The 55133-nt window shown below is 65.9% G+C and carries 58 protein-coding genes (2 of these 58 running past the window's edge); 30 read left to right on the top strand and 28 right to left on the bottom strand.

The window, feature by feature from the left end:
• On the top strand, positions 1–32 hold the end of the coding sequence (locus J2X42_RS20335; protein ID WP_310167722.1) for an ATP-dependent helicase. Its footprint begins 3256 nt before the window's first position; only the last 32 of its 3288 coding nucleotides appear in the window; its start codon lies beyond the left edge, outside the window; it ends in the stop codon at positions 30–32.
• A 313-nt stretch (positions 33–345) separates the two neighbouring features.
• A complete protein-coding gene (locus J2X42_RS20330; protein WP_310167721.1) occupies positions 346–2805 on the top strand; it encodes a hypothetical protein in 2460 nt (819 codons plus the stop codon).
• A 995-nt stretch (positions 2806–3800) separates the two neighbouring features.
• On the opposite strand, the gene J2X42_RS20325 is transcribed toward J2X42_RS20330, so the two are convergent.
• Positions 3801–4190: a hypothetical protein gene (locus tag J2X42_RS20325; RefSeq protein ID WP_310167720.1), complete on the bottom strand. Its 390-nt coding sequence runs from the start codon at positions 4188–4190 to the stop codon at positions 3801–3803.
• A gap of 94 nt (positions 4191–4284) precedes the next feature.
• Between J2X42_RS20325 and J2X42_RS20320 the strand changes: the two genes are divergently transcribed.
• From J2X42_RS20320 to J2X42_RS20305, 4 genes are all read left to right on the top strand, one after another.
• Positions 4285–5088, top strand: a complete 804-nt coding sequence (locus J2X42_RS20320) for a hypothetical protein (protein ID WP_310167719.1) — start codon at positions 4285–4287, stop codon at positions 5086–5088.
• A 224-nt stretch (positions 5089–5312) separates the two neighbouring features.
• Positions 5313–6008, top strand: coding sequence for a hypothetical protein (locus J2X42_RS20315; RefSeq protein ID WP_310167718.1), 696 nt, complete (start codon positions 5313–5315; stop codon positions 6006–6008).
• Between the two features lie 45 nt (positions 6009–6053).
• Positions 6054–6872 (top strand): hypothetical protein, encoded by an 819-nt coding sequence (locus J2X42_RS20310; protein ID WP_310167717.1) that lies wholly within the window; start codon positions 6054–6056, stop codon positions 6870–6872.
• Between the two features lie 179 nt (positions 6873–7051).
• A complete protein-coding gene (locus tag J2X42_RS20305) occupies positions 7052–7813 on the top strand; it encodes a hypothetical protein (protein WP_310167716.1) in 762 nt (253 codons plus the stop codon).
• Positions 7814–7958: 145 nt separating this feature from the next.
• Here J2X42_RS20305 and J2X42_RS20300 read toward each other — a convergent pair whose 3' ends face one another.
• Together J2X42_RS20300 and J2X42_RS20295 are read right to left on the bottom strand one after the other, a co-directional pair.
• Complete coding sequence (locus J2X42_RS20300) at positions 7959–8201, bottom strand: HNH endonuclease signature motif containing protein (protein WP_310167715.1); 243 nt, start codon at positions 8199–8201, stop codon at positions 7959–7961.
• Positions 8152–8682 (bottom strand): hypothetical protein, encoded by a 531-nt coding sequence (locus J2X42_RS20295; protein WP_310167714.1) that lies wholly within the window; start codon positions 8680–8682, stop codon positions 8152–8154. The genes J2X42_RS20300 and J2X42_RS20295 overlap by 50 nt, the downstream gene beginning before the upstream one ends.
• Here J2X42_RS20295 and J2X42_RS20290 point away from each other — a divergent pair.
• The 3 genes from J2X42_RS20290 to J2X42_RS20280 all read left to right on the top strand — a co-directional run bounded on the left by J2X42_RS20290 (position 8681) and on the right by J2X42_RS20280 (position 10121).
• Positions 8681–9310 (top strand): class I SAM-dependent methyltransferase, encoded by a 630-nt coding sequence (locus J2X42_RS20290; protein ID WP_310167713.1) that lies wholly within the window; start codon positions 8681–8683, stop codon positions 9308–9310. The two genes, J2X42_RS20295 and J2X42_RS20290, sit on opposite strands and share 2 nt — an antisense overlap.
• Before the next feature lie 284 nt (positions 9311–9594).
• A complete protein-coding gene (locus J2X42_RS20285) occupies positions 9595–9798 on the top strand; it encodes an antitoxin MazE-like protein (protein ID WP_310167712.1) in 204 nt (67 codons plus the stop codon).
• Complete coding sequence (locus J2X42_RS20280) at positions 9795–10121, top strand: type II toxin-antitoxin system PemK/MazF family toxin (protein ID WP_310167711.1); 327 nt, start codon at positions 9795–9797, stop codon at positions 10119–10121. Before J2X42_RS20285 ends, J2X42_RS20280 begins: the two co-directional genes overlap by 4 nt.
• A gap of 15 nt (positions 10122–10136) precedes the next feature.
• Here J2X42_RS20280 and J2X42_RS20275 read toward each other — a convergent pair whose 3' ends face one another.
• Positions 10137–10982 carry an MBL fold metallo-hydrolase gene (locus J2X42_RS20275; RefSeq protein WP_310167710.1) on the bottom strand — a complete coding sequence of 282 codons (846 nt, stop codon included), beginning with the start codon at positions 10980–10982 and terminating at the stop codon, positions 10137–10139.
• Positions 10983–11197: 215 nt separating this feature from the next.
• Complete coding sequence (locus tag J2X42_RS20270) at positions 11198–11887, bottom strand: hypothetical protein (protein WP_310167709.1); 690 nt, start codon at positions 11885–11887, stop codon at positions 11198–11200.
• Between the two features lie 136 nt (positions 11888–12023).
• Between J2X42_RS20270 and J2X42_RS20265 the strand changes: the two genes are divergently transcribed.
• From J2X42_RS20265 to J2X42_RS20255, 3 genes are all read left to right on the top strand, one after another.
• Positions 12024–12890, top strand: coding sequence for an AraC family transcriptional regulator (locus J2X42_RS20265; RefSeq protein WP_310167707.1), 867 nt, complete (start codon positions 12024–12026; stop codon positions 12888–12890).
• A gap of 326 nt (positions 12891–13216) precedes the next feature.
• Entirely contained in the window at positions 13217–13447 is a 231-nt protein-coding gene (locus J2X42_RS20260; RefSeq protein ID WP_310167705.1) for a hypothetical protein, read from the top strand.
• A 44-nt stretch (positions 13448–13491) separates the two neighbouring features.
• Positions 13492–14013: a DUF2087 domain-containing protein gene (locus J2X42_RS20255; RefSeq protein ID WP_310167775.1), complete on the top strand. Its 522-nt coding sequence runs from the start codon at positions 13492–13494 to the stop codon at positions 14011–14013.
• A 46-nt stretch (positions 14014–14059) separates the two neighbouring features.
• Here the strand turns inward: J2X42_RS20255 and J2X42_RS20250 are convergent, their stop codons facing one another.
• The 3 genes from J2X42_RS20250 to J2X42_RS20240 all read right to left on the bottom strand — a co-directional run bounded on the left by J2X42_RS20250 (position 14060) and on the right by J2X42_RS20240 (position 15831).
• Positions 14060–14383 carry a hypothetical protein gene (locus J2X42_RS20250; protein ID WP_310167704.1) on the bottom strand — a complete coding sequence of 108 codons (324 nt, stop codon included), beginning with the start codon at positions 14381–14383 and terminating at the stop codon, positions 14060–14062.
• Between the two features lie 84 nt (positions 14384–14467).
• Positions 14468–14962, bottom strand: a complete 495-nt coding sequence (locus tag J2X42_RS20245; RefSeq protein ID WP_310167774.1) for a GNAT family N-acetyltransferase — start codon at positions 14960–14962, stop codon at positions 14468–14470.
• A gap of 2 nt (positions 14963–14964) precedes the next feature.
• A complete protein-coding gene (locus J2X42_RS20240; RefSeq protein WP_310167703.1) occupies positions 14965–15831 on the bottom strand; it encodes a ribokinase in 867 nt (288 codons plus the stop codon).
• 142 nt (positions 15832–15973) lie between these two features.
• Here J2X42_RS20240 and J2X42_RS20235 point away from each other — a divergent pair, with 142 nt between their 5' ends.
• The 3 genes from J2X42_RS20235 (at position 15974) to J2X42_RS20225 (ending at position 19777) form a co-directional block, all read left to right on the top strand.
• Positions 15974–17392, top strand: a complete 1419-nt coding sequence (locus J2X42_RS20235) for an MFS transporter (RefSeq protein ID WP_310167702.1) — start codon at positions 15974–15976, stop codon at positions 17390–17392.
• A 34-nt stretch (positions 17393–17426) separates the two neighbouring features.
• A complete protein-coding gene (locus tag J2X42_RS20230) occupies positions 17427–18431 on the top strand; it encodes a nucleoside hydrolase (protein WP_310167701.1) in 1005 nt (334 codons plus the stop codon).
• A gap of 62 nt (positions 18432–18493) precedes the next feature.
• Positions 18494–19777: a S8 family peptidase gene (locus tag J2X42_RS20225; protein ID WP_310167700.1), complete on the top strand. Its 1284-nt coding sequence runs from the start codon at positions 18494–18496 to the stop codon at positions 19775–19777.
• Between the two features lie 16 nt (positions 19778–19793).
• Here the strand turns inward: J2X42_RS20225 and J2X42_RS20220 are convergent, their stop codons facing one another.
• The 4 genes from J2X42_RS20220 to J2X42_RS20205 form a co-directional block, all read right to left on the bottom strand.
• Positions 19794–20579, bottom strand: a complete 786-nt coding sequence (locus J2X42_RS20220) for a GntR family transcriptional regulator (protein ID WP_310167772.1) — start codon at positions 20577–20579, stop codon at positions 19794–19796.
• Between the two features lie 177 nt (positions 20580–20756).
• Positions 20757–21482 carry a hemerythrin domain-containing protein gene (locus tag J2X42_RS20215; protein WP_310167699.1) on the bottom strand — a complete coding sequence of 242 codons (726 nt, stop codon included), beginning with the start codon at positions 21480–21482 and terminating at the stop codon, positions 20757–20759.
• A gap of 123 nt (positions 21483–21605) precedes the next feature.
• A complete protein-coding gene (locus tag J2X42_RS20210) occupies positions 21606–23354 on the bottom strand; it encodes a histidine kinase (protein WP_310167698.1) in 1749 nt (582 codons plus the stop codon).
• On the bottom strand, positions 23351–24127 hold the full coding sequence (locus tag J2X42_RS20205) for a response regulator transcription factor (protein WP_310167697.1): 777 nt from the start codon (positions 24125–24127) through the stop codon (positions 23351–23353). The genes J2X42_RS20210 and J2X42_RS20205 overlap by 4 nt, the downstream gene beginning before the upstream one ends.
• Before the next feature lie 27 nt (positions 24128–24154).
• Between J2X42_RS20205 and J2X42_RS20200 the strand changes: the two genes are divergently transcribed.
• From J2X42_RS20200 to mgtA, 3 genes are all read left to right on the top strand, one after another.
• Complete coding sequence (locus J2X42_RS20200) at positions 24155–24529, top strand: hypothetical protein (protein ID WP_310167696.1); 375 nt, start codon at positions 24155–24157, stop codon at positions 24527–24529.
• Between the two features lie 166 nt (positions 24530–24695).
• Positions 24696–25949: a S8 family peptidase gene (locus tag J2X42_RS20195; protein WP_310167695.1), complete on the top strand. Its 1254-nt coding sequence runs from the start codon at positions 24696–24698 to the stop codon at positions 25947–25949.
• A 102-nt stretch (positions 25950–26051) separates the two neighbouring features.
• Entirely contained in the window at positions 26052–28736 is a 2685-nt protein-coding gene (gene mgtA, locus J2X42_RS20190) for a magnesium-translocating P-type ATPase (protein WP_310167694.1), read from the top strand.
• On the opposite strand, the gene J2X42_RS20185 is transcribed toward mgtA, so the two are convergent.
• Complete coding sequence (locus J2X42_RS20185) at positions 28687–29364, bottom strand: TetR/AcrR family transcriptional regulator (protein WP_310167693.1); 678 nt, start codon at positions 29362–29364, stop codon at positions 28687–28689. The two genes, mgtA and J2X42_RS20185, sit on opposite strands and share 50 nt — an antisense overlap.
• A 101-nt stretch (positions 29365–29465) precedes the next feature.
• Here J2X42_RS20185 and J2X42_RS20180 point away from each other — a divergent pair, with 101 nt between their 5' ends.
• The 6 genes from J2X42_RS20180 (at position 29466) to J2X42_RS20155 (ending at position 33331) form a co-directional block, all read left to right on the top strand.
• A complete protein-coding gene (locus tag J2X42_RS20180) occupies positions 29466–29915 on the top strand; it encodes a nuclear transport factor 2 family protein (RefSeq protein WP_310167692.1) in 450 nt (149 codons plus the stop codon).
• A complete protein-coding gene (locus J2X42_RS20175) occupies positions 29912–30778 on the top strand; it encodes an SDR family oxidoreductase (RefSeq protein WP_310167691.1) in 867 nt (288 codons plus the stop codon). The genes J2X42_RS20180 and J2X42_RS20175 overlap by 4 nt, the downstream gene beginning before the upstream one ends.
• 121 nt (positions 30779–30899) lie before the next feature.
• The gene (locus tag J2X42_RS20170) at positions 30900–31367 is read left to right on the top strand and encodes a hypothetical protein (protein ID WP_310167690.1); all 468 of its coding nucleotides are present in this window, start codon (positions 30900–30902) and stop codon (positions 31365–31367) included.
• A complete protein-coding gene (locus J2X42_RS20165; RefSeq protein WP_310167689.1) occupies positions 31364–32593 on the top strand; it encodes an Nramp family divalent metal transporter in 1230 nt (409 codons plus the stop codon). The genes J2X42_RS20170 and J2X42_RS20165 overlap by 4 nt, the downstream gene beginning before the upstream one ends.
• Positions 32590–32997 carry a hypothetical protein gene (locus J2X42_RS20160; protein ID WP_310167688.1) on the top strand — a complete coding sequence of 136 codons (408 nt, stop codon included), beginning with the start codon at positions 32590–32592 and terminating at the stop codon, positions 32995–32997. Before J2X42_RS20165 ends, J2X42_RS20160 begins: the two co-directional genes overlap by 4 nt.
• Positions 32984–33331 carry a PRC-barrel domain containing protein gene (locus tag J2X42_RS20155; RefSeq protein WP_310167687.1) on the top strand — a complete coding sequence of 116 codons (348 nt, stop codon included), beginning with the start codon at positions 32984–32986 and terminating at the stop codon, positions 33329–33331. The genes J2X42_RS20160 and J2X42_RS20155 overlap by 14 nt, the downstream gene beginning before the upstream one ends.
• A gap of 15 nt (positions 33332–33346) precedes the next feature.
• Here J2X42_RS20155 and J2X42_RS20150 read toward each other — a convergent pair whose 3' ends face one another.
• Positions 33347–34933: an alkaline phosphatase D family protein gene (locus J2X42_RS20150; protein WP_310167685.1), complete on the bottom strand. Its 1587-nt coding sequence runs from the start codon at positions 34931–34933 to the stop codon at positions 33347–33349.
• A 225-nt stretch (positions 34934–35158) separates the two neighbouring features.
• Between J2X42_RS20150 and J2X42_RS20145 the strand changes: the two genes are divergently transcribed.
• Together J2X42_RS20145 and J2X42_RS20140 are read left to right on the top strand one after the other, a co-directional pair.
• Positions 35159–35629, top strand: a complete 471-nt coding sequence (locus J2X42_RS20145) for an RNA polymerase sigma factor (protein WP_310167684.1) — start codon at positions 35159–35161, stop codon at positions 35627–35629.
• Complete coding sequence (locus tag J2X42_RS20140) at positions 35626–36819, top strand: hypothetical protein (RefSeq protein ID WP_310167682.1); 1194 nt, start codon at positions 35626–35628, stop codon at positions 36817–36819. Before J2X42_RS20145 ends, J2X42_RS20140 begins: the two co-directional genes overlap by 4 nt.
• 16 nt (positions 36820–36835) lie before the next feature.
• Here the strand turns inward: J2X42_RS20140 and J2X42_RS20135 are convergent, their stop codons facing one another.
• Positions 36836–38257 (bottom strand): MFS transporter, encoded by a 1422-nt coding sequence (locus J2X42_RS20135; protein ID WP_310167681.1) that lies wholly within the window; start codon positions 38255–38257, stop codon positions 36836–36838.
• Between the two features lie 115 nt (positions 38258–38372).
• Here J2X42_RS20135 and J2X42_RS20130 point away from each other — a divergent pair, with 115 nt between their 5' ends.
• Both J2X42_RS20130 and J2X42_RS20125 read left to right on the top strand, forming a co-directional pair.
• Positions 38373–38921 carry a TetR/AcrR family transcriptional regulator gene (locus J2X42_RS20130; protein ID WP_310167680.1) on the top strand — a complete coding sequence of 183 codons (549 nt, stop codon included), beginning with the start codon at positions 38373–38375 and terminating at the stop codon, positions 38919–38921.
• 52 nt (positions 38922–38973) lie between these two features.
• Complete coding sequence (locus J2X42_RS20125) at positions 38974–39102, top strand: hypothetical protein (RefSeq protein WP_310167679.1); 129 nt, start codon at positions 38974–38976, stop codon at positions 39100–39102.
• Here the strand turns inward: J2X42_RS20125 and J2X42_RS20120 are convergent.
• The 11 genes from J2X42_RS20120 to J2X42_RS20070 form a co-directional block, all read right to left on the bottom strand.
• Entirely contained in the window at positions 39099–40244 is a 1146-nt protein-coding gene (locus J2X42_RS20120) for a cation:proton antiporter (RefSeq protein ID WP_310167678.1), read from the bottom strand. The two genes, J2X42_RS20125 and J2X42_RS20120, sit on opposite strands and share 4 nt — an antisense overlap.
• A 40-nt stretch (positions 40245–40284) precedes the next feature.
• Positions 40285–40680, bottom strand: a complete 396-nt coding sequence (locus J2X42_RS20115; protein WP_310167677.1) for a hypothetical protein — start codon at positions 40678–40680, stop codon at positions 40285–40287.
• Positions 40681–41015: 335 nt separating this feature from the next.
• Positions 41016–42236, bottom strand: a complete 1221-nt coding sequence (locus J2X42_RS20110; RefSeq protein WP_310167676.1) for a Wadjet anti-phage system protein JetD domain-containing protein — start codon at positions 42234–42236, stop codon at positions 41016–41018.
• A gap of 34 nt (positions 42237–42270) precedes the next feature.
• Positions 42271–45690 (bottom strand): ATP-binding protein, encoded by a 3420-nt coding sequence (locus J2X42_RS20105; RefSeq protein ID WP_310167675.1) that lies wholly within the window; start codon positions 45688–45690, stop codon positions 42271–42273.
• Positions 45687–46337, bottom strand: a complete 651-nt coding sequence (locus tag J2X42_RS20100; RefSeq protein WP_310167674.1) for a DUF4194 domain-containing protein — start codon at positions 46335–46337, stop codon at positions 45687–45689. Before J2X42_RS20100 ends, J2X42_RS20105 begins: the two co-directional genes overlap by 4 nt.
• Positions 46334–47776 carry a DUF3375 domain-containing protein gene (locus J2X42_RS20095; protein WP_310167673.1) on the bottom strand — a complete coding sequence of 481 codons (1443 nt, stop codon included), beginning with the start codon at positions 47774–47776 and terminating at the stop codon, positions 46334–46336. Before J2X42_RS20095 ends, J2X42_RS20100 begins: the two co-directional genes overlap by 4 nt.
• Before the next feature lie 104 nt (positions 47777–47880).
• On the bottom strand, positions 47881–48288 hold the full coding sequence (locus tag J2X42_RS20090) for a type II toxin-antitoxin system VapC family toxin (protein WP_310167672.1): 408 nt from the start codon (positions 48286–48288) through the stop codon (positions 47881–47883).
• Positions 48285–48548, bottom strand: a complete 264-nt coding sequence (locus tag J2X42_RS20085) for a type II toxin-antitoxin system prevent-host-death family antitoxin (RefSeq protein ID WP_310167671.1) — start codon at positions 48546–48548, stop codon at positions 48285–48287. Before J2X42_RS20085 ends, J2X42_RS20090 begins: the two co-directional genes overlap by 4 nt.
• Before the next feature lie 48 nt (positions 48549–48596).
• Positions 48597–49364 (bottom strand): alpha/beta hydrolase, encoded by a 768-nt coding sequence (locus J2X42_RS20080; RefSeq protein WP_310167669.1) that lies wholly within the window; start codon positions 49362–49364, stop codon positions 48597–48599.
• A 63-nt stretch (positions 49365–49427) separates the two neighbouring features.
• Positions 49428–50708, bottom strand: coding sequence for an NAD(P)/FAD-dependent oxidoreductase (locus J2X42_RS20075; protein WP_310167668.1), 1281 nt, complete (start codon positions 50706–50708; stop codon positions 49428–49430).
• 2 nt (positions 50709–50710) lie between these two features.
• A complete protein-coding gene (locus J2X42_RS20070) occupies positions 50711–51097 on the bottom strand; it encodes a TfoX/Sxy family protein (protein WP_310167667.1) in 387 nt (128 codons plus the stop codon).
• Positions 51098–51423: 326 nt separating this feature from the next.
• Between J2X42_RS20070 and J2X42_RS20065 the strand changes: the two genes are divergently transcribed.
• On the top strand, positions 51424–51627 hold the full coding sequence (locus tag J2X42_RS20065; RefSeq protein WP_066274236.1) for a cold-shock protein: 204 nt from the start codon (positions 51424–51426) through the stop codon (positions 51625–51627).
• Positions 51628–51728: 101 nt separating this feature from the next.
• On the opposite strand, the gene J2X42_RS20060 is transcribed toward J2X42_RS20065, so the two are convergent.
• Positions 51729–52208 carry a hypothetical protein gene (locus J2X42_RS20060; RefSeq protein ID WP_310167666.1) on the bottom strand — a complete coding sequence of 160 codons (480 nt, stop codon included), beginning with the start codon at positions 52206–52208 and terminating at the stop codon, positions 51729–51731.
• Between the two features lie 39 nt (positions 52209–52247).
• Between J2X42_RS20060 and J2X42_RS20055 the strand changes: the two genes are divergently transcribed.
• On the top strand, positions 52248–53516 hold the full coding sequence (locus J2X42_RS20055; RefSeq protein WP_310167665.1) for a plasmid pRiA4b ORF-3 family protein: 1269 nt from the start codon (positions 52248–52250) through the stop codon (positions 53514–53516).
• A 58-nt stretch (positions 53517–53574) separates the two neighbouring features.
• On the opposite strand, the gene ctaD is transcribed toward J2X42_RS20055, so the two are convergent.
• Positions 53575–55133: the 3' portion of a cytochrome c oxidase subunit I gene (gene ctaD / locus J2X42_RS20050; protein WP_310167771.1), read on the bottom strand. It continues 196 nt past the right edge of the window; the window shows 1559 of its 1755 coding nt (coding positions 197–1755); its start codon lies off the right edge, out of view; the stop codon is at positions 53575–53577.

The raw sequence follows: 55133 nt of genomic DNA, 5'->3' as shown, positions 1-55133 counted from the left end.
TACTGACAATAGGGGAGGCTACGAATGGGTAGGTGGAAGTCAGTAGCCGCGGCCGCCGTTGACGAGAACGTTCTGCGGCAGGTCCTGGAAGCGCACGGAACGGGCTGGGAGTCCGTCTGTCACATAACAGCAACCGCCTCGCTAGCAAGGGGTGTGCGGGCCACGGGTGTAGTCGGAGTGCCAATCGCAGTCCTTACGGATTTAGTCGTCTTGGCTGGAGACAAAGATTTAGCACTGCCGCCCGACACGTTTCCCGGGCCGGATGTTCTGGGGAGGGAAGGGCCGAAAGGCTACGACCGGCAAGCTACGGCCTGGCAATCGACCGCTTCGGGAAGAAGGATGCGGTTGGGCATCAAACTTGATGACGAGCTAAGGAAATATGCCCGTCAGGTGGCGCCTAACGACGGCATGGCGAAGCTCTTGGTCAAATCTCGGCGTGAGTTCTCCCGGTCCATTCACACCCTTATCGCTTCCGGTATTAGTCCAAAGGACTTGACGAACGTGAGTGATGGCTTGGGCCGTGCCGCCCTGGAAGCTTGGGCCTGGCTGGAGAGGGAAATTCCTTCGCTAGCCGCGTCGCGAAGAGACCTTTGGATGAACTTTCAGGAGTTTCAAGCACAGACAACTCCTTTAGCGCGCGATCTTCGTGGTCGCATCGAGAGGGCTCTAGATGTTGCATTCGGCGTGTGCGCACCGGGAGAGAGGCGAGTAATTGTTCACCACGGCTTTTACTTTTTCACACCACCTCAGTGGGCCCTGTTCCAATTGTTGCGCCGTATTCCTAGCATCGATCAAATCTTCATTGTGCATGATGACGGTGCAAATCCAGCTTTCGAGAGCTGGCGTCGGTTTTTCACGGAGGAATGGGGCATGCCGGCGCCGGAAGAGTTCAAGGCTTCGTCGGGCGACGCTGCGGCTGAGTCAAACGTAGGCCCGAGGGGCGGTGCCCTCCTTCAGGCTTTACGTGGTGAAACCGTCTTCGTCGACGGACTACCTGAGCGGCTGTCAATCTTAGAGTGCCGGAGCCCTGCTGAACTAGTACGGGAGTGGCGCCGGGAAACTGTAGAAGCACAAGGTGACCTGCCAATTCGTTTCGCTGGTGATGCGCAATCAATCGAACGACTTGTCCGGCGCCTCGGGCGAGATACTGACTCAGGCCGTGTCGATCTGGCGCAGTTACCCATTGGCGCGTTCCTCCTGGCACTTCACGACTGCATCAAGCCCATCAACGGTGGCGGCGCGGAAGTTGTTTTGACCAGTGAAGCGCTCCTTGATATTGCTGCGAGCGGTTATCTTCATCCAAACGAGGGACGGAGACCTGCCACCGAGTACGTGGGCGCTCTGCGACGTGCCATGCCCTTTTTCGCCGGTTGTTCGACTGGCGAACAGTGGCGGGAGCGAGCGCTCAACCTTCACAGGCTCATCCTTGCAGAGGTTGTGCCCTTGGGGGAGAAGGCAGCCCCATCGTCCGACATTGAACGCCTGCGATTGGCGGCGGGTAACCCTTTGCGGCTAGTTCCGTGGGGCGACCTGAGTTGCGATGAAGCTGCCGGAATCGCAGACGTTGTTTCCTTGGTTGTGACGCTTGTCGGCGGAATTGCATCTCGGGAGCGAATAGCGCTCAAGGATCATGTGCGCTTCATTCGGAGCAACCTCCAGCATGGCATGAGCAACCTAGATGATGAAGCTCGGCTTGAAATCGCTGCAAAGGTCGATGGCTTTTCGATTGGACTCGACGACGAAATTGACGTCGACGGGCTCGTGGACGTCGTCGCGATGTTGCTAGGCCGTACTGCTGAATTTGATGCTTTCGGCGAACTAGAAACGAAACTTTCGGGAGTCAGAGACCTGCGTGGGTTAGATGCACTGGGAATGCGCAAGGTAGCTCGAGACCTGCATATAACCAACTTATCGGAGGGCATCTTTCCATCTTCCGTTAAGGCGGTGGGGTGGCCCTTCAGAATGGAAGATATAGCGGGGGGCGAAGTTGATTCGATCACGGTTGAGGTTCTCGCCGCACGTGCTGACAACGCGGCTCTAGGTGATCTCTACTTATTATGGCTTGCACTAGAGGGAGTGCAACCAGGCAATAAGGTAACGCTCAGCTGGATATCTGATGTAGGTGGTGAGCGGCGTAATCCTTCTGCCGTTCTGTCGCTCTTGACTCTTCCACCGAGGTTGAGCTGCGCTATTAGAATCAGGGCCGGTGGCCTCCCGATCGACACCATAAGGCCTGCTGTAGACATGGGGGCAATCAGAGAACGTCCGGCTTCTCCTGCTCAATCTGTGTCCACAGAGGACCTGGCACTCGCCGTCGGGAAAATACCATCGCGTGCAAGCGCCTCAGCCACCGCCTGCAGTAGGCGACTCGCTCTCCAATGGATACTTGGGCCGTCTCACGCGTTCCAGTCGGAACATCACCATGCGATGTTGCACGGCAACGTGATCGGTGCTGTAGTCAAACTCAACCGGTTGACCGAAGACGAAGCGCGGAGGGCTGCAAACGACCTCTGGCGCCACCTCACGCCCGGTCAGCGTTCCAGCAGCTATGCAAGGCGTGTCGTGAAAGTGAGCCGAGGATCGGCGGCCGGCCAATGGGTTTTCACGCTGGCAGGCAAGCGCAGCCCTGCCGACGGGCCACTGGATCGCGCATACCAAGCAGCGATGACCGACGCTGAGGCGGGAGTTGAAGAAGTTGCCCCTTTTGACAGCGATTACCTTCCGCCGGGGGTTGACGATTCTTCTATCTGCGAATACTGTCCAGTTCGCCTCAGCTGCTTGGTCTGGGTGCAACAAGATGGATAGCAGCGCCTCCATTGGTTGTGACGATTGCCTATCCGCGATTTCCGGTCAGTGCTTCGAGCCACATGTCCAACGAGCTGGAGGCTGTTGACCCCATTCAAGACGTGCCTGTTGTGCCGTTTGAAAGGCCCCGGGTTGATGTTCTGTGAACTCGAAGCAGCTCTTGGTCCAATTCCGGCGACGTAGCCCAGCAGCGACGCCGTAGGTGCGGGCAAGTAGGCGTCGCCTGAGCAGCAGCGCCGAGCCACGAGTTAGAACAGGAAAGGCGATGGCCCCGATAACAGGCTTCGGGCTCAAGCGCCTGCCGACGCCCGGAACGCCAAATACCGCGCACTCGGGCGGCCCACGAGCCGTCCCAGCGCTTCGACTGCCTCGAAATCCGCGGAACCCATCGGTCGACAGCCACTTGATGATGAGCCCGGCGTTGGCGCTGGAACGCACAGTCGATCCGAGGGCCAGGTCCAGCTGGTCCCGGAGCAGCTGTACGGCCAGGCGCCCGAGCGGCTGAGTAGGGGAGCCGCGTACGCCTCTAGGGCCTCGGCCACTCGCCCTTCGCGCAGCAGCCGCAGGACCCGCCCCGAGTCCTAGCACCCAGAAAGACCAGCGACGACCGGACCCGGAACATCCCGGCCCGGATGGCCTGCGGCGTGCCCGCGTCCCCAAACAACTCGTACGCCAGCTCCTCGGCGCTCTACCCTGGGTCCGCGAATCCAGCAGCGCCAGGATTTCCGCCCAGCGCAGCGTCAGCGGCACCCGACTGCCGTCGCGGAACACCGCGGCAGGCCTGTCCCCGAGCAGCTCCAGCGACTCAACGGCCGCAACCGGCCGGCGAGCCGGGTTGCCGGGACGCACGAACCGAAGAGGAGGCACTCGGGGAAGTCCCGCCGTTGGACGTTCCCAATAGCGCTTCCGCCACCCTGACCGCGCACCGCACCATGCCCAGCGTGTCCGCGCTGAGGGTGCCCAGCGGTCCGGAGACGTCGAGTACTCCCAGCAACTCACCCGTCAAAGGGTCCGCGATGGGCGCCGCCGTGCAGGCCCATTCGTTGTGGGTGCCCGGCGGAGGACAGCTGCACCGGCCGACCCATGACCAGTGCTTCGCTGATGGCGTTGGTGCCGATGCCGGCCTCGGACCAGTCGACCCCTTCGGAGAACTCCAGCCGGTCCGCCCGCCGCGCCACCTCCGGGCTGCCCACCCGCCACTGGATCTCGCCGCGGGCGTCGGTGAGCACAAGGACGTGCCGGCCGGAATTTGAATCGTCGGCGAGCAGGTCATGGAGAGCGGGCATCACCTGCTGCAGCCGGTGCTCCCGCCGCAGCTCCAGGACGTCGGCCACCTCGTGCAGGTGCCGCGGGCTGTGCTGGTCCGGGCTGATGCCCAGGGCCATGGAGCGGTGCCAGGAATCGGTTAGGTCTGCGATAAGCCGCTAAGCTCACGATGTGTCTACGAGCGATGAGTCTAATGGGGGATCGGGGAGCCGCATGGCTGACAGTGACGGGCAGTATGAGTTCAAAGAAGTGCGCGCGATACGAGGCACTGAAGCCAGGACGATAAAAAAGTGGCAGGTGTCCGGCTGGGAACTAGTCACCCAAAATCCGGGTCCCTTGTTGCAGTCGAAGTTGACCTTCCGGCGCCAAAAGCCGAAGATTCCGTGGCGACTGATGGCAGTCTTGGGAGGTGCCGCACTTCTCTTTGTCATCGTGGGTAGCATCGCCGGCGCGAACCAAGGAGACGGCGACGCGCCCCAGGCGTCAGCGCCAACGTCCGAGGCCGCGGTCCCGCAGAGCCAGCAACCCTCCGAAGAACCTGTCAATCAGCCGAAAGCGTCTGAGCCCGAAGCAGAAAAATATGCTTACACGGGCCCGCTCTACGAGATCGTCGCCGTTGATGAAAACGTGGGTGTCACCAGACTTAACACATACTGGGTGTACACGAATAGAACGGACTATTCCACGGATGCGTATAAAGATCAGGTCAAAATGATTATTACGGATATCGCCCGCAATAAGAGTACAGCGAAGCTCATGGTGGAGATCGTCACCGACAAAGAAATAATTGAAGCGGAATCTGCCTCCACGATTGCTGGTTTCATGGAACAGCATGGCGGGGAGTATTTCAAGAATGTCATTGTCCCGAAGGAAGAATCGGAATGGGTGGCATCGTACATCGGCGGGTTTGACCTCGAAACCGGACAACGAAGCGAATCTGCCGCTGCTTTTGAGACCATTTGGTTCCCCAATTCAAAGACTGAAATTGAGAAGTGGAAACCTGAACTTGCGGTTTGATGGTGTTTGATCCAGTTTCAGCGGAAGTACCTCGGCATGTAGCCGATGTGAGGTTATGCCACGGCAAGGTCACGGATTTCGGGCAGGAACTGCTTTGCCCGTAGACACTTTCCTTCTCCAGTACGGCAGCGGCATCAACCGGTACGGGTCAGCCCGGTGACTTCTTCGCCAACGACATGCCGTCGTGCCGGGGAAATATCCCTGTCCTGAGAGAGGATTGCCCCATGACAACGCGCATTCCCGCCGTACTGGCAGAAGCCCTCGATGGCGAAGCCCGGCCGCAGAGCCCATTTCCTTGGACGAAGCAGCCGTGGCTCGACCAGATGCACGACCTCCCGGACGTTCTGTCGCTCCTCGACCGTCTTCCCGCCGACGTGAGTCGGCTGTCAACCCGAGATGCGGTCGCAGCAGAACTAGATGCGGGCCGGGTCCTCCCAGCATTCATTGCTGCGATGGTGTGGGGATGGGGTACCACCGCTGGCATGGGTGCGCTGCGGACACGCTGGATACTCACCCAGACTAGGGCCAAGGGCACGGACGCAGTCTCGGAAGTGGTGGATCCATCTGTCGTAGACCTGCTGGAAGCAGGAGCCAAGTCTGGGCGCGCAGACGGGGCTCTTGAGGCTTTCCGGCTGATGAATAACGAGGGCCGCGTCCTCCACCTCAGGTCTTCCTACTTCACCAAGTGGCTGTACTTCACTTCAGCCGTCGAAGGCCCTGACGACCCGAATGCCGCCCCGATCTTTGACGACCGAATCGTCGGGTGGCTCAAGGACCCAGGCGGGATTCGACTTGAGAAGAACCGCACCGAGTCATACGGCGAATACTTGGACCTGCTCGCAAGCTGGGGAGAGCCATACGGCCGAACCAGAGCGCAAGTCGAAACAGAGATCTTCAGGCTGGCGACAGGACGCGGATGACTCGACTGAGTATTTATTCATCCTGCTGTTCGGAAGGAAAGCCCTGTGGCAATTGATCTTGACTGTTCCACCTGCCAAACCGACGAACACGTCGTGCGACTTGAACTGCTAACGGGGACCCAGCGGAGGCTCAAGTGCGAGTACTGCGGACACGAATGGCTACGCGGGGAGCCGGCGCGGCAAAAGATCGCCCTGCCAACCCTCGCAGATATCAAGAAGCAATTTCCTAAGCCCGGGGACGTCGATCCTGAGAAGATCGCGCGGGCCAACGAACTCAAGGCTGAGTTTCTCGTGCGGGAGCCCTATGCTGAGCCAAGAGTCGGCCCGTACTGGGCCAAGTACCAGCGGGTGTTCAGTGCCGACGGCCTGCGCGAAGCGGACCCGCAGGATCTCAAGGACTTCGCCAACTCCAACATTGGTGCCAACCCCGGCAACATGTCCGTCTTCAACACTGCATGGACTGAAATGGGGGCCGAGGCAGGCGCTGAAGAGGTCCGCAACGTAGTCGATTATCTGCTTCGTGGCACCTCGCCGGTCGATCTGGAGGACCGCCTCACTGCTCTCATTACCGACACCAGATCCTTCGGGATGAAGGGCTTCAAGGAATCGCTTCTCACGAAGGTTCTATGCATCGTCTACCCCGACAGATACCTGACGATCCTCAAGTACACCGGCGAGGCCGGAAAGCGGGAGATCGCGCGCTCGCTTTGGGGCCTTGAACTGCCCGACCCCGAGAAGGTCGACTGGACTATTGGTCGCCTTATCCTGTGGAGCAATGATTTACTGCTGGCACTTCTCGGCGAGGGCTTCCGGCACCAGCAGCACGCTTCCGAATTCCTATGGTGGGCCAAGGACAAGGCTTAGACAAAGTCCAAGAGAGGCGAGTCCACCCCGCCGGAAAGGTATCTTGGGTGAGGGGGACCGGCACCGGTCATGTCCTACACCGGTGTTCGGGTTGAGCGCGGCCATGCCGAGCAGCAGCATGTCGCCGGTGTCCGCGTCGAGGGCAGTGCCGCCGTCATCATGACTGAGGAGCGTAACTGGTGAGCAACACCAGTGAATGGGCTGTCAGGCTCAAGGCATTCCACGAGAAGCAACTGGACCGTCCCCGCCGTGTCTACCGGCTTGGCCGCACCAAGATACTCCTGACGCGTGGCCATATAGCGTCCACGGTGGGTGCGGCTGTCGGGGCAGTATCGGTGGATTCTCCTGACTGGCTGTTCTGGGTCGCAGTCTTAGGCGGGTTCTTCGGCGGAAAGTACTTCTACCCGGTCACCCGGAGCAGCGTGGCGAGCCCATACGGCTCCAGAGAACTGGCCAGCAAATCTTCAGGCGTTCTGGACGTCATGACGCCGGCGGACATCCGGGCCTACCAGTTCAACGTCGAGTTCGTCCAGAAGGGTGTCACGCCTCTGGCCCTGGGGACTGAACAGGCTCTTGGCCGCCAGCGTGAGGCAGTCAGGACGGTTTCCTTGGCCACAGGGGTGGACGCCGCGTTGCTTGCGCATCTTTCCCTGGCAGATGTGACGGAACACGGGAGAACCGCCGACCGTCACGCTCTGCTGAAACGGCGGTGGCTCACGTACGAAGTTGACCCGCAGTTGCAGTTCGATTACCCAGCGATGTCCGACACTTCCCTCCCGACGACCTCTGCATTGGCTTTTCGATTACCGGTTACGAGGATGTCAGCCGCCGCGTCGCCCGCACATGGCCGATCTGCGCCCGTCGACTCGTGGAGGCGTTGCTCGTCGATCGAGAGACACGCCGCCTCGCCCTTGGCGCACGCCATCGCGTACCCGTCCTGAACATTCCCCGCCTGATCCTGGCGTACCGCACCGGTGCGATGCGTCATGGGATATTCACGATGTCGAAGGCTGGTAGCGGGCGGTAACCAGGCAAGTTAACGCAGCAGAAGCCGACTGATCGCAAAAATACTTCTAACGCACTGCCTCAGGGCAGCTGCCGCCGCTCGCCGACGCTGACTGAACCGTCGGGCGTAACGTAATCCCGCCGTCGTCGTTCTATACGTTCCTGTTGGCCCGGCGAAGGAATCCTGGCGCCCTTCGCCCTGTTGCACCGGGCGCAGGCTGCCACAAAGTTCTGCAGGCTGGTGGAGCCGCCCTTGGACCACGGATAGAAGTGGTCACCGTGCTCGGCCGGCCGGGAACAACAGCGCCTGAAGCCGGCTTCCATTTCGCACGTGCCAGCGGCGCGGGCCATCCCCTCGCGGCGCTGCTGGCGTGGTGAAGCGCCTCACCGGGTCCCGGCGCCGGACGTACGTGGCGACCAGGAATGCCGCCGCGATGGTCAGGGCGACCAGAAAGAGTCCGGGGAGTGCGGCCGCCGCCAGGACTCGGCCGAGCATATCCTGCCGGACTCCAGTCACACCGGAGATGCCCGGGCCGGCTGCGGTGACGGCGTTGCCCGGCATCAGGGCACCAAAGGTTGAAATGAACAGCCACACCATCACGGCCGTATAGGCAGTTTCAGCATGTGCCGGCTCCAGTAAATGCGGCTTCAGTTCAAGCATCGAGTTCGTCCCCCATTGTTGTTCAGCTTCGACGATCGTATAGGTCTGGCGACAGCAGCCCCGTGCTGACTGGACCTGGCCGGCAGCACTGCCCGCCGTCACCTTGATTACCTCGCCCTGCGGGCCCGGTACAGTGACCAACATGGCAGACCAGCATCCGGTTTTCGCACGGCTCTACCCCGCTGTGGGTAAGGCGATGGAGCGGGGCGGCATGGACCAACGCCGGCAAACACTGCTCACTGGCCTCAGTGGAACGGTGATCGAGATAGGCGCCGGCGACGGGCTCAACTTCCCGCACTACCCGCGCACGGTCACCCATGTTCTGGCCGTCGAGCCGGAACCGCACCTGAGGCGCCTCGCCCGCGACGCGGCGAAGCATGCGCCGGTTCCGGTGGAGGTTGTTGATGGCCTCGCGGAGCGGATCCCCTGCGCAGACGGCAGCGCCGATGCGGTGGTCGTGTCACTCGTGCTGTGCTCGGTGCCCGACCAGGCGGCGGCCCTGCGGGAAATCCACCGCGTGCTCAAGCCCGGCGGGCAGTTGCGTTTCCTCGAACACGTCCGGGCAGACACGCCCGGCCTCGCACGTGTCCAGCGCGTGCTGGATGCCACCATCTGGCCCCGCATGGCAGGTGGATGCCATACCGGCCGCGACACCGCCGCAGCAATCGAGAGGGCAGGGTTCACCATCAACCGGCTGGACCGGTACTTGTTTCCTGCCGCCCGCACGCCGGTCTCCTTCCACATCCTTGGCACAGCCACGCGCGGTGACTAACTTGAGGTTGCGACGGAGAGGCCGGCCCAGGAGGCGATTCACCAGCGGCTCAAGCAATTTGCCCAGGAGCCACCAATCTTGATGCCGGTCTCCAGCCTTCGCCAGGAAACCGAAGACCTCATGCGGCGGCTTGGCGACGACCACGGTTTCTTCCACTACAGGCAACGGATGCCAGCTGGGGATGCTCTCCTGCCACGCTGGACATGCAGAAGCTGGTGTGTCCGTGGGGACCATCCAATCGATCGGGGCCTGACAGGTCGAAGCGTTACATGTAACGTTGAATCATGAGTGTTAGGGATCGTGTTGCACGGCACAGGATTGCCATGCGCGAGCGCGGGTTTCGGCAGATACAGATGTGGGTGCCCGATGCGCGCACGGAGGAGTTCAGGCGTGAGGCGAAGCGCCAAGCGCTGGCAGTTGCCGCCGCTGACCGCGCTGGCAACGACCAGGATTTTGTCGAGCAGATTTCGGAAGACTGGCCGGAGTGAACCGTGGCGAGATTTGGACTGTGTCCGGCGGAACATATGCTCAAAAACCCCGGCCAGCACTCATCATCCAAGATGACCTGTTTGCGGAGTCGGAGTCGATCACTCTTCTGCCACTGACGACTCAGTTGACGGACGCCCCATTGCTGAGGCTGACGGTGGAGCCAGGACCGTTAACCGGACTGGAACGCATCAGCCAGATCATGGCGGACAAGCTCACCACCGTCCGTCGCGCCAACCTCGGGCAGCGGATAGGCCGAATAGACTCCGAGACCATGGTTGCAGTGGAGCAATCGCTCGCAGTCTTTCTCGGCCTGGCACGGTGACCGCGCTCCAGTGATTCATTCGCTTCCAGAGGACCGCTTTTCGGCCGTTCCGCCGCGCCCGCTGCTTTGGGCCAGCCGCTGGAGTTGCCACTGATGCACCTCGGGCAGCCAATCCAAGGGAGCCGACGGGCCGATCCGCGGGTCGTCGGGGACACCGCCGTCGAGCAGTGCCTGGACGTACGCGCGGTCCTGTTTGATCCGTGCTCGCAGTTGCTCCTTCCCGCCGACGGAGCCGTGACCGGGGATGACGGCATCCACGCCGTGGGCCAAATCCTCGAACAGCCTCAACGCTTCGAGGTAGTCCCCGAGGGGATCCGCGGCCTCCAGGTCGAGGAACGGCATCAGGATGTCGGACAGCATGTCGCCCGCGACGAGGACGCGGGACTCCTCGATGAGCAGCGCCGCGTGGCCCGGGGCGTGGGCCTGATGCTCGATGATGCGGACTGTGGGGCCATCCCAGGGAACCTGAGCAGTGCCGGCGGGCAGACCGGTAATGAGACCGAGCAGATCCATCGGGATCTCCTCGGCGTACTCCGGCGGCAGCCCCTCGGCGACACGGTCCCTCCAGTCCGCGTGCGACAGCACCTCCCGGATGGAAGCGGCGCAGCGGGCGGTACCGTAGCGCGGCGCCTCGCCGAAGTCCGGGTGCCACAGCACGTGGTCCCAGTCAGGGTGCGTGGAGAAGCCTGCCACGACGGGCTGGCCGAACTCGCGAAGGTCGTCCGCGATGGCCGCCATTTCGCCGCCCGTGATACCGGGGTCGATGAGCAGCACGCCGTCCCGGCCCTGCACGACGACGCAATTGCTCTGGATGAACTCGCTCTCGTGAACGAGAACGCCCTCCGCGACCTGCTTCAGCATGAAAATGCCTTCCGCTTGTGGTGTGCAACCGCCTGCTGCGACGGTATTCCCTGGCGGCGACGGGTTGCAAGGACTATCCGCGACTGGTTGAACCCCGGTCCAGGTCCCGACCCGTGCCGGCTGGCATTGGGCGCGTCCAATGTGGATCAACGGTGGCATCGCCGGCGGTCCTTATCGGCCAGCTGCTGTCGTTTCAGAGGTCGGGTGGGCACATTTCAGTGCTGGTCACAGCCCATCATTATTCCGTTTGCGAGGTCGTCGTCGCGTCCGGCCCAGATGACACCGCCTCCGGAGCAGGGCATCACCTCGAACGCCAGGCCGTCACGCCGGGCCCGCAGACGGCGCCCGTCGTCCAAGACCACGTCCCAGCCCGACGCCGGCAATGCCGCACGGTAGTGCTGCAACACATCGACGTCTCCCGAGAGCACAAACCTGCGTTCACAGCCGCCGACACCGCTCACGCCGCCACCGGAGAAATCGCCGATATGACTGATGGAATCGAACGCTCGCTGGGACTCACGGTCTGCAGAGGCCATGGGCTCCTCCGTGCCCTCCATCACGCACTGCGGAGCCGAGCCGAACTGCACCTCAAGCTTCTGCCCCAGTGCCGCCGGGGTGACAGCGAACATCCCGATCAGCATGAGGACCGGGATGGCCACGGCCGTCAGCCGCATCCACCGTCGTGTCGAGAGCACCAAACCGATCAAGGCAACCACCGCGACCAGACCAAGCGCCAACCCGGAGGGACCTGCCGTCAACCCCCAAGTGAGCGCCTCGAACGCGGTAGCGGTGACATCGCCGTACACCCTCATGAATTGGTAGTGGACCAGCACAGCCAGCAGAGCCAGTCCTGCCCCAATGACGAGCAGCACCGCGGCGGAGACGACTCGGCCGGTCGCAGGCATGGCTCATTCTAGTCCCGCCCTCCTGCGATACAGCTAGCCTGTTCTCCGCGGCGGAGCGGAGCCTGATCGGATCGAACCGCAATAGTTGGGTATGGGTCTGAGCCGATGAGCGAGGCTTGATGCGGAAGGGAAAACCGTGATCGCAGTTTTGAACCAAGTCCTCGGTTACATCGAGGACCACCTCACCGAGGAGATCGACGTCGCCGGCCTGACAGGCAGCCTCGGCACGACGGAATATCACGTCCGCCGGATGTTCTCGTCACTGGCCGGCATGCCGCTGTCCGAGTACATCCGGCGGCGGCGCATGACCGTCGCCGCGGCCGACGTCATAGGCGGCCGCGACCTGCTGGGGACTGCGCTGCGCTTCGGCTATGGCTCCACCGAGGCATTCAGCCGGGCTTTCCGGGCCGTGCATGGCGTCAGCCCCGCCGATGTGCGCCGGGACGGTGGCCCCCTCCGGACACAACCGCAGCTCAGGTTCCGCCTGACGATAGAAGGAAATACCACCATGGATACCCGCATCGCCGATCGGCCGGCCTTCCGGCTCGTCGGCCACACGGCTCGCGTACCGCTCATTCACCACGGCGCCAACCCGCACATCCAGGCGCTCATCGCGTCGCTACCCGAACCGGAGCACCTGCGCCTCAAAGCCCTGAGCAACACCGAACCGGCCGGACTGCTGCAGGTAAGCGCCGACGTCGACCCCGACTACACCGAGGGAAGCGAGCTGACCTACCTGCACGGAGTCGCCGTCAGCGAAGGAACGCCGGTGCCCGAAGGCCTCGACGCCATCGAGGTCCCGGCTGGCACGTGGGCGGTGTTCCGCACTGCCGGACGCTACCCGGGAGCCCTCCAGTCCGCCTGGGCGGCGACCGCCGCCGACTGGTTCCCCTCCAACCCCTGGCGGCTGAGGCCCGGCCCGTCCGTGGTGGCCATTCTCGAGCGCGCCGCCGACTTCAGCACCGCAACCACCGAGCTGTGGCTACCGGTGGAACGCACCTAAGGACGAGGGCTGCGCGCCGCGCCACGACTTAGAGCTGGAATGGCAACGGCCCCGATGGCTGTGGACTAGCTCCGGGCAGCGGAAGACCGGCTACTTCAGGGGCTGCCGTTCGCCGACGCTGACGGAACCAACGGGCGTGAGGTAGTCCCGCCGTCGCTGTTCCATCCTCTCCTGCTGACCAGGCGACGAAATTTTGCAGGCTGGTGGATCAAACACGCACTACGGAGCCAGGACCTCGATACCTGCCTTCCAGCCGCTCAACCACCGGGAGGAAAAGAATCAAAACGGATCACCCCAAGCTTCAGCCGGCGTGGAAGACTTCGACTATGGGCATCGAGCACTGGTGGACAAAACTGCAGCCATCAACGCAGGAATGGCTGATCGAGAACAACGGCGACGTGGTGCCGGCGCACGTGGTGGCTGAGATCGCCAGCATCGGGGGACCGGCCAGCACCGATCCATGGTGGGCTGACCGGAGCGGAGTGCCGGGCCACTATTTCCCTGACGAAGGCATCGACTGGGTCGAGGCGGTCGCAAATGACGAGGATCCGGGCTAGAACAACAGCGCCCGCTGGAGCCATGGGAGGTGGCCTTGAACGGAGTGCCGGGCCTGAGCGGACCGCACTGGCGCCGGGTCATGGCGGCGCTCGCGAACCGGGATGCGCGCAACGCTTATGCACAGATTGTGCTCGGTGAAGATGTCCTCCCCGGTCTGAAGGAGCAGCGCCGTACCAAGGCCATCGCTGTCCTGCTGGAAGCCGGCTTGGCCCAGTGGACCGGGAGCAAGGGACTGGAAGCGTCGGATGCGGTCTTCCGTGAGCTCCTGTCCCAGCAGCCGAGGCGCCAGCCGAAGACGGGTGTGGACCGCTTCCTGCGCCTCGGCCGGATCGACAGGTACCCCGCCAGCCTGGCGGACCGGCGCGAGCTCCTGCGCTGGATCGTCGCGCAGGCGATCCAGCCGGGGGAGGAGCTGAGCGAGCGGCAGGTCAACGAGCGGCTGCTGGACTACGCCCAGGACGTTGTGCTGCTGCGCCGCTACCTGGTCGACTTCGGGCTGCTGGAGAGGACGGCGTCGGGTTCCTCGTACCGCCGCACGGAATCAGGGCTGGGAACCCAGGACTGAATGCGCAATCAAACAACACAATTCCCGGCGACGGCTCCCATCCGGCTTACAGCTTGCGGGAATTCAGGGTGTCGAACTGCTCCTGCCAGTCAGCCCGGTCGCGGTCCACGTAGCGCCGATGCGCCGGTGTCCATTTGGGCATAATGTCGGACGTGACTCCGCGGTAGGCAGGTTTGCGGGCGGGGGCCTTGCGGGCCGGCGGTACCACCCGTTTGGGGCCGGAAGCCTTCGTTCGGCGGGCGTGTCCGGCGTGCAGGTCCAAGAGCCAGACCACTGTTTGGCATAGGAGCCAGAGGATTATGCACAAAACCCAGACAGCGAACAGGAAGCCGATCCATATGAGGAGCCCGATTGCGGGGAAGAGCACCATGGCCCATTTTATCCGAGTTCGCTCACGTTTTGGGGCTCGGATTCGGGTGTCGACGGACTCAACGACTATCCGGTTTCGACGGGCTCAACCATCGAGTTTTTTAGTGAACACCCACAGCAGCACGTCTTCGCCCGGCACGTACCAGTCCCGATCCGGCGCCCGCTCGAAGCCCAGCGACTCATACAGGCGGTGGGCGCGTTCCATGAACGTGGCGCTGGTGATGCTGATGGCCCCGATGCCGGGCAGCTGCCGGGCGTGGTCCACCACCTCGCGGACCACTGCGCGCCCCACGCCGCCGCCCTGGCATGCAGGATCCACCGCCAGCATCCGGAACTCCAGCTCGCCGTCGGCGGCGATCTCGCTGTACGGCTGGCCGGCGAAGGTCAGCGTCACCGCCGCCACCACCTGCCCGGCGGCCTCCGCCACCCACACCTCGGCATGCTCCGCCCGGTGTTCCACGTCCTCCAGCACGGCCATGTAGGGGTGGTCGGCCGCGAAGTGCCCGGCGCTGAGGTAGGCGTCGCGGGTGATCCTCCGGACAGCCGGAAAGTCCGACGGCGCCGCCCGCCGGAGTGCCATGCTCACCGCGCGCCTGCGGTTGCGGCGGTCCGCTCCAGGTAATGGCGCAGGTGTGCCAAATCCGGCTGGGAGGACGGATCGGCCACGGCATCCGCCCCCACCGCGTTGGCCACGGCCAGTGCTTCGGCATAGGAAAGCCCGCTGCGCAGCGCCAGGACCAGGGCCGCGCAGAACGCGTCGCCGGCGCCGATCGTGTTCGCCACGCTCACGGCAGCCGCCGGGGCCTCGGCCACCTTGCGGCCGTGCTCGTACATCGCCGAGCCGTCCCCGCCGTACGTCACGGCCACCAGTTTGGCCGAGGCCAGGGCGGGGATCAGGGCGTATTCGCTCTCGTTGACAATCACCAGGTCGCAGCGCTCCAGCAGCTCCGCCGGCAGGTCCATCGCCGGCGCGGCGTTCAGCGCAAAGAACCCCGCGGAACGCCTGGCAGCCTCCAGCACCACGGGCAGGCCCACCTCCAGCTGGCACAGCACTGTCTCCTCCGGGCCGAACTCCACGCCCTCGAGGGAAAGGTGCGAGTTGGCGCCCGGGCAGACCACAATCTGGTTCTCGCCGTCGCTGTCCACCACGATCAGCGCCGTCCCGGTTGCCCCGGGAAGCACGGCAACGGCAGCGGTGCCGACGCCGGCACCCGCCAGCGCGTCCAGCATGCGCCGGCCCTGGGCGTCGCTGCCCACGGCGCCCACCATGCGGGCGCTGCCGCCCAGCCGCGCGGCGGCCGCGGCCTGGTTGGCGCCCTTGCCGCCGGGCTGCTCGGACAGCACGGCGCCGCCGATGGTTTCGCCCGCCGTCGGGAGCCTTTCGGCGGTGGCGATCAGGTCCAGGTTGATGCTGCCGACGACGGCGACGGCAGGAAGTCGATTGCTCATGGGGAGTCTCTCTCGAGGGGAAGCCGGAAGCGGCCGGATTAGGAAATAGTGTACGGCATGGTTGTACTTGTGCGTCATACATGGTTGTATAACAACTCGAATCGCCATTCCGGACGATCCAGCTCGAACAAAGGAGTTTGATGTGAACACCCCCGCCCCGGTCACCGCCTCCCCGCCGGTCAGCGTGGAACAGCCGGCCTTCGCCGGCCGCCGCGCCGCCCTGCTGATCTCCACTCTGCTGCTGGGCGTGCTCTCCTTCCAGCTCAACGCCAGCATGGTCACCCCGGCGCTGCCGCAGATCGCCGCCAGCTTCGGCCAGAGCGCCGACAGCGCGGCCCCGGTCCAGTCCATGTTCTTCCTGGCCGGCGCCATCGCCGGGCCCGTGATCGGGCGCTGGAGCGACTTCATCGGCCGCCGCGCCGCCCTGCTCCTGGTTCTTGGCATCATGGGCGCCGGCACCATCCTCTGCATCACCGCCCCCACCCTGCCGCTGCTGGTCACCGGCCGGTTCCTGCAGGGCGTCTCCAGCGCCGTCTTCGCCCTCGCCTACATCGTGCTCAGCGAAAATCTGCAGGCCAAGGTCTTCGGCACCTCGGTGGGCATCATCGCCGCCATCAACGGGGGAGTGGGCGGCGTGGACGGCTACGTGGGCGGGCTCATGGCCGAGACCCTCGGCTACCGGTCCATCTTCGTCGTCGTCCTGGTCCTCACCGCCATCGCCGCGGCCTGCATCATCAGGATCGTCCCGGCCGGACGCCCCGCCGGAGTGCGCGGCGCCATGGACTGGTGGGGCGCCGGATCCCTGTCCGTGTTCCTGGTCTTCATCACCTACTTCGTCTCCGGCGGCTCGGCCGCCGGCTGGACCGCGCCGGGCACCCTGGCCTTGCTGGCCGGCACCGTCGCCTCCTTCGCCGCCTTCTGGATGATCGAAAAACGCCGCACCCACCCGCTGATCGCCGTGCACCACCTGCGCTCCCGCCAGGTGTGGCCGGTCATCGCCACCACCGTCCTGGCCCTGGCCGGCATCTTCGCCATCATCAACTTCACCGTGGTGCTCCTCAGCCAGGACGCCGGCGCCGGCTTCGGCCTGACCGCGTCCGTGTCCGCGCTGCTGTTCCTCACCCCGGCCGCCCTGATCGGCGTCTTCGTCGCACCCCTGGCCGGCTGGCTCGCCGACCGGCGCGGCTGGATCAAGACCCTCCGGGCCGGCACCGGGCTCAGCCTCGCCTGCGCCATCACCGCGGCCATGTTCTCGGACAACCAGGTGGCGGTGCTGATCGCCGTTGCGGCGCTGGGCATCTTCTACAACGGCTTTTTCCTCACCGCCATCAACGGGCTCTCCGTGCTGCTCTCACCCAAGGAAGCCCCGGCTGCCCTGCCCGGGATCAACGGTGCCTCCTTCGGCATCGGGGCGAGCCTCGGCGTCGTGCTTGTGGCGCCGTTCGCCGCCCAGGCCAGCGCCGCCGGCTACGCCACCGCCCTCTGGATTTCGGTGGCCATCACGGCCGCCGCGTTCATCGTCAGCCTCTTCGTCGCCGCCCCCAAGGGCGAGACCCTCTGACCACCCCACCCTCAAACGAAAGATGGACACCGCCATGACCACCACCAGCCACCCGTTCTACCTGGACTGCGATACCGGGATCGACGACGCCCTCGCCCTGGCCTACCTGCTCGCCGCGCCCGCGGCCGACCTGCGCGGAATCGGGACCGTCAGCGGCAACGTCAGTGCCGCCGCCGGCGCCCGCAACACCCTTGACCTGCTCCAGCTCGCCGGCCACGCGCACATTCCCGTGGTGCTCGGCGCTCACGATCCTTTGGTCGGATCGTTTGGCGGCGGGGCGCCGTGGGTGCACGGCGACAACGGGATCGGCGGGGTGTCGCTGACGACGGCGTCTGCCGGGCTTGCGCCGGAATCCGCGGCCCAGATGCTGGTCCGGCTCGCCCACGAACACCCCGGCACGTTACGGGTGCTGGCCATCGGCCCGCTGACCAACATTGCCGAAGCCCTCCGGCTGGAACCGGCGCTGCCCTCGCTGGTGGATTCGGTCACTGTGATGGGCGGGGCGGCCCTGGCCCCGGGCAACATCACCGCCGTGGCCGAGGCCAACATCCACAACGACCCCGAGGCTGCCGCCGAGGTCCTGGCCGCCGCATGGGACGTCACCCTGGTGCCGCTGGACGTGACCATGGCCAACGTCCTGGAGGAGAACCACCGGCAGGAACTTCTCGCCGCGGACGGTCCGGTGCCACAGGCGCTGGGGGAGATGCTGGGCTACTACTTCCGGTTCTACGAAGGCATCTTCGGCCGGCCCTGCTCCGCCATGCACGATCCCCTCGCGGCAGCGCTCGCGGTGGGCGGAATCAAAGCCGCGGTGGCCCCGGTGGTGCATGCCGCCGTCGACACCACCGACGGTCCCGGCCGCGGGCAGACCGTCTGCGACCTGCGCGGCGCCTACCTGGGCTACCCGGACCAGCCCGGCGCCCGCTGCCGCGTGGTCCTTTCACTGGACGGGAATTTCGCCCCGCACCTGGTGGAGACGCTGCTGTCGTTTGGTGAAAGCACGACGGCGGCACTCGCCGCGGGTGCGGCGGCCGCCTGAGGCATCCGCAGACTTTTCCGCAGCCACTATCCAGCCGGTCCCGGCAGGCGCAAGATAACCCCATGAAGAGAACAGCTATCGCAGGTTTCGCGGCGCTCATGATGGGGCTCGGTGCCATTTCCTTCGCGGGCCCGGGCAACGCAGCGCCCGGGCCGTCGCACATCGCGGCGCAGATCATGGTCAAGTTCCGTGACGATGCGGCGGCAGCCGGGGTTCTGCGCCGCCATGGCCTCGGCGACGGCCCGGGGATTGGCAGCACCGGCGCCCACCTCATCAAGGTCCCGGCCGGCAAGGAACTCCAGCTCGTCGACGCCCTCAGCCGGAACCCGAACATTGAGTATGCCGAGCCGGACGAGGTGGTTACGGTCGCCGCGGCGGACCCCGACTATTTCCCCCGCCAGTACGCCCTGCACAATACCGGCCAGTCCTTCACCAACACGCTGGGAACCGTGACGGTGCCCGCGGGTGAACCGGACGCTGACGTGGACGCCGTCGAAGCGTGGACGAAGACGACCGGTGTCGGCATCACGGGTGCCGGCATCAGGGTGGCTGTGCTCGATACCGGAGTCACCACCGACAACAGCGATATCTCGGCAAACGTTGTTGCACGCGCGAACTTCAGTGATTCGGCTCCTCCGGCCGGTGCGGACCTGGTGGATTATTACGGCCACGGCACCCATGTGGCCGGGATCATTGCCGCCACCAAAGATGGGGCCGGGGTTTCGGGTGTGTGCCCGGATTGCGACATCCTGGACGGCAAAGTCCTGAACAACGAGGGGTCAGGCTCCACCTCCAGCATTGCGAAGGGCATCAGCTGGGCTGTCGATAACGGTGCCAGGGTCATCAACATGAGCCTGGGGCAGCGCGTTTCCTCGCGGACCCTGGAAAATGCCGTCAATGATGCCTGGAAGAAGGGCGTGGTGATTGTTGCCGCGGCGGGCAACGCCGGTACGCAGGCCAAGATCTACCCGGGCGCCTACCCCAATGTTATTGCCGTCGCCGCCACCGACAACAGGAATGCCAAGGCCTCCTTCTCCACCTTCGGCAAGTGGGTGGACATCGCAGCTTCTGGCGTCAGCGTGTACTCCACGTTCCCGAAGCACCCGTTCGCCCTTGGCGGCCCGGGCGGCCGGTCCGAGGGCTACGACATCGCGAGCGGCACCTCGATGGCTTCACCCATTGTGGCCGGCGTTGCCGCGCTTGTCTGGAGCACTCCTGCCGGCACGGCAAATTCGTCGGTCCGCGCGAAAGTTGAATCATCCGCCAACGAGAAAATTGACGGCACCGGCACGTACTGGGCCAACGGCCTCGTGAACGCCTGCGATGCGGTGGATTGCGTCCGGTAGTCTCCGGTTCCCGACTCTATGACTGCAGGGACTGCATGACGGACAGGTGCCCGGCGCGGGCGGCGATGAGGCACTTGGCCAGGTAGAAGGGCCGGTTCGCGTGCCTGACGTACTGCGTCAGCACAAGGACCGGATCCGCGGCGCGCAGGTCCAGCAGCTTCGCGCGGCTGGGCCCCACCTGGCTGAGGCTGATCTGGCACTCGCCGGGTCCGAGGACCTTGCCGAAGCGGGTGTTGAGGCTGGCAAGCAGGGTGGCGCCGCCGTCGTCCTCTATTTCCAGCGGCGCGGCGGCGGAACCGCTGCCCAGGCTCACGGGCAGCGCGGAGATGTTTTCCTGCAGGTGGGCGATGGCCTCGCCGTCCCGGATCAGGACGGATTCCCAGAGCCAGCAGTCGGCGCCGGGCTCCACGCCGACGCCGGGCGCGACGAACTCCGAGGCGGGCTGCCGCTCGCGCTGGATGCGTTTGATTTCGAGGTGCTGGCCGGGTCCGCCGAGGACTTCCTCGAAGGGGCGGATCCGTTCGACGCCGATGCGGGGGAGGGTGTCGGCGACGAACCGGCCCACGCCGCGGCGGGCCCTGATGAGGCCGTCCTCCTCGAGCAGCATGAGTGCTTCGCGGACCACTGTGCGGCTGACCTTCATGTCCGCGCCGAGCTCGGTTTCGGTGGGGAGCATGGAGCCGGGCGTCAGCAGGCTGTTGCGGATGGCCTCGGCGATCCGGGAGTACACGGCCACCCGGAGCGGCGAGCCGGGCTGGGCCTCCACCGGCTGGGACAGGAACCTGGCGGCGTCCTCGTGCACGTAATGCCTCACTTCGTGGTCTGGGGATTCCCAGCCTACCGGTGTGACGCGTTTGTTGGACACGCGCCACCTGCCCGGGTGTGCGGCGCTTGCCGGGGCGCGGCGCTTAGCCGAGCGGCTGCCGTCCGCCGGTCCACGGCACAACCCCGGTTGCCGGGATGAGGAGCACCCTCGTCTCTACAGTGTTTCGGGAATCGGGCGTCCCGGGAACAGCGTCGAGTACTGCTTCCGGTACATCCTGCGGCCGATCAGGCGGTAGGCGAGCCGGACCGGCGCCGGGATTTCCTTGAAGAATTCCTTCCGGTCTGCGGGCGGATTCGTGGCCAGCACCATGCCGAGGTAGCCCACCAGGAACTTGTTGCTGACCTGGCTGCTTCCATGCTCGGCGGCTGTCTTCAGCTCCTGCTGGGTCATCACCCTGTCCACGGCGGGCATCACCTCGGTGACCTCCCGCCGCAGGTGCACGTTCAGGACAGCGGACAGGTCCTCGTAGAGCCCCGCCAGTTCCGCCCCGGTCTCGGCGTCTGCCGTTTCCATCCAGCGCAGGCGGAGCGGTTCGATGACCTCAAGCCGTTGGGTGACCTGGCGGTGGTGCTCCAGCATCTGCCCGATGTGCAGGGCGCATGCCGGTGCCCGCTCCGCCAGTTGCGGATACATGAGCTCGTCTTCACCCTCATGGTGGATGTGGAGCAGCTTGTCGAAGTTCCCCAGCACTTCGCCCACGTAGGCGGCGCGGGCGGTGTCGCCGGCCGCTGCGGAGCGGACCAGGCCGGGCGCTTCTTCGTACGCCCAGAGGAACACGCGGTGAATGCGGCGCATGGCCGCCGTCCCGGTGCACAGGACGGGCCCCGGCGGCACAGGGGCCGCGGTCTCGCCAGGATGGATGGTGAAGAAGTCGGTCATTTTGGTGGTCCCTTGCGCTCGTTATCTGGCACCAAGACCTCTCCCCGGCTGCATCGTATCGCCTGCCCTTCCCGCCGCACAATGGCCGGAGGCCGGCGCCACCGGCAAATATGCCGCGTCGTGTCACGGCGGGATTGGCAGCACTGCATGCACCCGGCCGCCCCGGGGGGTACTCCCGGCGGAGAGCGTGCCGCCGAGCTCGGCCGCCCGCTCGCCCATGGAGGCAATGCCGACGCCGGCCTGCCACGACGTACCGGTGCTCCCGTCGTCGGTGACCTCGATCTCGAGGGCCTGCTCACGGAGTGTGAGGCTGACCGTCGCGTGAGGCGATGTGGCGTGCCTGGCCACGTTGGTCAGCGCCTCGACGACGATGCGGTAGACCGCCACCTCGACGGCCGCGGGCAGCGCCTGCAGCCTGTCTGCGCGCAGATCCACCCGCAGTGGTGTCCCGTCCGGAGCCCGCAGGGCCAGTGCCTGCTGTCGCAGGGCGGTGACGAGGCCGAGCTCGTCGAGCGCAGGTGGGCGCATCGCGTAGACCAGCCCCCGGATGTCCTCGAGCGCGGTCACCGTCTCCTGGCGCAGGGTCCGCAGCAGGTCCTCTGCTCCGGAAGGGTCGGTGCGCAGGGTATTCCGCAACGCGTCCGACGTGAACGCGATTCCGGACAGCCGCGCGCCGAGGCCGTCGTGGAGGTCGCGGCGCAGCCGACGGCGTTCCTCCTCGATTGCGGTGATGGCCTGGCCACGTGACTCCCGCAGTTCGTCGGCCAGTGCCCGGGCGCGCAGGGTCTGGGCCAGCAGCGGCGCCACCAGGCTGAGCACGTGGCTGTCACCCGCGGACAGGGTCAGATCACCGGGCCGCAGCCCCACCGCGAGCTCCCCCGACCGGTCAGGGCCAAGGGCGAGCGCGAGGGTCCTGGTGTGGGTGACCTCTGCCCCGGACTCGGCGACGGTCTTCCCGTCCAGGCGGAGCGCAGAATACGGGAGGACCAGTGCCTCGCGAATCGCCCGCAGGGCGAGCACCGGATCGTCACCGATGTGGCCGACGACGCGGGTGGCTGCCCCCAGCGGGTCCGGACGCGCGCCGAAGAGGAGCTCGTCCACGACGGCCCGCAGAACGACCTGCAGCGGATGGAAGGTCATCGCCGCGACGGCGCCGATGACCGCCAGCGTGCTCACAGGCGGCACGCGGCCGCCCAGGATCTCGACCAGCGACTCGACGGTCATGAAGAGGGCCACATAGCCCACCACCGCGGTCACCAAAACCACGAACCGCACCATCAGGCCCCTGACATCGACGACCTCGGGCCGGCGGACCCCGACGTACAGTGCGGGTGCCACGGTGCTCATGGCGAGGTAGGCAATCACCTCTCCGACCGTGCCGAGCTGCATGAACGGGGTGATGAACATGGTTATCCCCGCCAGGGAACCCGCGAGCGCCATCCACTTGAGGGCCCACCGGTCGGAGTCCGCGGCACGTTCGATCTTCCACCAGGTGTGCGCGATCAGGGTGCAGCCGATGACCAGGACCATCGCGAAGAGAGCATCGTCGTTCCCCGCCCAGGCCACCGCCAGGACGCCCGAGCCTCCGATCACGACCAGCGAGACGAAGTCCACCGGGTGACGCCAGGTGAGCGCCGGGTACGCAGTCAGTGCGAGCGGCGCCAACAGCACGCCGCCGATGATGAATGCCAGGCGAGGCGCGTAGCCTCCCTCCATCGCTTCCGCAACGGCTCCCCAGATGATGGCCAGTCCTGCCAAGACCATGAGCACGGCGCTCGGCCGGACCCGCCGCACGCCGAGCAACGCCACCCCGCTGACGGCCGCGCTCACGCCAAGGACCGCCAGCGCGAGCAGTGCAGGAGGGGCGCTCACGTGCCGAGCCCGCCCTCACGGGCGCGGATGATCGCGGCGGCCCGGTCGAACACCTCCAGCTTGGCGAAGATGCTGGTCAGGTGGTTGCTGACCGTCTTGGGGGAGAGGAACAGCGCCTCAGCGATCGCCGACGTACGCCGTCCGGACGCGAGCAGGTCGAGAATCTCGCGCTCGCGGCCGGTGAGCTCCGGGAAGGGGGCGGGCCGTGGTGCGGGTGGTGCACTGAAGTAGCCCAGAATGCGTGCCGCCACGCCCGGCCCGAAGATCGCCTGCCCGGTGACGACCGCGCGGATGGCGGCGACGATCTCCTCCTGGTCTGCGCCCTTGAGCAGGTAGCCGCGGGCTCCGGCCTGCATCGCGGTGAAGACGGTCGCATCGTCGTCGTACATGGTCAGCATGAGCACCGCCGTCTCCGGTACCGACGCACGGATCCGGCGGGTGGCCTCCACGCCGTCGAGACCGGGCATCCGGACGTCCATGAGCACGACGTCGGGCCGCAGGAGTTGTGCCTCCCTCACGGCGGTCTCGCCGTCGCCTGCCTCGCCGGCCACCTCGAGTCCGTCCAGGGTCTCGATCAGCGCCCGGAGCCCGCCGCGGACGACGGGATGGTCGTCCGCGATCAGCACCCTGAGGTTCATGAACCCATTATGGGCGCGTACGCTCCCGGTTGATCCGGGAACTTCCTCCCTTTCACGCGGGATCCGCGGGAAAATGGAGGGGCAGGCCGTCCCTCGTGGAGGGAAGCGGCGCGGGCCGACAGTGGAGTTGTCCACTTCATCCGACCCATCCAAGGAGCAGCCATGAATACCACATCGAAACGGCAGAGGATCGGCCTCCTACTGGCCGGCATCTACAGCGCGTTTAACATCCTGGGCGTGCTTTTCCCCACCCCGGACGGCCAGGTTGGCCCGCCGAGCGGCATCCTCATTATCGACAGCGTGCTGGGCCTGGTCGGCCTGGTCGCCGTGATCGTCACCTGGCGTACCGGCAACCGCGCCGCACTCCGCGCCGCGGCCGGCGCGATCATCCTCATCACGCTCACCACACTGCCGGCGTTTTTCGTCGACGTGCCGGCAGGCATCAAGCTGCTGGTTGGCATGTTCGTGCTGCTCACGATCGCGGCCGTCGTACTCATGTTCTCGCCGGGGCGCCGCTCGACGCCGGTCCTGGACTGATACAGGTTGCGGCGCACCGCGTTACCGCAGACGTGCAGCAGGTGGTCATCACCGGCGTACGACGGCGGCCCTCGCCTCCCGCGGCTCAATCACCTTATCGATTAGGTAGGGTGATTTGCCGGCTGCCCCTATCCGGCGGGGTGCAGGTTGGAGCAAGATGACCCCCATGAAAAGAACTGTTCTGGCTGGTTTCGCGGCGGCAATGATGGCGATTGGCGCACTCAACTCGGCAGCCGCGGGTATCGCGGCGCCGCCCGAGTCATCCCAGGTCGCGGGGCAAATCATGGTCAAATTCCGCGACGCCCGCGCGGCCGCGGGCGTGCTGCGCCGGCACGGCCTCAGTGAGGGGCCCGGCATTGGCAGCACGGGCGCCCAGCTGATCAAGGTTCCTGAGGGCAAAGAACTGAACATCATCGAAGCCCTCAGCCACAACCCTGGAGTCGAGTACGCAGAGCCGGACGAGGTTGTCACTGCCGCTACCGCTGACCAGTACTTCGATCGCCAGTACGCGTTGCAGAACACCGGCCAAGCGTTCACCAACACCAAGGGCGACATTCAGATTGCCGCGGGCAAACCCGACGCCGATGTGGACGCCGTCGAAGCGTGGAGCGTCACCACGGGGAGCAACATCAAAGTTGCCGTCCTCGACTCAGGCGTGGCAAACGACAACCCCGACATCAACCCGAAGGTTGTTGCGCGGGCCAACTTCACCAACGGGGAAACCGGTGACGACAACTACGGCCACGGCACGCATGTGGCCGGGATCGTCGCCGCCAGCCACAACACCCAGGGCGTGGCCGGGACATGCCCTGGGTGCACCATCCTCGACGGAAAAGTGCTGAACGACAGCGGGATCGGATCCAGCTCAAGCCTGGCGGACGGCATCAATTGGGCCGTCAGCAACGGCGCGAAGGTGATCAACATGAGCCTTGGAGTCCGGGCGTCGCGCACCCTCGAAACTGCTGTCAACAACGCCTGGAGCCAGGATGTGGTGCTCGTCGCCGCGGCGGGCAACGGCGGCAACCAGACCAAGATCTACCCCGGCGCGTACCCCAACGTCATCGCGGTCGCCGCTACCGACAACAACGACTCCAAAGCATCGTTCTCCACGTACGGAGCCAGTTGGGTGGACATCGCAGCACCCGGAGTCAACGTCTACTCAACTTTCCCGAACCACAACTTCGCCCTCGCTGGGCCAAACAACCGTTCTTTGGGATACGACGTCGGCAACGGCACCTCAATGTCCTCGCCGATCGTGGCCGCCACTGCCGCGCTTGTGTGGAGCAAGAATCCCGCCGCCACGAGTGCGGCGGTCCGGGCCAAGGTTGAATCTTCCGCCGACGCTATTCCAGGCACCGGAAGCTACTGGGCGAATGGCCGTGTGAACGCATGCAAGGCAGTCGGCTGCGCCCAGCCCTGAGTCTGAACGCGTTTGCAAACCTTGGACGGTTAATCCAGCTTCGCGCCGTACTCTTAGCCCTAGACCGACTGCCCGGGGGTCGGCATGTCCGATCGGATTTGCATGCCAGAGCTCACCATCCACGAGCGGACCACCCTCCAGCTGCCCATCACCGACGCCGCCAGCCTTGCCACGGAGCAGGTAATGGACCGTCTGGGTTCCGGTCCGGAGGGCCTGTCCCACCAGGACGCCGCCGCACGACTCGCCGCGCTCGGGCCCAACGCGGTCCGCACACACCGCGCCAACGGCTGGGCGGTCCTGGGCAGGCAGTTCGGCAGCCCCATCCTCATCCTGCTGATGATCACCGCCGGGCTGTCCCTGTTCCTCGGCGACGCCACCAACTCGATCGTGATCGGCATCATCCTCCTGGCCAGCGTAGGCCTGGGCTTTACCAACGAGTTCCGCGCCGAGAGGGCCTCCGAAGCCCTGCACTCCCGCGTCACCCACCGGGCCGTGGTGCTGCGGGGCGGAACCACCCGGGAAGTTGACGTCACCGCACTGGTGCCCGGCGACGTCGTCCACCTTTCCCTGGGCGCCATCATCCCTGCAGATATCCGCCTCCTGACCACCAAGAACCTCCTGTGCGATGAAAGCATCCTGACGGGGGAATCCCTGCCTGCCGCCAAGGACCCGGCGCCCGTTCCGGCCGGATCGGCCCTGGGCGACCTTGCATCCTGCGTGTTTATGGGCACCGTGATCCAGTCCGGCGGCTGCACCGGAGTGGTGGTGGCCACCGGCGGACGCGCCGAATTCGGCCGGATCGCGCTGGGCCTGGGCGAACGGCAGCCGCAGACCGAATTCCAGCTCGGCCTCAAACGGTTCTCATTCCTGTTGCTCCAGGTGGCTGTCGGGCTCACGTCGCTGATTTTCATCGCCAACCTGCTGCTGCAGCGCCCACTGATCGAGTCGTTGCTCTTCTCGCTGGCCATCGCGGTGGGCATCACGCCGCAGCTGCTTCCCGCCGTCGTCAGCACGTCCCTGGCCACGGGAACCCGCCAGCTTGCCAAGCGCAAGGTCCTGGTCAAACGGCTGGTCTGCATCGAGGACCTGGGCGACATGGACATCCTGGTCACCGACAAGACCGGCACCCTGACGGAAGGACGGATCAGTTTCACCGCCGCGCTTCCGGTCACCGCGGGTCTGTCCGACGACGGCCTGCTCACCCTGGGATTGCTGGCCACCGAGGCCGACTACGCCGAAGCGAAGCATTCCTCCGTGGGGCAGAACCCGCTGGACGCGGCACTCTGGGACAGTCCCACGGCAGCCGGCTTTGATCCAGGCCGGTTTGAGCGCCTGGACCTGATCGACTTCGACCACCAGCGCCGGCGCACCACGGTGCTGGTGCGGGAGGACGGCGGCCCCGCCCGCCTGGTCACCAAGGGCGCCCCGGAGGACGTCCTTGCCCTCTGCGGGCCCGTCCCGCCTGCCGTGCAGGCCATGCTGGATGAACAGTTCGACGCCGGCTCCCGGGTAGTGGCGGTTGCCACCCGGGCGGCGGCGGGGCTGGGCAATATCACCCCGGACGACGAGAGCGGCCTTTCCCTGGCCGGTTTCCTGATCTTCCTGGACCGGCCCAAAGCCAACGCCAAAGAGTCCCTGGACCAGCTGGCGGCGCTGGGAATCTCGGTGAAAATCGCCACCGGGGACAACGCCAAGGTGGCCGAAAAGGTCTGCGCCGAGCTCGGTGTCCTGTCCGGCGGGACCCTGACCGGTGCCGAGATCGAAAAGCTGTCCGAGGCCGAACTCGCGGCCTCCGCCCGGACCGCCACCATCTTTGCCCGCGTCTCGCCCGAACAGAAGGCCCGCATCATCGCGCTGCTGCGCCAGAGCGGCGGGTCGGTGGGTTTCATGGGCGACGGCGTCAACGACGCCCTGGCACTGCACAAGGCGGACATCGGGATCTCCGTGGACAGCGCCACCGACGTTGCCAAGGACGCCGCCGACGTCGTGCTGATGGACAAGGACCTCGGTGTCCTGGCCGAGGGCGTGATGGAAGGCCGGCGGATTTTTGCGAACACCATCAAATACGTGCTGATGGGTACATCCAGCAACTTCGGCAACATGTTCAGCGCGGCCACGGCCTCCGTGGTCCTGAGTTTCCTGCCCATGCTGCCGGGCCAGATCCTGCTCAACAACCTGCTCTACGACTCCGGCCAGCTGGCCATCCCGGGCGACCGCGTGGACAAGGAACAGCTGCGGGCTCCGTCGCACTGGAACATCGCGTTCATCCGCCGGTTTATGTTCCTCTTTGGGCCCATCAGCTCGATCTTCGACTTCGCCACGTTCGCCCTGATGCTGTTCGCGTTCGACGCCGTGCCGGGGGAGTTCCGTGCCGGCTGGTTCATCGAATCCATCGCCACCCAGACACTGATCATTTTCGCGATCAGGACCCGCCGGGTTCCCTTCCTGCGCAGCAGGCCCTCCGCCGGCCTGATCGCGGCCTCCCTCGGAGTGGTGGCGCTGGGCATCTTCCTGCCGCTGTCGCCGCTGGCCGGCGTGCTGGGCTTCGACCCGCTCCCGGTCCCGTTCTTCCTGGCCCTGCTGGGCATGATCGGGGTGTACCTGGTGCTGGTGGAGGGAGCCAAGGCCTGGTTCTTTTCCCGGGCCGCGCAGCAGGTCCCAGCCGTGCCGACGCCCGTCCGCCGCCGGCACGAAAACCACCACATCGCCCGCCGTGCTTTCCGCTTCAGCGCCCCGGTCAAAGTATCGGGTCAGGCAGGAGGTTGGCGGCGAGCGTTCTGGCCATGAAGCGGCCGTAGCGTTCGGCGCTCCAGCCACGTTTAAGGACAAGGGTCTCGTAGAGCTCGGCCGAGGTGCTCATGAACATCACGTCGGCCACCTCATTCTCTGTCAGGCCCTCCCTCAGGAACCCTCTTCCGAGCACGTGCCGCGCGTTGTGCAGCATCCGGCGGTACCGCCCGTCGTCGACATCGCGCAGGAGCGCGGCCATGTCCGGATCCCCGCTCGCGGCGGCCTCCCTGATGAGAAGGTAAACAGGCGCCCCGATGGGACTGACCTCGCTGATGAGCCGGCCGAACTGCTCCATGAGTTCACGCGGGTCAGTGATTGTGGCTTGCGCCCGGTCCGACCGTTCTTCAGCCGGAGGGCCGCCGGCTCCGAGCAGGCTCTGCTCATAGATCGCGCGCACGAGCCCCGGCTTCCCGCCGAAACCCTTGTACACGGACTCGTTCGAGACACCGGCCGCCCGGGCGATCGCTGCGATGGTGGTCCGGCCGTACCCGCCCGCCAGGAACAGCTCGCGCGAGGTCGCCAGCACCCGCATTCGCGACTCCTCGGCCGCCTCCTGGCGGCGCCGGGCGTTGTATGTGCGGGGGCGGGGAGCGCGGCGATGCGGTTCGTTGACCACGGGTCCCACCGGGAATACACTCCTTGTATCAGTTAATTACAGCTGACTGTATCAAATTTAGCGTACCAGCCTCTCCGCCTCCCGCGACGGATGAAACCAAGGAGCAGATCATGGACGCTTCAGGAATGGATCTCCTGCCCGAAGGCCCGGTGCGGCGCATGGTGGCCGCCGCGAACCGCCACGACCTCGACGGGATGGTGTCCCAGTTCGCCGAGGACTACGAGAACACCACCCCCGCCCACCCCGCCCGCAGCTTCAGGGGTTCAGCACAGGTGCGGAAGAACTGGGCCGCCCTCTTCGCCGCCCTGCCGGACCTGAGCCTGACCGTGCACGATGCGACTACGGGCCCGGGCAACAATGTCTGGATGGAATGGAGCAACCGCGGTACCCGGCCGGATGGGTCGGTGACGGCCGCGGCGGGAGTCGCCATCCTCACCGTCCGCGACGACAAGATCGCCGCTGCGCACTTCTACCTGGAACCGGTTGAGCACGAGTCCGGAGACGTCAATGCCGCGGTCCGCGTGGCCGTCGGCGCGCCCGGAAACGGCGACGGATCATGATTCTCGTCGTCGGCGGCACAGGCCGTCTGGGCCGCGCCCTGGTGCCGATGCTTGTTGAGGCAGGCCACCAGGTCCGCGTCATGGCACGCGGCGCTTCCCAGCCCTTCCCCGGCACAACGGGCGACGGCGTGGAGCTGCTGCGCGGGGACCTTGCCTCCGACGAGGACTGCCGGAAGGCAGTGGCAGGCTGCACAGCCGCCGTGTTCGCGGCCTCGGGATTCGGCATCAAGGACTCCGACCCAAAAACCGTTGACCGCGACGGCGCCATCCGGCTCGTGCGGGCGGCAGCCGACGCCGGTGTGGAACACGTAGTGATGATGTCCATGCACGGCGCCGCTGCCGATGGGCCTATTGAGTTTCTGCGCTGCAAAGCGGCGGCCGAGGATTCGGTCCGGGCGTCCGGCATGGTCTGGACGATCATCAGGCTTGGGGCGCTCCTGGAGCAGCGGCTCGCGAACATGACAGCCCCACTTGAGTCCAAAGGCAAAGTGATGGTGTTCGGATCCGGGCGGGCCCCCGTGACCTACACGTCTGTCAAGGACGCGGCCGCCCTCATTGTCCGCGCGGTCTCGGACCCTGTGCTGCGGAACCGTGTCATCGAATGGGGCTCGGCGACGGCCACGGCCAACGAGGTGGCCGAGGCTGTGCTGGTCCGGGCGGCCCACGGTGCGGTCCAGCGGATTCCGACGGTGGCCGAGCGTGTCCTGTCCGTTGCAGCCAGGCCGTTCTCCCCGTTCCTTGCCCGGGTTGCAGGGGCCGGGATCTGGGAGGAATCCGGAGGCATGGCCTTTCAGTGGGGCCCGCCCCGCGCGGAGTTCCCGGACATCCCCGTCACGGGCCTGCAGCAGGTCCTCGAGCACTGATTAGGCCTGCCCTTCTGTGGGTAGGGAGTGCTATAGAGATAGCCTTGGGCAACAAATTTTCGGGTTGTCTCCAGAACCGTGATTCGGTCGGACCCGGGCCTGCCCGGAGGCTGGAGGTTTTGTGCGTACCTGGCCCACACCGGACCGTGCCGGGCAGCGGAAAACCCTCATCGCGGCCTGCCTGGCAGCCCTCGCCGTCCTGACCGCCTGCGGTGGAGGCGTCACCGAATCCGTGTCCACGGCTGTCCAGGACAGCTCGTCTGCCATCGCCACCGCACGCCTGGCCCTGGGCGAGGACTCCGCCGGCAAACTCACCACGGCTGCCACGTCCACCGCGCTCGACGACGCGCTGAAGGAGCTCACCACCAGCCGGGACTCCGTACTGAGGCTGGCACCCGGCACCGCAGAGGACCGCGCGGCTGTCCAGGAAGCCCTTACCGTCCTGGATGGGTGCGCCGCCAGTCTGACCACCGCACGGAACGCCGTGTCCGGCGGCGACGGAGCCCCCTCGCTCGCGGACGGCGACCGGGAGCTGGCAGCCGCCGCGGACCGCCTGGACCAGCTGACGGCAAAGGAGGGCGGCAAGTGAAACGCCTGCTGGGGGTGGCGCTGGGTGTCCTGACCGCAATCGGCGGGTTCGTGGACATCGGCGACCTGGTGACCAACGCCGTCGTCGGATCCCGCTTTGGGCTGTCCCTGGTGTGGGTGGTGGGCGTCGGCGTGGTGGGGATCTGCCTGTTCGCCAACATGTCCGGGCGGGTGGCGGCGGCCTCGGGGCGGGCAACATTCGAGGTGATCCGCGAACGGCTGGGACCACGGGCCGGGCTGGCCAACCTGTCTGCGTCCTTCCTCATCAACCTGATGACCGTGACGGCGGAAATCGGCGGCATCGCCCTGGCGCTCCAGCTGGCCAGCAGCGTCCATTACCTTCTCTGGATCCCGGTGGCGGCGCTCGCCGTGTGGCTGGTCATCTGGCGGGTGAAATTCTCCATCATGGAAAACGTCACCGGGCTGCTGGGCCTGACACTGATCGTGTTCGCTGTGGCGCTCTTCCTCCTCAAGCCGGACTGGGGGAGCCTTGCCGGGCAGGCACTGGCGCCGGCGGTTCCGGCTGAGGAAACAGTGACTACCTACTGGTACTACGCCATCGCCCTGTTCGGCGCCGCCATGACCCCTTACGAGGTGTTCTTCTTCTCCTCCGGGGCTGTGGAGGAAGGCTGGAAGGTCAAGGACCTGGTCCAGTCACGGATCAACGTCCTGGTGGGCTTCCCGCTGGGCGGGTTGCTGTCCGTGGCAATCGCCGGGTGTGCCGCCGTCGTGCTTCTCCCCGCCGGGATCGCCGTGACGTCCCTGAGCCAGGTGATCCTCCCGGTGGCCGAGGGCGCCGGAAAAGTGGGGCTGGCCTTCGTGCTGGTGGGCATCGTGGCCGCCACCTTCGGCGCGGCGCTGGAGACCACCCTCTCCAGCGGCTACACCCTGGCGCAGTTCTTCGGCTGGTCCTGGGGCAAATTCCGCCGGCCGGCCCAGGCCGCCCGCTTCCACCTGTCCATGATCATCTGCCTGTTCGTCGGCCTGGCGGTCCTGGCCACCGGCGTGGACCCGGTACTGGTCACCGAATACTCCGTGGTGTTCTCAGCCATCGCGCTGCCGCTGACGTACCTGCCCATCCTGATCGTGTCCAACGATCCCCAATACATGGGCCCGCACGTCAACGGCCGGACGGTCAACGTGCTGGCCATGATCTACCTGGTCATCATCCTGGTGGCCTCCATCGCCGCCATACCGCTGATGATCGTGACAGGAGCCGGAGCATGAACACTGTCCCAAGGTTGGCACCGGTGCCCCCGACGGCGGGGCGCACCCTGGATGCGCAGCTCCACCTGATGGACCGGCAGGTTTTGGATCACGACGGCGTCCCCGTCACCACCGTGGACGACCTCGAACTCAGCGGCCCCGATCTGGACGCGGACCTGCCTCCGGGGGTACCGCCGCCGGTCCTGACTGCGCTGCTCACCGGCCCGGTGCTGGGGACGCGGATCTTCGGCGGCAGGCCGCCGTCGTCCCGGCTGATCCGCATCCCGTGGAAGGACGTGGCCGACGTCGGCGTGGTCATCAGGCTCGGTGTGAGCGGCGAAAACCTCGACGCCGGCTGGGTGGAACGCTGGATCCGGGACAAGGTCATTGCACGCATCCCGGGAGGCCGTCATGATCCTCGGTGACCTGCTCGGAGCTGTTGTGTACGACGACGGCGGCGCCCGACTGGGCCGGGTGGCAGACGCCCGGTTCGTGGTGGACGGCGCCCCGCAGCAGCTGATGGCAAACGCCCGCCTGCTTGGGCTGGTGGTCAGTCCGCACAGCGCGTCCTCGTTCCTGGGCTACGAGCGGACCCCGCTCAACCAGCCCTGGCCCCTGCCGCAGCTCCTCAGGTGGCGGCACCGCGGATCATTCCTGGTGCTGTGGGAGGACATCGCCAGGGTAGGTACGGACTCGGTCCGGCTGCGCGAAGGATTCACCGCCTACAGCCCGGCTTTGGACGCCTCCGGACAAGAGTGACGGGCTATCCGTGGCTCAACCACCCACCAGGCCCGGCACCCCGTCCTGGATCGCGAAGGAGGCCTTCGTGCTGACGGGGGATCCCGGCGTCGTGACGTAGTCCAGCACCCGGAAGTCAGCGGTCAAAGCGTCCTTTGTGATGCGGGTGTTCACGTACCCGCGGTTGTCGTTGTAGAACTTCAGGTGCGGGTTCCACGCCATGGTGGGGTCCGTGGTGTAGCCGGTGCCGTTGCCGGTGGAGGTGATGGACGTGCAGACCAGTTCGGAACCGACCACGGGGGAGGCGGGGTCCTTGTAATCGACCTTGAGGTCGTTGGCCCAGTTGCGGTGCACGTCGCCGGTCAGGACGACGGCGTTGCGCACGTTCGCGTCCACCCAGCCCTGCGTGATGCGGCGGCGCGACGCGGCGTAGCCGTCCCACCCGTCCATGGAGACGTCGTCGACGTCCAGTGCCTGGGCCCGGTCCCGCTCGGCGAAGAACACCTGCTGGCCCAGGATGTCCCAGCGCTGGGTGGAGTTCCGGAAGCCGTCCAGCAGCCACTTCTCCTGTTCGGCGCCGGTGATGGTGCGGTCCTCGGCGAGGCGTCCGGCAACGTTCTTCTGCCAGCCGTCGCCGGCGAGCTGGTCGTCCCGGTACTGCCGCGTGTCCATCATGTGGAAGTTGGCCAGCTGGCCCCACTGGATGGTCCGGTAGATCTTCATGTCGAACCCGGCCGGCACGGACGAAGCCCGCAGCGGCATGTTCTCGTAGTACGCCTGGAACGCCGCCGCCCGGCGCTGCCGGAACCGCTCGGTGGTGTCGTTCAGCTGGTTGGCGTCCGTGTTTTCCGGGACCTCGTCCGCCCAGTTGTTGTCCACCTCGTGGTCATCCCAGACCACCAGCCACGGTGCGATGGCGTGCGCGGCCTGCAGGTCGGCGTCGGACTTGTACTGGGCGTGCCGCTGCCGGTAGCCGGCCAGGCTGGACGTCTCGGGGCCCTGGTGGTCGCGCGGGTTGCCGCCGCCGATCACGTAGCTGCCCTTCTTGTACTCGTACATGTAGTCACCCAGGTGCAGCACCAGGTCCGGGTGGTCCTGCGCGAGCCGGGTGTAGGCGGTGAAGTAGCCGTGCTCGTACTGCGAGCAGCTGGCGAACGCCATGGCCAGCGCCGCCGGCGTCTCGTGCGGGGCCGGGCTGGTGAGCGTGCGGCCCACCGAACTGACGTGACGGCCGGTGCGGAAGCGGTAGAAGTACTCGCGTCCCGGGCGCAGGCCTTTGAGTTCGACATGGACGGAATGCCCGGTTTCGATCCTGGCGGTTTCGACGCCGCGGGCTACCACGGTGCGCATGCCGGCGTCCTCAGCCACTTCCCAGGCGACTGCGACGTCGCGGGAAGGCATGCCGCCCAGGCCGTCCTCCGCGATCGGATCCAGCGCCAGCCGCGTCCAGATCACAAAGCCGTCCGGCCACGGCTCGCCCGAGGCGATGCCGAGCAGGAACGGATCGGTGCGGAGACCGGCGTCGTCCGCGGTAGAAACGGCGACGGCGGCACCCGGCAGGGCGGCGACCAGGCCGGCCCCGAGGCCGGCGGAAATCAGGGATCTGCGTGAAATGTTGTCCATGGCTTCGAACCTACGGAGGCCGGTTGGACTGGTTCTGAGGACGGCGTGAATAGGTGGTTAACTGCGTGACAAGAACTGTTAACCCGTTTAGGCAGCTCAACCCCGGGCCGGACCGGGGAAATCATGGATCCCCGTTACACTTGCCGGGCTGCCGGACATTAACGGGGTATGAGCTTACAAACGCCTCTGGGGGAGCGTGTGGAACTGGAACGACAAAAGCGGTTCATGGCGGCCCACGCTGCCTGCCACGACCGCATCTACCGCTACTTTCGCCGCCGCGCTGAGAATGCGTCCACCGCCGAGGATCTGTGCGCCGAAGTGTTCCGGATCGCCTGGGAGAAGTCGGGCCAGGGGGAGGAGCTCTCAGCGATGTTCCTCTTCGGAGTGGCCCAGAACGTTCTGCGCAACCACCTGAGGTCCGCCGCCCGCTCAGCCAATCTCATGCTCCAGCTCCAGCTGGAACGGACCGAGCAGGCCCGCGACGCCGACGGCTCCGTCCAGGAGGCACTGGCCCGGCTCAAGCCCGATGAGCGGGAAGTCCTGCTGCTCACCTACTGGGATGGCTTCAGCTCCACTGAGCTGTCCGACCTGCTCAACACCACCGCCACAGCCATCAGGATGCGGCTCCACCGTGCGCGCAAAGCACTCGGCCGCCTGCTTCAGACCGAGCACGAGCCAGAGGAGTACCAACGATGAAGGACCTGTCCGCTGCCGACGAGCAGCGCATCCTCTCCGCCGACCCCGCAGCCAACGTCACGGAGACCGAGCTGGCCCGGAGCCGGTCCCGAAGCCTGGCCTTCATGGAATCCGACGTGACCCACATCTTCGCCGGCGGCCCGGAAACTTACAGCAGGCCTCCTGCAAGGCGTTGGCGGGCGGCCGGAGCCTTCCTCGCAGCAGCCGCCGTGGCCGCAGCCGTCCTGACGGCCAACTTCCTTCCGAGCCTGGTGGAAACCCCGGCGGCCACCGAATCCGTCTCACCTCCCGCGCCCGCTCCCACCAGCGCGCCGGAGCCAGCCCCACCCGCGGGGCCGTTCCACGACCTTTTCGTCTCCGCCGACGAAGTGCTCGTCCTGGAGGCGCTGCCCAACGCGGCCCGGAGCCTCGGGGCGGGGCTCGGCGTCGAACCCGTCTACGTGCGGCAGGTGCTGAAAGGCGGCCTGGCCCCGGGCGGAACGTCTGTTGACGTGGCATCAGCAGAGGCAGGCATCAACGGGTCCCTTCTGTGGAGGGACAGCCGGGAGGAAGCGCCCTTTACCTACCTCGGGTTTTTCGCCCGGGGAGCTGATGGCGGGCTGCATCTGATGGAGGCGCCGCATGCGCTGCTGCAGATCCAGAACATCAGGACGGCGGCCACCGTGGACCCGGTCACTGACAAACCCGTGGAGATTGGTGCAGACCTGCAGTCGCGCATCAAGGTGGCACCGGTTGGGGACGTGCCCGTTGCCACGCACGACGGCGGCTCGTTGGCTGCAGCCGCGCCCGACAGGATCTGGGGCACCCAGGCCGCGGACGGTTCCAGGGACGGCGAGGTGCGCGGTTACGTTGCCGGGTCCGAGGCCTGCTTCACCTTTGCGAACAGTACCGAGAAGGTCTACCTGCGCTGGCCGGTGGGGTTCACCGCGAAGGTTACTCCCCTGATGGTGGACGCGGAGGGCCATGTTTCTTACGGTGGGACCACGGTGGCCAACAGGGCGGTCATTCTCAACGAATGGGGCTTCATCTACATGGCGGACCTGGATACGCGCCCGCTGGTTCAGGGGCAGTTGACCGCCGAGACCGCGTCGTGCGGGGGTGAGACGCTGCCGGTTTTCGACGTGTGGCCGGAGCGGGCGGGCGGGAGCCCGTTCCAGAAGGGCCGCGGGGTAGCGCTGCCCACGCCGTGATCGCGGGCGCCTGCCCTCATGCCGCCTTCCGAGGCCTGATGACCAGCCCCACTACGGCTGCCAGCGCGAGGGCGGAGAGGATGGTCGCCGACCAGAACCCGGCCCGCCCGCCGGTCAGGAAGTCGCCGGGGAAAGCAAACGCAGCGAAGGTCGAGGCCACAATGGCCAGTCCCACGGCGCCGCCGAGTTGCTGCATTGTCTGGAACAGCCCGGAGGCGGACCCTGCATGCTCGGGTTCGACGTTGCGAAGCGCGAGCGTGGTGAGCGGCATGAACGTCATGCCTGCCGAGATTCCCGTAAGGAGCAGGGCAACCATGACGATCACGAAGGGCGTGTCCGGACCCAGCTGGGTGAGCGGCAGGAAGGCCACGACACGGAGGGCTGCGCCCAGGATGACGAGGCGGATTGCACCGAAGCGCTCCACCAGCCGCGGGACGACCCGCGACATCGCGAAGATGCTCAGGGGCATCGGCAGGAACGCCAGCCCGGTCACCAGCGGTGTGAGGTGCAGTACTTCTTCGAGGTACTGGACCATGAGGAAGAACATCGCCAGCATCCCGCCGTAGGTGGCAGCCATCGCGGCCAGCGCCGCCACCCGGCTCGGGCTGCGGAGCAGCTCCGGGCGGAGCAGGGGGTGGGCCACCCGCCGTTCCGTGACGGCGAGCACGGCGATCAGCGCGGCGCCGACCATCAGGCCGCCGATCGTGCGGGGACTGGACCAGCCGGCGTCGCCCGCCTGGATAAGGGCCCACACGATGGCGACGGCGCCGCCCGTTGCGGTCACCGCTCCGAGCACGTCGAAGCGCCCGGGCCTTCGGGGGGTTTCAGCGACGAGGCGCGGCACGGCAATAAGAACGAGGACGCCGATCGGCACGTTGATGAAGAGGGTCCACCGCCAGCTGGTCAGGTCTGTGAGCAGGCCACCGAGGATGAGCCCGAGCGCTCCGCCCATCGAGGCGACGGCGGAGAACAGTGCGAGCGCCCGGTTCCGTGCGCCGTCGTCCCGTGCGCTTGTGGTGATGAGTGCGAGCACGCTGGGGGCGGCGAACGCGGCACCGAGGCCCTGGAGTGCGCGGGCGATGACGAGGAGGAGGGGCGAGGTGGCCAGGCCGCCGAGCAGGGAGAAGATTGTAAAGGCTGCGACCCCTACCAGGAACGTGCGGCGGCGGCCGAAAACGTCTCCGACCCGTCCGCCGAGCAGTAGGAGGCCGCCGAAGGCGACGGCATAGCCGTTCAAGACCCAGCTGAGTTCTGCGCGGGTGAAGTTCAGGTCGGCGGCGATGTGGGGGAGTGCGACGTTCACGACAGTCGCGTCGAGGACAAGCATGAGTTGGGCCAGCATGACCAGCCAGAGGCCGATGCTGCCGGCGCGGCCGCGCGCATTACCGCTTCTCCGGGTGGTCCCGGCGACCGCCTGTGTGGCGATTGTGGATGTCATGGGATGGTGTCCTGTTCTAGCCGATGGGCTGACGTACACTAAGAGGAGAGATTCTCCGTTTAGAACTATACGGAGATACTCTCCGTTTAGCAATGCTGTTTTGAGAGGTGTTTCTGTGCGCGCTGACGCTCAACGCAACCGCGACCGGATCGTGGAGGTTGCACGTGGGTTTTTCCGTGCCAAAGGATTCGACGCCGTTTCGATGGACGAGGTCGCCAAAGGCGCTGGGGTGGGCCCCGGCACCCTCTACCGGCATTTCCCCACCAAAGAGTCGCTGTACGACGCCATCCTTGAGTCCTGGGCAGAGAAGGTCAACGCCGCCGTCGACCGGGCGCTTGCCCTCGACGCCTCCGCACGGGTGCGGTTATTGACGTGGCTGACCGACTACTCGGCGATGCTGACCGAACACAAAGGTGCGGCTGCGCGGATCACCGCGGCGCTCGGCGATCCGGGTTCACCGTTCGCAGCCAAGTGCCAGACCTACCTCCGCGCCAATCAACGCCTAATCGACGGGTTGGACTCGGCCCTGCGCCCCGGGGTCGAGGCTATGCAAATCAGCCGGCTCGTTGGCGGCGTGGCTGCGGTGGTGGACACCAGCGAGCTTCCTGCCGACTCGGTGGCACCGATGCTCGCGATTGTCGCCGACGGACTGCTCGCCCCCTGACGGGTTCAGAAAAGCCTTCAGCCAGCCTCCCAAACCGCTTTTTTTGGGGGGCATGAATAGCCTCAGGCAACTGTACGACGACGGCGGCACGCGCCTGGGCCGCGTGGCTGACGCCCGGTTCGTGGTGGACGGAGCCCCGGGCCAGCTGATGGCGGAGGCCCGCTCGCGACCGGTTCCCTAGGCCGCTGGCGCGGTCCGCGTAAACGTGCGGGCGGCCCGTGAGCCCGCGATGGTGCTCGCCCCGATGCTGATGAGGGCCCCGAGGAGCATGGCCGCGGCTTCGCCCGGTTCCAGCAGATGCAATTGGGAGCCGATGGTGGCGGCGGCAACCGGCACTCCCAGCTGGGATGCTGCAAGCACCGCGAGCGGCAGAGGCTGGCCGAGTAGCCGCAGGCTTCCATGGACCAGCAGCGTTCCAAACCCCAGGCAAATCCCGAGGAGAATCATCCTGGGGCTTCCCACAAGGGTGCGCAAGTCAAGGGATGCGCCCAGCCATACGAAGAACACAGGCCCTAGAAAGCCATCGCTGACGGCGAAGAGTTGATGAGCCAGCCGCCGGGGTTCTCCCACCGCTGCGACCACCAGGCCGAAGGAGAACCCGGCCAGCATGATGGACACGTGGCCCGCGACGGCCAGCCCGGAGAGCGCGAAGAGCAAGGCGAGCTGGATCCTGAGCTCCAGGGCGAACTTCCGGTCCTCGGACACGTCATGCATCCGTCCGCGCGTGCCGCTGCGCTCCAGCCAGCGAAGGACGAAGAACAGGACCGCAGCGCACGCCGCGACGACGGCTGCCCCGACGGCTGCCCTCGGCGCATTGGGTGGGTCGACAGCAAGCGGAAGCGCCACAATGCAGGCGATGTCCGCCACCGCCACTTGCGCCGTCGTCGTGAGGACCTGTGGTCCCCTCAGCCGCAGCGAATCCACGATCGGCAGGACCAGGGCTGCCGAAGAGGAAGCGAGCAGAACGATGTAAAGGGGAGCCTGTCCGGTGCCAAAGGCAAACGCAATGCCGATTCCGACGACGGCAGCCAACACCGCGGCGATGCCTGCACGCAGTGCGCCAGCGCCCAGCGCCGGGCGGATGGCTTGGTCCCTCACGGGGACATGCGTCCCGGCGACGAACATGACGAGGGCGAACCCGACGTCGGCCACAAAGGTGAACGTGGCGTCCGAGGAGTCCACCAGTCCCAGACCCGTGCGCCCGATGGCGATACCGGCCAGTAACTGCCCCAGCACCACGGGAAGGTGCCATTTCTGGGATAGCGCCAGCAGCGGACCGAGGAGCGCGACCGCGGCGATCAGCGAAAGCTGAAAGAACGACACGTCCCTCCTTCTACCGGCGTTGCGGTTTCGTTTGCGGTGGTTATCGGGGCGCGTCAGCCAGTTTGAGTGGAATGTCGGTGTTTTCGTCCGTGTAGTAGCTTGCGCACACCCGGTGGTAGCCATCGGCCACCTGCGCGGGAATACCCCTGGCCAAGTCACCCCTGACCATCAGAATGGGCGAGAGCTTCTTGCCTTCCTTGATCTTCTTCAGGTCCGATGCCACGTGGGCGTTGTCCTCAGGTAGCAGCACCAGCCCCGCGGCCCGCAGAATGTCCTTTGCTTTGCGATGCTGGATGGGGGCGACCATGAGGGATGCAACAACGGTGGCAACGACGTCGTCGGATTCAAGCAAAGACAGATAGTCTGCCGCGCCGGGATAATCTTGCTCCTCCGGCTGCGGCAACCAGCGGACCTCGCCCTTCTTTTCGTCAGGCATCTGTGGCATCTCCCCAACGGTGGTTCGCGTGCGCTGAGATTGCGAAGCCTTGCTCCGTAATGGGCTCGGTGACCGTGAACCTCCAGCGCACGGTGTACGGCAGCCAGCCCTTGGTGTGTAGCGAAAATGCCTTTCCCGTGCCGTCCGGGTACCCCGGATCCAATGGTAGGACGGTCAAGAATTCGTAGTCAGTTCTGCTCTTAGCATTGCCGCCCATTGCTGCCTTCCCACGGCGCGGTTGGATAGTGAACTCATGCTGTCACACCTGAGCTGGAAAGGATCTGGGCAGACCGGCCCGAATGAACTAGTTTTGGCTGATTGGCCGGCTCAGCCGCTCAGCCGCCCAGCCGCTCCTGCGCCCAGACCCAGCGGATCAGCTCCTGCTCCAGCCTGACGGATGGACCGTAGGCGTCAGTGCCCAGTGCCTCGTAGAGCGCAAACTCCTCAGCCGTCAGCCTCATGAGGGACGCCTTGGACGGCGACGGCTCTGTGCCCCACACGTCGCGGTGGGCCAACAGCGTGGCCTCGTCCATCAGCACGCTGACCACGTGCGGGTGGACCGCCCGCAGCTCATCCAAAATCCGGAAGCCGTGCGTGTCCAGGTCGCCCCAATAAAGGACTTCGCAGTCCCGCAGCCAACCGGCATCGCGCAGGGACGAGAAACCATACCCTCCGCCGTAGATTGCCAAGGTTTCTGGGCGCTCCGGAAGGGCCAGGAAGTTCACCAGGTTCTCCGTGACGATCACCGTCTTCACTGGCAGCCGCAAAGTCCCAAACGCGCCGGCGGTGACGGTGATGTCCCGGGCTTCACCCAGGAGCTGCACGTCCGGATCCAGCATGCGGAACCGGACAAGCTCAGGCGGATGAAGGAAACCGTGCCGCGCCGCGAACCGGGCGGCAGGAGTCCGCGCAGCGGTCTGGCCCAACAGGGAGCCGGGTTCTGCCGGCACGGCCGGCATATCCTCAGCGTCCGGCTCGGCCGCGGCGCCTGCCCTATCAGTCCCCAGAGCCTCCAGCAACTCGCCGATCACCTTCCGGTGGTTCTCGATGAACTTTGTGTGGACTCCGGGCAGGCTGAGCTGCCGGACGTAGACGCCGGGCTGAGAATTGTCGCGGAGCCAGAGCGCAACCCGGGCAGCGGTTAGCGCATCCGCGTCCAGTTCGAGCAGCTGCAGCGGGCGCCGCAGTGCCCAGGCACGGAACGCAGGGTCCAGTGCGGACAGCACCCCGGCAAGCCCGACAAACCGGGCCGCCTCCTTGGCCTTACCGGCAAACCCAATGTTATCGTTCACGGTGGCGAACACCGCCGCTGTTGGCAGCTGGTTTGCCCCGATCGTCCGGCTGCCCACCTCGGCGGTCTCCAGGCTGAACGGGCCGACGGCGGCCAGCAACTCAGCCGCCCACGTGCGGGCCGCGGCGTAGTCGCTGAGGAGGCCTGCCGCCGTCGGACGTTTCAGCGGACGACGGCGGGGGTACAGTCCGGTGGGTTCCAGCAGTTCGCGCAGCAGCGCACCGCTGCCCCAGGCCTTCAGGGAAAGGGCGCGCAGGTCCGCCAAGGTAGTCCACCCCTGCACCTTCCCTGCGGAGACCTCACCCCGCACGGCGGTCCCGCTCGTCCCGGTACTCCTGGATGGTCATGTTCCGCAGCTGCGAATCGTTCCCGTTGGTGTTGGCGACGAAGCCCACGTGTGCCACAAAAGGTTCGATCACGTGGATTTTCTGCAGGGGAGTGACGATCAGCAACTGGAGCTTCATCCGCTGGAACAGCTCCAGGCCGTACCGCGCCGATTCGTCGGATCCGCGGCCGAAGGCCTCGTCGATCACCACAAACCGGAAACTGCGGCCCTTGCCGGCGCTCCGGCCCGAAGCTGCGCCTGCTCCCTGACCGGCCCCCAGCCCGAACTGGAACGCCAGCGCCGCGGCCAGGATGGTGTACGCCAGCTTCTCCTTCTGGCCTCCGGACTTTCCGCCGGAATCGGTGAAATGCTCAAACTCCTCGCCGGTCTCGGTCCATTTCTCCGAAGCGGAGAAGGTAAACCAGTTCCGCACATCGGTGACCTTCGCCGTCCACCGCTCGTCAAGGTTGGTGAATCCGTCGCGCCCCCGGAACCGCTCGATCAGCCGTTCCACCTGCAGGTACTTCTGTTCGGAGTACTGGTCCTCGTCCCCGATGGTCCCCTCCGAGCAGGCCCGCAGGTCCGTCGCGAACTGCCGGACGTCAAGGTCCGTGGTGTTCTGGTGTTCCAGCTGGATGTGCCGGCCGCGGTTGTACTCGATGGTTGCCAGTGACAGGTTGATCTCCGATATCCGGCTCACGATGTCCTGCCGGCGGCTGTCCAGGAAGGCATTGAACGCCACCACCTCGTGGATGGTGTTCTGGTTCAGCGATTCCTTGAAGTGCGCCTCGAACTTGGGCAGATCATTCTTCTCCAGCTGGTCCAGCAGCCGCTCGTAGTCGCCCGCCGCGTCCAGTGAGGCGTCGATTTCGGTGGTTTCGTTCGGGTATTTGTTCCGGAAGTCGGCCATCAGGCGGACCGTGTCGGCTTCCGCCCTGGCCAGCCGCTTGGACAGCGCATCGATGGTGGCCGTGAGTCCTTGCCTTACCGCACTCTCCACCGCCACCGTGTTCTTGTAGGTGAGGACCTTCTCCCCGGGCGCCGCGGCGGCGAGGCCGGCGACGGAAGCCAGCAGCCCGGCGTCGTCCGTCAGCGGCTCAGCCTGGAGCTGCGCACGGCACTCCGCGATGGCCTCGGCAAGGTTCTCAGCGTCCTTCTCGTTGGCACCGAGCCGCTGCTGGAGTTTGCCGGCCCGCTCCTCGAACCGCCGCAGGTCCGCATTCAGCGCAGTTTCCCTCGCTGCCAACTGCTGCAGGACGTCGCTGGCGGACTCCAGCTGCCGGCGCTCCTCCTTCACCTCCTCAATCCGCCTGGCCGTGAGCTCCCAGCTGATCTCGCCGAAATCCGCGACTGACCGGACGGTCCCCAGCTGCTGGTTTTTTCGTCCGATGTCACCGAGCTGTCCGTCCACCTTGGCCAGCTGCGTCCCGGCCACCTGCAGCTGGCCCGTGACCTCGTCCAGCTCGGCCAGGAAACGATTGATTTTGTCCTGGTTGTCCCAGCCCAGCACGTAATTCCGCCGGTCCGCCAGGTCCTTCCGGTCATCCTTCTCGTGCCTGCCGCGGCCGCCCTTGAGCTGGCCATTGGCCGTGAGCGCCTTGGGGTGGCGGCGGAAGTCGGCCAGGTTATCGCAGCAGACGTAGTCGAACCGGCCGGCCAGTTCGTCCAGCAGGAAATCGCGGAACGGAGTGCCCTGCCGGATGGCAATCTTGGCGGCCAGCGTGCCCGGCTCTGCAGCCTTGGGGGAGTACGCGTCGCCCACCTTCAGGTAGACCAGGCGTCCCTTCAGGTTGTTCGCGTCCACCCAGCTGCTCACGGCCGCATAGTGTTCCGACGGCACCAGCAGCGACAGCGCAAAGCCGCGCAGCGTACGTTCCGCCGCGCCTTCCCAGCCGGCTTCGCCGTCGCGGACGCGCAGCAGTTCGCCGGCAAACGGCAGCGCCTTCTCCGGCACTCCCGTTCCCTCACACAGCCGACGCCGGATCTCCAGTTGCGGCAGCGGCAGCAGGTCGCGGCGGGACTGCAGGCTGGTTAGCTCGGCCTTGATGTCGGCCGCCCGCCCGTTGAGGACCGTGCGGGTCATGGTCAGTTCGGTGCGGTCGTCCTGCAGGTCGGTGTACTGCCGGCCCAAAGCGGATTCGACGGCGGCCAGGCCGTCCCGGTTGGCATCGAACAGCACGCGGTCCTCGGGGGCGCGGAGGCCCAGTTCCGCCGCGGCGGCGGTGTAGGTCTGGTAGCGGATCCGCTGCGCCGCGGCCTCGGTGCCCAGCCGGGCGACGTCGGCGTCGATGGCTGCCAGCCGGCCGCCTCCATTGGAGCGGATGTCCTCCGCGACGGCGCCGAGTTCGTGCCGGAGCCCGGAGATCCGGGCGGTGAGGGCGGCGTTGTCCTCATCCAGGCGTTTGCCGGTACTCTCCAGCTCCGCCGCGTGTTCCAGGCTCAGGATGAGGCGCTGGTTGGTGAACCAGGGGTGGAGCTGGTCCCGCTGGTCCCGGGCCACCTGGTCTTCACGGGTCAGGCCGGCGTGCCTGGCGGCACCGTCACGGATGGGGGTCAGAAGGCTGATCTGGTCCTTGGCCCGGAGCACGGCGCCGTGGGCTTTCTTGAGGTCATCGAAGTGGCTGATCAGCTTGCCGATCCGGGTTTCGACGTCGTCCTCGTCCAGCATGTTGGTGCGCACAAAGGAGGTGATGTTCTCCACCTGCTTCATGGACACCGTGCGGTGGAACAGCTCCATGGCCTGGTTCCCGCTGATGCCGAACTGCCGTTTGAAGGCAGCGGCATACGGCTCGAAGGCGTCATGCACGGCCACGCCGGCGGCTTTCAGTTTCTTCTTTAGCTTGGCGGGGTCCTGGCCGAAGTTGGCGAAGTCCTCGGCGATGGACTGGTCCGTTTCCGCCAGCGAGTAGAAGCGGTTGGGCTGGCCGGCCTCCTGGACGGCCCAGAGCGTGATGGCCAGCGTGACCGACTTGCCCAGCACCGCGTTGTGGAAGACGGCGAGCACCACTGTCAGCGCGCCGGTTCCGCGCAGCGACACCGGCTTGGAGTTCTCGCCGCCGGTGCTGCGGGTGCTCTTGTGGTAGCCCCGCACGTAGGACATCAGGCTGCGTTCCTTCTTCTGCGCACCCGCGGCCTTGTTGTACTCAATCTTGTTGGCAGGCAGGAGCAGCGTGGTGATCGCGTCCACCACTGTGGACTTGCCCGAGCCGATGTCGCCGGTGAGGAGGCTGTTGGCCCCGTCCAGCCGGAACGTGCGCACACCCTGGTGGAACGTGCCCCAGTTGAGCAGCTCCAGGCGATGCAGCCGGTAGCCGGGGGGAGTGCCGGCGTCGTCCGGTGTGTTTCCTCCAGGCTCCTCCAGGCTGAACAGGCTGTCCTGCAGGTCGGCGGTCACGGGAGTTCCCTTTCGGTGGTGCCTTCACGAGGTTCCGGGGCGGCGCCCGGTGAGCCGTCCAGCGAGGCGTGGTAGTCGGCCAGCCGTGCGTCGAATTCCTCCAGCCATTGGGCATCCACGTAGGCTTTCAGGATCCGGGCCACCTCGTAGGTGTCTGCCTGGCCGCGGAGTTTCCGGAGGAAGCCCAGCTCCACCACCTTCTTGATGTTGGCGCCGAGCCGGTCCAGGATGCGGGCCTGGTTGCTGGATTCGGGCAGGAAGACGGCCACCATGTCCGTGATCTCCTGCTCCGTCATGATGAGGCGGAGCTCGCTGCTGTTGGTATCGAATTCGAGCATCCGGCCGCGCAGCAGGGCGAGCAGGAGGCTCACGTCGAAGGTGAGCCGGCGGCGGGGGATAAGCCGGGGGAGGTCGCCCTCCGGATCCTCCCGCGACCTGAGGAATGCGTAGCCCTCCGACTCGTCCAGTATCAGGTCCAGCCCGAGCACTTCCACGTAGTCGCGGGCCTGGGACTCAAGGGTGATCAGCGACTGCCAGACCTTCTCGTCCGACTCGGCGTAGACCACGCCGCGGAAGAGCCGGGTGACGACGCCGGGGAGTTCCTCGGGCGTGCGGGCCTGTGTTTCGGTGATGTCCGTGGGGTTCATGCCGGCCTCACAAAGATGATCTGGTCGATGGTCGCTTCGCGGATGCTGCCGTCCGGGAGTTCCCACTTCAACTGCTGGGGCACATCGTCATGGATGCTGGCCCACGGGGATTCGCTGGCCAGCTGGTAGTACGCCACGATCTCGGCGAGCCCCTGCTGCAGCGGGTGGGCCTGGGTGACCTCCACCAGCGTGGCCTGTTCGGCGTCCGCCAGGGCGGCATCCACATTGGTCTTCAGGCGCTCCATGTCCACATGGAACTGACTGAACAGGGCACCTGCATCCACGTCCGCGTCATCGGCGGTGACGACGTCGTCGTCCACCATCACCTTCCGGCTGGGCTCATAGAGCGGGCGCTCGAAAGGCAGTGCCACGTCCACCGACTGCGCGGCGATCTCCATAAATACGCCCGACGGCGGTGCTTCCCGCGTGCCCAGCGCGCCGGATTCGATGCTGCGGATCAGCCTCATGATGCGCTTGTTTTCGAGGAAGACCTTGTCGTCGAGGAGGCGGCGCATCTGCTCGGAGAGCTGCCGGACCGTGGCCTGGGTCTGGTCGACGGCGGGCAGCCAGTCCTGGTGGAGCTTGGTGACGGCGTGAAGGTCCTTGATGCCGGACAGTGCCTCGATCTGTGTGGCGCGTTCCAGCAGGTCCTGCAGTTCGGTGCGGAGCTTCGGCGACATCAGGTAGTCCCAGAATCCCTGGAACGTGCGGCCCTGGAGGGAACTGCTGATGCCCTGCTGGTTGGCAAAGATGGTCTCCAGGAGGTCGCCCTGCCCACCCTCCCACGTGGCGATCTGCTCGCGGACCTGGCGGTCCAGCTTGCGGAAGTTCTGCTCGACCTCGCGGAAATCCGCCAGCAGGTCCTTGGCGAGGGTGGTCAGCTGCTGGAAGTGGTCCAGGGCTTCCGGAGCTGACATCACCTTGATGTTGCCGTCGCGGATCCGCTGCATCTCGGCGTCGATCCCGTCCCGCTGGCGCTGGAGCTCGGCCTGCCTGACCTCGGGGTCGGTTTCGGATTGCTGGACCAAGGCCTTAAGCACCGCGAAGATGCTTGTGAGCCTTGATTGGGTGGCGACGAAGTCCCGGCCACGCAGGTTCTCCACCCAGCGGACCACGTCCTCCGCAGCAGGGGTGAGGTCGTAGTGTGGCTCGTCCTGGCCGGACACGTAGTACTTGCGCAGCCAGGCCCGTTCCGGAGCGGCCCAGTCATCCAGATACTCGGCGGCCGCGCGCGGGAACTTGTCCTCGCCGTAGACGTCGCGGAGTCCGAACAGGACGTCGTCCAGATGGTCAACGAGCTCCTGCCGGCCGATGTCCCGCTTGTTGGGGCCGGTGAAGGCCTTCATGAAGAAACTGACGGCCAGCGGGGCGTTCTGCGCGCGGAGCAGGGACCATCCTGGGTGGTTTTCACGCAGGTTGTTGATGGCGTAGAAATCCATGGCGTCCTCGGGGCGGATCTGTGGCAGCAGTGCGGGATGACTGGTCAGCCCTAAGCTACACGCCGACACCGACAATTTCTGTGGGGGACCAGTGAATTACCTCCTCAGGACGGTCCAGATGCCGCACCCGGCGACAGGACGTTGATGCCGGCATCGACAGCTGCCGCCAGGAGTTCCGCGTCGTAGGCCACGAGAACGTCCGCCTGCAGGCGGATTGCAACGGCCAAGTGCATGGCGTCGGCGCTGCGCAACCTGCCAGGAAGGGCCGCTGCGTACATAAGGTCCGAACGTGCAAGATCAACGAGGTTGATGCCGCCGAGGGCCGCATTGACCAGCTCGCTGGGAATGGCACGACGGTGAGCTGCGCAGTGAAGCTCCGTATAGAGAAGCATCGAGGCGACCAGGGTATGGTTCCGGGACACGGATGTTGAGAGGTACTCGGCAAGGGCTGTTGATTCCCGCTCCTCCGCCACGAGTTTGAGAACGGCTGACGTGTCCGCGTAGATGATCAACGGTCCCCGCGAAGGTCGTCCAGAATCTCCTCCGTGCTGGATTCCAACGGGATCCGCGGCAGGGTCCTGAAGTCTACGGGGCCAGTCGCCGCGCGGACCTGGCCTGCCAGCAGCAGACGTTCAAACGGAGAAGCCGACGGCGGGATGAGCGTCGCGGCGATTTCGCCATTGTTGGTGACGTCGATCGTCTCGCCGTTTTTCACGCGCTCAAGGATCTTGCTGCTCTCGTTACGCAGTTCGCGGTGCGGAATAGTTGTCATGATTGCCTCCGTAGCAATCGTAGCAACTTCGGGACCTGAAGGTAAGTGTCAGCCCTTGCCTTCCGCCTGCTCCCAGTGCCGCCGGAGCAACCCGGCCAGCCGCTGCGGTTCGATCCGGTGCGGCGGGTCGAAGTGGTGGCGCTTGGGGAAGACCTCCAGATGGAAGTCCGGGAAGAACACCCGTGCCAGCCGGGTGGCAATCTCGCCGTAGTCATCCGGGTTGCTCAGGCCGCCCAGGGCGAAGAACACGGGCGGCCGCAAGGCGGCCAGGCGTGCCCTGTCCAGGTCATAGGTCTTGAAGGTGCGCAGGAAGGCCTTGATGCCCGCGGGCCGCTTGGCCATCCACGGCGGCGGGGGACCGTCCGGCGGTGGCGGCAGGACGACGTCGGGCCTCACTCCCAGCCTCATGAAGGCGGGCAGGAACTGCTCCGGTGGCAGTGCTTCCAGCTGCTCATACTCCTTCCAGAGCGCCGCGTGGGCAGGGCTCCAGTCCCAGCTCCCGGCCCAGGCGGGCTCGAGCAGCGCCAGGCTGAGCAGCCTGTCAGGGTGCTTGGCGGCGAACGCCAGCGCGGCCGCGCCGCCGCCGGAGTATCCGACGAGGTGGAACGCCTCCCAGCCGAGGGCATCGGCCTCCCGAAGCACGCCGTCGATCTCCGTGTCCAGGCTCCAATCCACCGGAGGCTCGTCGCCGGCATAGAGCTCCAGGTCCTTGGCGACCGCATGCACGTCCGGTCCCAGAGCCTCGATGAGCCCTGTGTAGGCGGGTTCGGCTGGGAGCACGCTCCCGGGAAGCAGGATGACCCGAATAGATTCCATGGCAGGATGCTACGCCCGGACGGTGGGGTGCGACAGGTGCGGCTGCCGCGTCCCGGGGACGGCTCAGCCAGCTCGGCCGGCGATGTGCTCCGCAACGTACTTGGCGTCGTCACCCACAAGCCCCAGCGTGGCCGACGCCTGGCGGGTCAGCCACGGCAGCCCCACTGCGTACAAGCCCGGAACCTCGGTGACGCCAGCCGTGTGCCGGGGGTAGTTCCACTCGTCCAGCACCGGGATGTCCAGGAAGCTGAAGTCCAGGCCATACCCTGTCGACCAGATGATGCTGGTGATGTTCTCGGCGCCCAGGTCCAGCCGGGCGCCGGACTCTCCGGGAAGCCACTGATCCACGGTGACCGGGTCGGCGGCGGGCGCGTCGATGCCGGCTTTCTCTATATAGGCGTCCGTCATGGCCTTCAGTCGCTGGCCGAACCCGGCCTCCACCATCGCCAGGCGTTCGGGAAGGTCGTCGCTGAACGCGAGTACGCCGTCGTCCGCTCCCTCAAAGCGGCCGTGCAGCCGCACCCCGCGCCGCCCCAGCTCCCGCAGGTGGACGCTGTGGCCGCCGTCATTGCCGGAGACCAGCGGATTGCACATGAAGCGCCCGGCGGGTGAGGGGAGGTTTTCCACCCGGAAACCGTTGAGGCCGTACTCCGGACCGTGCAGGTTGATCTGCAGGATCCAGTGCAGGACATCCTGGCCGCGGTACCGGCGGGGCGCCTCCGGGCAGGACGAGACGGAGAGGTGGACGGTGCGGCCGCCCGCCAGCAGGTCCTCGGTGATCTGCCCGCCGGACTGCCCGGTGCCCACCACCAGCACGGCGCCGGCCGGCAGCTGCTGAGGATTGCGGTAGTCCTGGCTGTGCAGCTGGTGCACGTGCCCCGGGATGTTCAACGACGCCGGCGGGATGCGCGGGCGCTGGAACGCACCGTTCGCAAGCACCACGTTCGTTGCCGCGAACCGCCCTGCGCTGGTTTCCACGCTGAACTGTCCGTCCGCCGCGGCGATCCGGGTGGCCTCCATGCCCAGCTGCACGGGCGCGGCGATCCGCTGCGCGTAGTCGCGGAACAGGTCGATGACGGCGTCGCGGGGGAGGAAGGCCTCCGGCTCGGGTCCGTCGTAGGTGAGGTCCGGCAGCCTGAACAGGAAGTTGGGGGTGTTCAGGTAGAACGAATCCCACCGGTCCTGCCATGCCCCGCCGAGCGCTTCCCTCCGCTCCAGCACCACGTGCTCCACGCCGTGCCGGGTGAGCCAGTAACTGGTGGCCAGGCCCGCCTGCCCGGCGCCGACCACCAGGGTGTCGACCCTCTGAGGGGCCCCTTCTCGTGATGCATCGGGGGAGGGCATGGCTACTTCTTGGCGGCCTTGGGCTTGCGTTCCTTTGGTTCCTTGGGCGGCATGGTGGCCACGTGGGCCAGCGCCTTCTCCACCCAGGCACGCACGCGGGCGTCGTCGCCGTCGCCTTCCGCGTTCCACACCTCCGGCAATCCGGCGTAGCCGGCCATGGGCCGTTCGGCCGGCCCGAACGGGACCGTCCGCTCGGTGCTTTCGAGCTCCACCCGCGCCTCGTCGTCGAGCTTCACCCCGATGACGGGGCCGAACAGTCCGGCGAACATGTTGCCGTTCACGAACGCGCCGAGGTTGCCGAACATCGGTTTCACCACCACGTCCGGGCGGTCCGGGACCACCGAGCGGAAGCGTTCCTTGTCGGCGTCGGACGCCTTGGGCATCTCCATGGTTGTTCTCCCGGGGGTAGGGGTGGGCTGGATCTGTTGGCAGGATATGCCCGCGTCGCCGCCGCGTACAGGTCCGGCATGCAGGGCACGACGGCGGCGGGCGTTTGGCTGCATGAGGCTCGGTCACCGCCCCGTATTGAGTTGTGGTAATTGCTGTCCGGAATCTCCTGTACAGTTGATTTTGTTGTTGTGTTTATGCAGTTGGTAGTTCAGGCAGTACGCGCGGTCGAAAGTCCGCGTTCTTCTGAAGTAGCGGTTTTGAACACCCCACACCGGAGGACCCGAAAGTCGGGACTTTTCCTCCACCTTCACGAAGGACAAAAATAATGGCTACTGGTACCGTCAAATGGTTTAACGCTGAAAAGGGCTTCGGCTTCATTTCCCCCGATGACTCCTCACAGGACGTTTTCGCACACTACTCTGCGATCGCTTCCTCCGGCTTCCGCTCACTCGAAGAGAACCAGAAGGTTTCCTTCGAAACCGAGCAGGGCCCCAAGGGTCCCCAGGCCGTAAACATCCAGTCCCTCTAATTCCTTAGAGAAACTGGGGCCTTAGGGTTTCATATTTCAAAGCAGGGCCGGTCATTGACCGGCCCTGCTTTTTGTTAACCCGGGTGTGCTTCTTATGGGGCTCAGGGCACTAAGAGCTGTATGGGCGGCGCGGTGACAGGCCCGCCGCACTGTTCCGTTCCGCCCACCCTGGTCCAAACAAGGTCCTGTTCCCGCTCGGCCAGCACGGCGCCGTCCGCCGCGAGGGCCCGCACTGTCACCTTTGCCGGATCGCCATAGCTCACGGTGAAAACCCAGGTGTCCTCGTCCTCCCGGCGGCTGTGGAACGGCGGATACGTGACGGTTGGCTGCGGTTCGGGGGAGAACTCCGTGACCACAGTCTTCTTGGGGCCCGGCGTGCCGGCTGTCGGCTCCGGTTCCGAGCATCGCGTCTCGTCGCACACCTTTACATCGCTGACGGCCGCGACGTTCCCCTCAACGTTCACCATCAGGGTTCTGGCGTAGCCGATGGCGGGGCACGCATTGATCGTGCAGCCCGCAGAAGGCATGACCACGACGGCTAACGCCGCGAAGACGCCCAGGATCCCCCGACCCGATTTCATGGTGCGAGTCTACGCCGCCTGTCTGGAACAATGGCCACCATGCAATCAGCCCGTCCCGTCCCTGCTCTTGACCTCCGGATCAGCATTGAGGACACGGATCCGCTGGTCTGGCGCACGCTGAGGGTCCCCGCGGCGCTGACGGTTGCCGAGTTCCACCTCGTCCTTCAGGCAGCCTTCGGCTGGGAGAACCGCCACCTCTACGCCGTCCGGTGCGTTGACCCCGCTGGAAAGCCTCGGGTGATCATGGGGCCCGATGACGCACTGGAGGACCTGGATGCAGAGCCGGCCTCCGGCGTCGTGCTTTCCGGGCTGATCGATGCCGAAGCGCCCACGACCGCGCTTGAATACGACTACGACTTCGGCGACAGCTGGACGCATCAGGTGCAGCTGTTCGGCTCAGCGGAGCTACCGGCCGGCGTGCTGCTCTGCGTTGACGGCGCCAACCGCGGACCTGTGGAGGATTCCGGCGGGTCTCACGGATACCGGCGGCTGGTCCAGATCCTCGGGGACCCGAGACATCCGGAACACCAGGACGCTTCTTACTGGACGCAAGGAATGACCGGCATATACGGCCCGTCCTTTGATGCCACCGAGTTCGACCTCGCGGCCGCCAACCGGAAGCTGCGGCTGCTCAGCCTCCAGTGGTGGCCGCAGCCCGTCACTGACGAGGAACGGGACTCCGTAATCCGTCCGGTCCGCTGGCTGCTCGAACAAGCTGCCCCCGAGGGGATTGAGCTGACCAAGGACGGCTACCTGAAACCCGTTATGGTCCTGCGCGCCGTGGAGGAGCTCGGCTGGAGTGATCCCGTCATGGGCAAGGGGAACCGGGAGGTGAATGTGCCGCTCGTCCGCGAGCTCCGGGAGCACTGCCTGGAATGGAAGCTGCTGCGGAAATTCAAGGGCCGGCTGGTCCTCACACCCCGCGGCAAGCGCGCGCTGGAACGGCCCGGCGACCTGTGGGACTACGTCGTGCAAGCCGTGGCCCTGCCCAAGCACGACGCCGTCCGCCTGGTCACCCGCCTGTACGCGGAGTGGCACCTCCGCGGCATCGCGCCGCCGTCGTACACCGACCGGACGGATGTGATCCGCGATGCCATGGAGACCATGGGCTTCGTGACCCGGTCCGGCCACCGCATACCGGACGAATGGGTCAATGACATACACCAGGTGGTGCGGTGGAACCTGAAGTGCCTGCGCCTGATGGAGCCAAAGGCGGGATACTTTGACCCGGACCTGCTGACCGACGGCGGTGCGAAGTTCCTGCTGGAGGTGCGGGAAGTGGAGCGGACGTCGTCAGACGCGAAGTAGCCGGACGCGCTAAGCAGGGCCGGTCGTTGACCGGCCCTGCTGTCTGTAAAGCGGTGGGTTATTTGTCCGGATTGGGATTCCGGACGTCCTTTTCGCCGATATCGGCGGCGCCCAGGGCTGCTGCCGCAGGGCTGTGGGTGGTGTCGTGTTCGCGGACGCGGAGCTCGGGGTGGTGCAGGTCCAGGGCCGGGCGCTCCGAGCGGATCCGCGGCAGCGACGTGAAGTTGTGCCGCGGCGGCGGGCAGGACGTGGCCCATTCGAGCGAGGCGCCGAAGCCCCACGGATCGTCCACGGTGACCTTCTCGCTGGAGCGCGCCGTGATGTAGAGGTTCCAGAAGAACGGGATCATCGAGGCACCCAGCAGGAAGGAACCCACGCTGGAGAACTGGTTCATCCACGCGAAGTTGTCTTCCACCAGATAGTCGGCGTAGCGGCGGGGCATGCCCATGACCCCAAGCCAGTGCTGGATCAGGAACGTTGCGTGGAACCCCAGGAACAGCATCCAGAAGTGGATCTTTCCGAGCCGCTCGTTGAGCATCTTGCCGGTCCACTTCGGCCACCAGAAGTAAAAGCCAGCGAACATCGCGAAGACCACGGTGCCGAACACCACGTAGTGGAAGTGCGCCACAACGAAGTAGGAGTCGGAGACGTGGAAGTCCAGCGGCGGTGACGCCAGGATGATGCCGGTCAGGCCGCCGAAGAGGAACGTGACCAGGAAGCCCAGGCTCCACAGCATCGGAGTTTCGAATGTCAGCGAGCCCCGCCACATGGTGCCGATCCAGTTGAAGAACTTCACGCCGGTGGGGACCGCGATGAGCATGGTCATGAACGCGAAGAACGGCAGCAGCACCGAACCGGTGACGTACATGTGGTGCGCCCAGACCGTCACCGACAGCGCGGCGATGGCGATGGTGGCGTAGACCAGGCCCTTGTAGCCGAAGATCGGCTTGCGGCTGAAGACCGGGAAGATCTCCGAGACGATGCCGAAGAACGGCAGGGCGATGATGTAGACCTCGGGGTGGCCGAAGAACCAGAACAGGTGCTGCCACAGGACCGCACCGCCGTTTTCAGGATCGTAGATGTGGGCGCCGAACTTACGGTCAGCGCCGAGGGCGAACAGTGCCGCAGCGAGGGGCGGGAAGGCCATGATCACCAGGATGGCCGTCGCCAGTGTGTTCCAGGTGAAGATCGGAATCCGCCACATGGTCATGCCCGGAGCGCGCATGCAGATGATGGTGGTGATGAAGTTGACCGCGCCCAGGATGGTGCCGAAACCGGACAGCGCCAGGCCGAAGACCCACAGATCACCGCCCACACCGGGCGTGAACGTCGTGTTGTTCAACGGCGCATACGCGAACCAGCCGAACGCTGCCGCGCCCTGCGGGGTGATGAAACCGGAGACCGCGATGGTGGATCCAAAGAGGAAGAACCAGAACGCCAGGGCGTTCAGCCGCGGGAAGGCAACGTCGGGCGCGCCGATCTGCAGTGGCATGATCACGTTCGCGAACCCTGCGAATAGAGGAGTGGCGAACATCAGCAGCATGATGGTGCCGTGCATGGTGAAGAGCTGGTTGTACTGCTCCTTGGTCTGCAGGATCTGCATGCCCGGTTCGAAGA

The sequence above is a fragment of the Arthrobacter sp. BE255 genome, from assembly GCF_031457335.1.
Taxonomy (GTDB): domain Bacteria; phylum Actinomycetota; class Actinomycetes; order Actinomycetales; family Micrococcaceae; genus Arthrobacter.
This window is presented reverse-complemented; position numbering and strand designations above follow the sequence as displayed.

Bases quoted from the DNA above. Each gene is read 5' to 3' on its own strand.
- J2X42_RS20325 (WP_310167720.1), bottom strand. From the start codon at position 4,190: ATGGCCCTGGGCATCAGCCCGGACCAGCACAGCCCGCGGCACCTGCAC.
- J2X42_RS20320 (WP_310167719.1), top strand. From the start codon at position 4,285: ATGGCTGACAGTGACGGGCAGTATGAGTTCAAAGAAGTGCGCGCGATA.
- J2X42_RS20315 (WP_310167718.1), top strand. From the start codon at position 5,313: ATGACAACGCGCATTCCCGCCGTACTGGCAGAAGCCCTCGATGGCGAA.
- J2X42_RS20300 (WP_310167715.1), bottom strand. From the start codon at position 8,201: ATGGAAGCCGGCTTCAGGCGCTGTTGTTCCCGGCCGGCCGAGCACGGT.
- J2X42_RS20290 (WP_310167713.1), top strand. From the start codon at position 8,681: ATGGCAGACCAGCATCCGGTTTTCGCACGGCTCTACCCCGCTGTGGGT.
- J2X42_RS20295 (WP_310167714.1), bottom strand. From the start codon at position 8,682: ATGTTGGTCACTGTACCGGGCCCGCAGGGCGAGGTAATCAAGGTGACG.
- J2X42_RS20285 (WP_310167712.1), top strand. From the start codon at position 9,595: ATGAGTGTTAGGGATCGTGTTGCACGGCACAGGATTGCCATGCGCGAG.
- J2X42_RS20275 (WP_310167710.1), bottom strand. From the start codon at position 10,982: ATGCTGAAGCAGGTCGCGGAGGGCGTTCTCGTTCACGAGAGCGAGTTC.
- J2X42_RS20270 (WP_310167709.1), bottom strand. From the start codon at position 11,887: ATGCCTGCGACCGGCCGAGTCGTCTCCGCCGCGGTGCTGCTCGTCATT.
- J2X42_RS20260 (WP_310167705.1), top strand. From the start codon at position 13,217: ATGGGCATCGAGCACTGGTGGACAAAACTGCAGCCATCAACGCAGGAA.
- J2X42_RS20250 (WP_310167704.1), bottom strand. From the start codon at position 14,383: ATGGTGCTCTTCCCCGCAATCGGGCTCCTCATATGGATCGGCTTCCTG.
- J2X42_RS20245 (WP_310167774.1), bottom strand. From the start codon at position 14,962: ATGGCACTCCGGCGGGCGGCGCCGTCGGACTTTCCGGCTGTCCGGAGG.
- J2X42_RS20240 (WP_310167703.1), bottom strand. From the start codon at position 15,831: ATGAGCAATCGACTTCCTGCCGTCGCCGTCGTCGGCAGCATCAACCTG.
- J2X42_RS20230 (WP_310167701.1), top strand. From the start codon at position 17,427: ATGACCACCACCAGCCACCCGTTCTACCTGGACTGCGATACCGGGATC.
- J2X42_RS20225 (WP_310167700.1), top strand. From the start codon at position 18,494: ATGAAGAGAACAGCTATCGCAGGTTTCGCGGCGCTCATGATGGGGCTC.
- J2X42_RS20215 (WP_310167699.1), bottom strand. From the start codon at position 21,482: ATGACCGACTTCTTCACCATCCATCCTGGCGAGACCGCGGCCCCTGTG.
- J2X42_RS20200 (WP_310167696.1), top strand. From the start codon at position 24,155: ATGAATACCACATCGAAACGGCAGAGGATCGGCCTCCTACTGGCCGGC.
- J2X42_RS20195 (WP_310167695.1), top strand. From the start codon at position 24,696: ATGAAAAGAACTGTTCTGGCTGGTTTCGCGGCGGCAATGATGGCGATT.
- mgtA (WP_310167694.1), top strand. From the start codon at position 26,052: ATGCCAGAGCTCACCATCCACGAGCGGACCACCCTCCAGCTGCCCATC.
- J2X42_RS20180 (WP_310167692.1), top strand. From the start codon at position 29,466: ATGGACGCTTCAGGAATGGATCTCCTGCCCGAAGGCCCGGTGCGGCGC.
- J2X42_RS20175 (WP_310167691.1), top strand. From the start codon at position 29,912: ATGATTCTCGTCGTCGGCGGCACAGGCCGTCTGGGCCGCGCCCTGGTG.
- J2X42_RS20160 (WP_310167688.1), top strand. From the start codon at position 32,590: ATGAACACTGTCCCAAGGTTGGCACCGGTGCCCCCGACGGCGGGGCGC.
- J2X42_RS20155 (WP_310167687.1), top strand. From the start codon at position 32,984: ATGATCCTCGGTGACCTGCTCGGAGCTGTTGTGTACGACGACGGCGGC.
- J2X42_RS20150 (WP_310167685.1), bottom strand. From the start codon at position 34,933: ATGGACAACATTTCACGCAGATCCCTGATTTCCGCCGGCCTCGGGGCC.
- J2X42_RS20145 (WP_310167684.1), top strand. From the start codon at position 35,159: ATGGCGGCCCACGCTGCCTGCCACGACCGCATCTACCGCTACTTTCGC.
- J2X42_RS20140 (WP_310167682.1), top strand. From the start codon at position 35,626: ATGAAGGACCTGTCCGCTGCCGACGAGCAGCGCATCCTCTCCGCCGAC.
- J2X42_RS20135 (WP_310167681.1), bottom strand. From the start codon at position 38,257: ATGACATCCACAATCGCCACACAGGCGGTCGCCGGGACCACCCGGAGA.
- J2X42_RS20125 (WP_310167679.1), top strand. From the start codon at position 38,974: ATGAATAGCCTCAGGCAACTGTACGACGACGGCGGCACGCGCCTGGGC.
- J2X42_RS20115 (WP_310167677.1), bottom strand. From the start codon at position 40,680: ATGCCTGACGAAAAGAAGGGCGAGGTCCGCTGGTTGCCGCAGCCGGAG.
- J2X42_RS20100 (WP_310167674.1), bottom strand. From the start codon at position 46,337: ATGAACCCCACGGACATCACCGAAACACAGGCCCGCACGCCCGAGGAA.
- J2X42_RS20095 (WP_310167673.1), bottom strand. From the start codon at position 47,776: ATGGATTTCTACGCCATCAACAACCTGCGTGAAAACCACCCAGGATGG.
- J2X42_RS20085 (WP_310167671.1), bottom strand. From the start codon at position 48,548: ATGACAACTATTCCGCACCGCGAACTGCGTAACGAGAGCAGCAAGATC.
- J2X42_RS20080 (WP_310167669.1), bottom strand. From the start codon at position 49,364: ATGGAATCTATTCGGGTCATCCTGCTTCCCGGGAGCGTGCTCCCAGCC.
- J2X42_RS20075 (WP_310167668.1), bottom strand. From the start codon at position 50,708: ATGCCCTCCCCCGATGCATCACGAGAAGGGGCCCCTCAGAGGGTCGAC.
- J2X42_RS20070 (WP_310167667.1), bottom strand. From the start codon at position 51,097: ATGGAGATGCCCAAGGCGTCCGACGCCGACAAGGAACGCTTCCGCTCG.
- J2X42_RS20065 (WP_066274236.1), top strand. From the start codon at position 51,424: ATGGCTACTGGTACCGTCAAATGGTTTAACGCTGAAAAGGGCTTCGGC.
- J2X42_RS20060 (WP_310167666.1), bottom strand. From the start codon at position 52,208: ATGAAATCGGGTCGGGGGATCCTGGGCGTCTTCGCGGCGTTAGCCGTC.
- J2X42_RS20055 (WP_310167665.1), top strand. From the start codon at position 52,248: ATGCAATCAGCCCGTCCCGTCCCTGCTCTTGACCTCCGGATCAGCATT.